62 protein-coding genes and 1 riboswitch (2 of these 63 running past the window's edge) are annotated in these 57,671 nt (G+C 38.5%); of the genes, 20 read left to right on the forward strand and 42 right to left on the reverse strand.

Features of this window, described 5'->3' with window-relative positions; genetic code table 11:
- A protein-coding gene (locus tag NY607_RS09780) for an alpha/beta fold hydrolase (RefSeq protein ID WP_237898123.1) crosses the window boundary here: on the reverse strand, nt 1-778 show its 5' portion. Its footprint begins 65 nt before the window's first position; 778 of the gene's 843 nt are visible here — the first part of the coding sequence; its start codon is at nt 776-778; the stop codon falls past the left edge of the window.
- A gap of 185 nt (nt 779-963) precedes the next feature.
- Here NY607_RS09780 and NY607_RS09785 point away from each other — a divergent pair, with 185 nt between their 5' ends.
- Together NY607_RS09785 and NY607_RS09790 are read left to right on the forward strand one after the other, a co-directional pair.
- Nucleotides 964-1,407, forward strand: coding sequence for an SMI1/KNR4 family protein (locus NY607_RS09785; RefSeq protein WP_237898124.1), 444 nt, complete (start codon nt 964-966; stop codon nt 1,405-1,407).
- Nucleotides 1,408-1,438: 31 nt separating this feature from the next.
- Nucleotides 1,439-1,924, forward strand: coding sequence for a tetratricopeptide repeat protein (locus tag NY607_RS09790; RefSeq protein WP_131520050.1), 486 nt, complete (start codon nt 1,439-1,441; stop codon nt 1,922-1,924).
- Nucleotides 1,925-1,960: 36 nt separating this feature from the next.
- Here the strand turns inward: NY607_RS09790 and NY607_RS09795 are convergent, their stop codons facing one another.
- The 5 genes from NY607_RS09795 to NY607_RS09815 all read right to left on the reverse strand — a co-directional run bounded on the left by NY607_RS09795 (nt 1,961) and on the right by NY607_RS09815 (nt 6,570).
- Nucleotides 1,961-2,176 (reverse strand): DUF3955 domain-containing protein, encoded by a 216-nt coding sequence (locus NY607_RS09795; RefSeq protein WP_048392534.1) that lies wholly within the window; start codon nt 2,174-2,176, stop codon nt 1,961-1,963.
- Between the two features lie 290 nt (nt 2,177-2,466).
- A complete protein-coding gene (locus tag NY607_RS09800; protein WP_237898125.1) occupies nt 2,467-3,510 on the reverse strand; it encodes a phosphotransferase family protein in 1,044 nt (347 codons plus the stop codon).
- Nucleotides 3,511-3,523: 13 nt separating this feature from the next.
- The gene (locus NY607_RS09805; RefSeq protein ID WP_131520049.1) at nt 3,524-4,300 is read right to left on the reverse strand and encodes an SDR family oxidoreductase; all 777 of its coding nucleotides are present in this window, start codon (nt 4,298-4,300) and stop codon (nt 3,524-3,526) included.
- Nucleotides 4,297-5,532: an acyl-CoA dehydrogenase family protein gene (locus NY607_RS09810; protein ID WP_259419592.1), complete on the reverse strand. Its 1,236-nt coding sequence runs from the start codon at nt 5,530-5,532 to the stop codon at nt 4,297-4,299. Before NY607_RS09810 ends, NY607_RS09805 begins: the two co-directional genes overlap by 4 nt.
- Before the next feature lie 150 nt (nt 5,533-5,682).
- Complete coding sequence (locus NY607_RS09815; RefSeq protein ID WP_048392528.1) at nt 5,683-6,570, reverse strand: LysR family transcriptional regulator; 888 nt, start codon at nt 6,568-6,570, stop codon at nt 5,683-5,685.
- A gap of 140 nt (nt 6,571-6,710) precedes the next feature.
- Between NY607_RS09815 and hutG the strand changes: the two genes are divergently transcribed.
- Both hutG and gltS read left to right on the forward strand, forming a co-directional pair.
- A complete protein-coding gene (hutG, locus tag NY607_RS09820; RefSeq protein ID WP_131520047.1) occupies nt 6,711-7,676 on the forward strand; it encodes a formimidoylglutamase in 966 nt (321 codons plus the stop codon).
- On the forward strand, nt 7,673-8,857 hold the full coding sequence (gene gltS / locus NY607_RS09825) for a sodium/glutamate symporter (protein ID WP_016993292.1): 1,185 nt from the start codon (nt 7,673-7,675) through the stop codon (nt 8,855-8,857). The genes hutG and gltS overlap by 4 nt, the downstream gene beginning before the upstream one ends.
- A gap of 48 nt (nt 8,858-8,905) precedes the next feature.
- On the opposite strand, the gene NY607_RS09830 is transcribed toward gltS, so the two are convergent.
- The 6 genes from NY607_RS09830 to NY607_RS09855 form a co-directional block, all read right to left on the reverse strand.
- The gene (locus NY607_RS09830) at nt 8,906-10,168 is read right to left on the reverse strand and encodes a polysaccharide deacetylase family protein (protein WP_259419593.1); all 1,263 of its coding nucleotides are present in this window, start codon (nt 10,166-10,168) and stop codon (nt 8,906-8,908) included.
- 528 nt (nt 10,169-10,696) lie between these two features.
- Nucleotides 10,697-11,533 (reverse strand): D-alanyl-D-alanine carboxypeptidase family protein, encoded by an 837-nt coding sequence (locus NY607_RS09835; protein WP_259419594.1) that lies wholly within the window; start codon nt 11,531-11,533, stop codon nt 10,697-10,699.
- Between the two features lie 78 nt (nt 11,534-11,611).
- Nucleotides 11,612-12,229 (reverse strand): histidine phosphatase family protein, encoded by a 618-nt coding sequence (locus tag NY607_RS09840; protein ID WP_016993289.1) that lies wholly within the window; start codon nt 12,227-12,229, stop codon nt 11,612-11,614.
- A gap of 44 nt (nt 12,230-12,273) precedes the next feature.
- Nucleotides 12,274-12,693 (reverse strand): DUF3995 domain-containing protein, encoded by a 420-nt coding sequence (locus tag NY607_RS09845; protein ID WP_054550386.1) that lies wholly within the window; start codon nt 12,691-12,693, stop codon nt 12,274-12,276.
- 90 nt (nt 12,694-12,783) lie between these two features.
- Nucleotides 12,784-13,293 carry a TetR/AcrR family transcriptional regulator gene (locus tag NY607_RS09850; RefSeq protein WP_259419595.1) on the reverse strand — a complete coding sequence of 170 codons (510 nt, stop codon included), beginning with the start codon at nt 13,291-13,293 and terminating at the stop codon, nt 12,784-12,786.
- A gap of 198 nt (nt 13,294-13,491) precedes the next feature.
- Nucleotides 13,492-15,180, reverse strand: a complete 1,689-nt coding sequence (locus NY607_RS09855; RefSeq protein ID WP_259419596.1) for an AAA family ATPase — start codon at nt 15,178-15,180, stop codon at nt 13,492-13,494.
- A 93-nt stretch (nt 15,181-15,273) separates the two neighbouring features.
- Between NY607_RS09855 and NY607_RS09860 the strand changes: the two genes are divergently transcribed.
- A complete protein-coding gene (locus NY607_RS09860) occupies nt 15,274-15,705 on the forward strand; it encodes a hypothetical protein (protein WP_131520041.1) in 432 nt (143 codons plus the stop codon).
- 32 nt (nt 15,706-15,737) lie between these two features.
- Here the strand turns inward: NY607_RS09860 and NY607_RS09865 are convergent, their stop codons facing one another.
- The 4 genes from NY607_RS09865 to NY607_RS09880 all read right to left on the reverse strand — a co-directional run bounded on the left by NY607_RS09865 (nt 15,738) and on the right by NY607_RS09880 (nt 18,305).
- Complete coding sequence (locus tag NY607_RS09865; protein ID WP_259419597.1) at nt 15,738-16,658, reverse strand: helix-turn-helix transcriptional regulator; 921 nt, start codon at nt 16,656-16,658, stop codon at nt 15,738-15,740.
- A gap of 394 nt (nt 16,659-17,052) precedes the next feature.
- Nucleotides 17,053-17,367 (reverse strand): YbjQ family protein, encoded by a 315-nt coding sequence (locus NY607_RS09870; protein WP_004225046.1) that lies wholly within the window; start codon nt 17,365-17,367, stop codon nt 17,053-17,055.
- On the reverse strand, nt 17,367-17,858 hold the full coding sequence (locus NY607_RS09875) for a nucleoside 2-deoxyribosyltransferase (protein WP_112118468.1): 492 nt from the start codon (nt 17,856-17,858) through the stop codon (nt 17,367-17,369). The genes NY607_RS09870 and NY607_RS09875 overlap by 1 nt, the downstream gene beginning before the upstream one ends.
- A gap of 12 nt (nt 17,859-17,870) precedes the next feature.
- Entirely contained in the window at nt 17,871-18,305 is a 435-nt protein-coding gene (locus NY607_RS09880; RefSeq protein WP_112118467.1) for a GNAT family N-acetyltransferase, read from the reverse strand.
- Between the two features lie 183 nt (nt 18,306-18,488).
- On the opposite strand from NY607_RS09880, the gene NY607_RS09885 reads away from it, so the two are divergent.
- Both NY607_RS09885 and NY607_RS09890 read left to right on the forward strand, forming a co-directional pair.
- A complete protein-coding gene (locus NY607_RS09885; protein ID WP_259419599.1) occupies nt 18,489-19,655 on the forward strand; it encodes an immunity 26/phosphotriesterase HocA family protein in 1,167 nt (388 codons plus the stop codon).
- 116 nt (nt 19,656-19,771) lie between these two features.
- A complete protein-coding gene (locus NY607_RS09890) occupies nt 19,772-20,806 on the forward strand; it encodes a YdcF family protein (RefSeq protein ID WP_048392508.1) in 1,035 nt (344 codons plus the stop codon).
- Nucleotides 20,807-20,867: 61 nt separating this feature from the next.
- Here NY607_RS09890 and NY607_RS09895 read toward each other — a convergent pair whose 3' ends face one another.
- From NY607_RS09895 to NY607_RS09930, 8 genes are all read right to left on the reverse strand, one after another.
- Nucleotides 20,868-21,335: a hypothetical protein gene (locus NY607_RS09895; protein ID WP_259419600.1), complete on the reverse strand. Its 468-nt coding sequence runs from the start codon at nt 21,333-21,335 to the stop codon at nt 20,868-20,870.
- 21 nt (nt 21,336-21,356) lie between these two features.
- On the reverse strand, nt 21,357-21,824 hold the full coding sequence (locus NY607_RS09900; RefSeq protein WP_259419601.1) for a DUF4259 domain-containing protein: 468 nt from the start codon (nt 21,822-21,824) through the stop codon (nt 21,357-21,359).
- A gap of 129 nt (nt 21,825-21,953) precedes the next feature.
- Nucleotides 21,954-22,754, reverse strand: a complete 801-nt coding sequence (locus NY607_RS09905) for a hypothetical protein (protein WP_259419602.1) — start codon at nt 22,752-22,754, stop codon at nt 21,954-21,956.
- A gap of 17 nt (nt 22,755-22,771) precedes the next feature.
- Complete coding sequence (locus NY607_RS09910) at nt 22,772-23,467, reverse strand: DUF4274 domain-containing protein (protein ID WP_259419603.1); 696 nt, start codon at nt 23,465-23,467, stop codon at nt 22,772-22,774.
- A gap of 13 nt (nt 23,468-23,480) precedes the next feature.
- Nucleotides 23,481-25,142: a DUF6138 family protein gene (locus NY607_RS09915; protein ID WP_066037250.1), complete on the reverse strand. Its 1,662-nt coding sequence runs from the start codon at nt 25,140-25,142 to the stop codon at nt 23,481-23,483.
- A gap of 65 nt (nt 25,143-25,207) precedes the next feature.
- Nucleotides 25,208-26,269, reverse strand: a complete 1,062-nt coding sequence (locus NY607_RS09920; RefSeq protein ID WP_259419604.1) for a suppressor of fused domain protein — start codon at nt 26,267-26,269, stop codon at nt 25,208-25,210.
- A 371-nt stretch (nt 26,270-26,640) separates the two neighbouring features.
- Complete coding sequence (locus tag NY607_RS09925) at nt 26,641-27,189, reverse strand: hypothetical protein (protein ID WP_036076496.1); 549 nt, start codon at nt 27,187-27,189, stop codon at nt 26,641-26,643.
- Nucleotides 27,190-27,524: 335 nt separating this feature from the next.
- A complete protein-coding gene (locus NY607_RS09930; RefSeq protein ID WP_259419605.1) occupies nt 27,525-28,247 on the reverse strand; it encodes an SDR family NAD(P)-dependent oxidoreductase in 723 nt (240 codons plus the stop codon).
- Nucleotides 28,248-28,604: 357 nt separating this feature from the next.
- Between NY607_RS09930 and NY607_RS09935 the strand changes: the two genes are divergently transcribed.
- Nucleotides 28,605-30,161, forward strand: coding sequence for an S-layer homology domain-containing protein (locus tag NY607_RS09935; protein WP_259419606.1), 1,557 nt, complete (start codon nt 28,605-28,607; stop codon nt 30,159-30,161).
- Nucleotides 30,162-30,229: 68 nt separating this feature from the next.
- Here NY607_RS09935 and NY607_RS09940 read toward each other — a convergent pair whose 3' ends face one another.
- Nucleotides 30,230-30,400 (reverse strand): hypothetical protein, encoded by a 171-nt coding sequence (locus NY607_RS09940; RefSeq protein ID WP_167444824.1) that lies wholly within the window; start codon nt 30,398-30,400, stop codon nt 30,230-30,232.
- A 92-nt stretch (nt 30,401-30,492) separates the two neighbouring features.
- Between NY607_RS09940 and NY607_RS09945 the strand changes: the two genes are divergently transcribed.
- On the forward strand, nt 30,493-31,479 hold the full coding sequence (locus NY607_RS09945) for an SDR family oxidoreductase (RefSeq protein ID WP_036076497.1): 987 nt from the start codon (nt 30,493-30,495) through the stop codon (nt 31,477-31,479).
- Nucleotides 31,480-31,895: 416 nt separating this feature from the next.
- On the opposite strand, the gene NY607_RS09950 is transcribed toward NY607_RS09945, so the two are convergent.
- Complete coding sequence (locus NY607_RS09950) at nt 31,896-32,132, reverse strand: GNAT family N-acetyltransferase (RefSeq protein ID WP_259419692.1); 237 nt, start codon at nt 32,130-32,132, stop codon at nt 31,896-31,898.
- Between the two features lie 206 nt (nt 32,133-32,338).
- Between NY607_RS09950 and NY607_RS09955 the strand changes: the two genes are divergently transcribed.
- From NY607_RS09955 to NY607_RS09975, 5 genes are all read left to right on the forward strand, one after another.
- On the forward strand, nt 32,339-32,563 hold the full coding sequence (locus tag NY607_RS09955; RefSeq protein WP_004224247.1) for a hypothetical protein: 225 nt from the start codon (nt 32,339-32,341) through the stop codon (nt 32,561-32,563).
- Nucleotides 32,564-32,809: 246 nt separating this feature from the next.
- Nucleotides 32,810-32,935: a YjcZ family sporulation protein gene (locus NY607_RS09960; RefSeq protein ID WP_081011033.1), complete on the forward strand. Its 126-nt coding sequence runs from the start codon at nt 32,810-32,812 to the stop codon at nt 32,933-32,935.
- Nucleotides 32,936-33,292: 357 nt separating this feature from the next.
- Nucleotides 33,293-33,577 (forward strand): hypothetical protein, encoded by a 285-nt coding sequence (locus NY607_RS09965; RefSeq protein WP_131520028.1) that lies wholly within the window; start codon nt 33,293-33,295, stop codon nt 33,575-33,577.
- 87 nt (nt 33,578-33,664) lie between these two features.
- Nucleotides 33,665-34,141: a GNAT family N-acetyltransferase gene (locus NY607_RS09970; RefSeq protein ID WP_048392488.1), complete on the forward strand. Its 477-nt coding sequence runs from the start codon at nt 33,665-33,667 to the stop codon at nt 34,139-34,141.
- A 206-nt stretch (nt 34,142-34,347) separates the two neighbouring features.
- The gene (locus NY607_RS09975; protein WP_066037246.1) at nt 34,348-35,088 is read left to right on the forward strand and encodes a hypothetical protein; all 741 of its coding nucleotides are present in this window, start codon (nt 34,348-34,350) and stop codon (nt 35,086-35,088) included.
- 61 nt (nt 35,089-35,149) lie between these two features.
- Here NY607_RS09975 and NY607_RS09980 read toward each other — a convergent pair whose 3' ends face one another.
- The 4 genes from NY607_RS09980 to NY607_RS09995 are packed head-to-tail and all read right to left on the reverse strand — an operon-like array spanning nt 35,150 to nt 37,312.
- A complete protein-coding gene (locus tag NY607_RS09980) occupies nt 35,150-35,503 on the reverse strand; it encodes a YhjD family protein (RefSeq protein WP_009370358.1) in 354 nt (117 codons plus the stop codon).
- On the reverse strand, nt 35,487-35,822 hold the full coding sequence (locus tag NY607_RS09985; protein ID WP_009370357.1) for a YolD-like family protein: 336 nt from the start codon (nt 35,820-35,822) through the stop codon (nt 35,487-35,489). The genes NY607_RS09980 and NY607_RS09985 overlap by 17 nt, the downstream gene beginning before the upstream one ends.
- A 12-nt stretch (nt 35,823-35,834) precedes the next feature.
- On the reverse strand, nt 35,835-37,094 hold the full coding sequence (locus NY607_RS09990) for a Y-family DNA polymerase (RefSeq protein WP_115673299.1): 1,260 nt from the start codon (nt 37,092-37,094) through the stop codon (nt 35,835-35,837).
- Nucleotides 37,091-37,312 carry a transcriptional regulator gene (locus NY607_RS09995; RefSeq protein WP_048392481.1) on the reverse strand — a complete coding sequence of 74 codons (222 nt, stop codon included), beginning with the start codon at nt 37,310-37,312 and terminating at the stop codon, nt 37,091-37,093. Before NY607_RS09995 ends, NY607_RS09990 begins: the two co-directional genes overlap by 4 nt.
- A gap of 240 nt (nt 37,313-37,552) precedes the next feature.
- Here NY607_RS09995 and NY607_RS10000 point away from each other — a divergent pair, with 240 nt between their 5' ends.
- Both NY607_RS10000 and NY607_RS10005 read left to right on the forward strand, forming a co-directional pair.
- Entirely contained in the window at nt 37,553-38,209 is a 657-nt protein-coding gene (locus NY607_RS10000; protein ID WP_348638180.1) for a cupin domain-containing protein, read from the forward strand.
- Nucleotides 38,210-38,306: 97 nt separating this feature from the next.
- Nucleotides 38,307-38,789 carry a DUF3231 family protein gene (locus NY607_RS10005; protein ID WP_259419607.1) on the forward strand — a complete coding sequence of 161 codons (483 nt, stop codon included), beginning with the start codon at nt 38,307-38,309 and terminating at the stop codon, nt 38,787-38,789.
- A 48-nt stretch (nt 38,790-38,837) separates the two neighbouring features.
- On the opposite strand, the gene NY607_RS10010 is transcribed toward NY607_RS10005, so the two are convergent.
- The 5 genes from NY607_RS10010 to NY607_RS10030 all read right to left on the reverse strand — a co-directional run bounded on the left by NY607_RS10010 (nt 38,838) and on the right by NY607_RS10030 (nt 45,569).
- Nucleotides 38,838-41,444 (reverse strand): cation-translocating P-type ATPase, encoded by a 2,607-nt coding sequence (locus tag NY607_RS10010; RefSeq protein WP_259419608.1) that lies wholly within the window; start codon nt 41,442-41,444, stop codon nt 38,838-38,840.
- A gap of 252 nt (nt 41,445-41,696) precedes the next feature.
- Nucleotides 41,697-42,887, reverse strand: a complete 1,191-nt coding sequence (locus NY607_RS10015) for an MFS transporter (protein ID WP_036077226.1) — start codon at nt 42,885-42,887, stop codon at nt 41,697-41,699.
- A gap of 73 nt (nt 42,888-42,960) precedes the next feature.
- Nucleotides 42,961-43,060: riboswitch (purine riboswitch) on the reverse strand.
- 400 nt (nt 43,061-43,460) lie between these two features.
- Nucleotides 43,461-44,021: a signal peptidase I gene (gene lepB, locus NY607_RS10020; protein WP_016995536.1), complete on the reverse strand. Its 561-nt coding sequence runs from the start codon at nt 44,019-44,021 to the stop codon at nt 43,461-43,463.
- Between the two features lie 150 nt (nt 44,022-44,171).
- Nucleotides 44,172-44,282, reverse strand: a complete 111-nt coding sequence (locus tag NY607_RS10025) for a transcriptional regulator (protein ID WP_259419609.1) — start codon at nt 44,280-44,282, stop codon at nt 44,172-44,174.
- Between the two features lie 351 nt (nt 44,283-44,633).
- Nucleotides 44,634-45,569, reverse strand: coding sequence for an LCP family glycopolymer transferase (locus NY607_RS10030; RefSeq protein WP_259419610.1), 936 nt, complete (start codon nt 45,567-45,569; stop codon nt 44,634-44,636).
- A 293-nt stretch (nt 45,570-45,862) separates the two neighbouring features.
- Between NY607_RS10030 and NY607_RS10035 the strand changes: the two genes are divergently transcribed.
- Both NY607_RS10035 and NY607_RS10040 read left to right on the forward strand, forming a co-directional pair.
- Entirely contained in the window at nt 45,863-46,951 is a 1,089-nt protein-coding gene (locus NY607_RS10035; RefSeq protein ID WP_259419611.1) for a M24 family metallopeptidase, read from the forward strand.
- A gap of 14 nt (nt 46,952-46,965) precedes the next feature.
- On the forward strand, nt 46,966-48,165 hold the full coding sequence (locus NY607_RS10040; RefSeq protein WP_259419612.1) for an aminotransferase class V-fold PLP-dependent enzyme: 1,200 nt from the start codon (nt 46,966-46,968) through the stop codon (nt 48,163-48,165).
- A gap of 27 nt (nt 48,166-48,192) precedes the next feature.
- Here NY607_RS10040 and NY607_RS10045 read toward each other — a convergent pair whose 3' ends face one another.
- The 5 genes from NY607_RS10045 to NY607_RS10065 form a co-directional block, all read right to left on the reverse strand.
- A complete protein-coding gene (locus NY607_RS10045; protein ID WP_131521432.1) occupies nt 48,193-48,966 on the reverse strand; it encodes an IclR family transcriptional regulator in 774 nt (257 codons plus the stop codon).
- 614 nt (nt 48,967-49,580) lie between these two features.
- Nucleotides 49,581-50,009, reverse strand: a complete 429-nt coding sequence (locus tag NY607_RS10050; RefSeq protein WP_259419613.1) for a MarR family winged helix-turn-helix transcriptional regulator — start codon at nt 50,007-50,009, stop codon at nt 49,581-49,583.
- A gap of 25 nt (nt 50,010-50,034) precedes the next feature.
- Nucleotides 50,035-50,790: an SDR family NAD(P)-dependent oxidoreductase gene (locus tag NY607_RS10055; RefSeq protein WP_036077242.1), complete on the reverse strand. Its 756-nt coding sequence runs from the start codon at nt 50,788-50,790 to the stop codon at nt 50,035-50,037.
- Nucleotides 50,791-50,963: 173 nt separating this feature from the next.
- On the reverse strand, nt 50,964-51,965 hold the full coding sequence (locus tag NY607_RS10060) for an anti sigma factor C-terminal domain-containing protein (RefSeq protein ID WP_259419614.1): 1,002 nt from the start codon (nt 51,963-51,965) through the stop codon (nt 50,964-50,966).
- On the reverse strand, nt 51,958-52,461 hold the full coding sequence (locus NY607_RS10065) for an RNA polymerase sigma factor (RefSeq protein ID WP_259419615.1): 504 nt from the start codon (nt 52,459-52,461) through the stop codon (nt 51,958-51,960). The genes NY607_RS10060 and NY607_RS10065 overlap by 8 nt, the downstream gene beginning before the upstream one ends.
- 195 nt (nt 52,462-52,656) lie before the next feature.
- On the opposite strand from NY607_RS10065, the gene NY607_RS10070 reads away from it, so the two are divergent.
- Entirely contained in the window at nt 52,657-53,025 is a 369-nt protein-coding gene (locus NY607_RS10070) for a hypothetical protein (protein ID WP_259419616.1), read from the forward strand.
- 42 nt (nt 53,026-53,067) lie between these two features.
- On the opposite strand, the gene NY607_RS10075 is transcribed toward NY607_RS10070, so the two are convergent.
- Both NY607_RS10075 and NY607_RS10080 read right to left on the reverse strand, forming a co-directional pair.
- Nucleotides 53,068-54,801 carry an ABC transporter ATP-binding protein gene (locus NY607_RS10075; RefSeq protein ID WP_259419617.1) on the reverse strand — a complete coding sequence of 578 codons (1,734 nt, stop codon included), beginning with the start codon at nt 54,799-54,801 and terminating at the stop codon, nt 53,068-53,070.
- Nucleotides 54,798-56,540: an ABC transporter ATP-binding protein gene (locus NY607_RS10080; protein ID WP_115673309.1), complete on the reverse strand. Its 1,743-nt coding sequence runs from the start codon at nt 56,538-56,540 to the stop codon at nt 54,798-54,800. The genes NY607_RS10075 and NY607_RS10080 overlap by 4 nt, the downstream gene beginning before the upstream one ends.
- A gap of 884 nt (nt 56,541-57,424) precedes the next feature.
- On the opposite strand from NY607_RS10080, the gene crcB reads away from it, so the two are divergent.
- Nucleotides 57,425-57,671 carry the 5' portion of a fluoride efflux transporter CrcB gene (gene crcB, locus NY607_RS10085; protein WP_131521435.1) on the forward strand. It continues 119 nt past the right edge of the window, so 247 of the gene's 366 nt are visible here — the first part of the coding sequence; its start codon is at nt 57,425-57,427; its stop codon lies beyond the right edge, outside the window.

The following is a 57,671-nucleotide window of genomic DNA, read 5'->3' on the forward strand; positions in this document are numbered from 1 at the left end:
TATGACCACTTTTTTCAAAAATGACTTTCTTTACATAGGGAATATGATCTACTGCATCCCATAATGAAATAGGGGCTACTAAATAATCATACCTGCCTAGACCTAAAAAAATTGGCTTGTTAACTTGTAGCATTTGTTGTAAAAGGTTCTGCTCCGCAAAAGCTACTCCCCATAGATAATCAATAATTTCCATATTCGGATGAACGTTAACCCACATAGAGGTAGCATTGAACATAAAATCATAAAAACTATGCGCCCCCATACGAATACACATATGAACAAAGCGTCGTTCAGGCTCCTTCTTTAGATCCTGCTCCAATAAGGCTATTTCGTGCGCAAATTGATGATTACGCTCCATACTTGCATGTGCCTCAAAATAAGATAAGCTTTGTTGCTGTCTTTTTTGACTATTCGATGTTGCTGTATTTAAGAGTACGAGTTTTTGAACATGCTGGGGATAAGCTTTGGCATACGCCATTGCCATAAATGCATGTCCTGAATGTCCTAACACTATTAAATTATCTAGCTGTAGGATTTGTCTCGCATACTCCATATCCTTCACTATTTTGTCCAATGTATAATCTTCTTGCGTAAATGCTTGAGCTGGCTTACCAAAACCTCGATGATCTAAAAAAATCACCTGGAAATGTTGATAAAAGTCTTCTGAGAACAGACGTGGATAATAAACACTACTCCCCACCACTAAAATTGGTTGGCCTTGCCCCTTTATACAATAGTTTAATTCAAATCCATCACACATAAGTTTTTGATATGTCATTATCTTCATCCTCTTTTCTATTTTTGTATCATCACTCCCTTCCCTCTTGATTTTCCCGTGTTTTTTCCATTGAACGCTCTAGCATTCTATCACCCCAGTAGATGTTATTATTTACATTAACAATAGCATTCCCATAGATTCCTAGCAATGAAGGATCGTGTATACTGAATAAAAGGAGAATGTCTATGAGGGAAGATCTAATAAAGCGTTTGCGGTTATTTTTATTTAATGAGAAGCATCAAACGTTAGTGGGTAAACCTGCAAGTCAAAGGGAAATCATAGAGGCACAGCAACAACTTCATGTACAATTTCACAGCGACTATGTAGCGTTCATTGAAACGTTTGGTGGGGCATATGCAGGTATAGCAATCCATGCTTTTTCTAACGGCTCAAGTCTAGGAAACGAAACCGTTGTCAATTTAACACTGGATTTCCGTCAACAATATAAAGAGTTCCTATCTCCAAATGTTTTAGAAACGAGCTATGTTATTTCAATGGATGGTGGGGGTAATCCCATTTTCATCGATCCATCAGGCCATGTTTTTATTTGCGATCATGATTGTGGAGAAATTAAGCGAATAGCTGATTCATTTGAGTTGCTGATAGAAGATTGTTTTTATGAATGGTAAGTTACTTATAGTAAAGAAGAGGTTAAATATAATGGACAAACAATTAGAACACATACTTACATTAAGAAAAAACGGACAGCTTGAGGAAGCAAATCAATGTATGGTGGCACTGGTCAAGGAACAGCCTCAAAATGCTTATTATCAATTTCAATGTGCTTGGACATTTGATTCTTTAGGGCAGGAAAAAGAGGCTGTTCCGCACTACGAAGAAGCGATAAAGTTGGGGCTAGAAGCAGAAGTTTTAGTGGATGCCTATCTTGGTTTAGGAAGCACCTATCGGACTATAGGACAATACGAGCAAGCAAAACGGATCTTTGAACAAGCCATTCAAGAGTTCCCCAAGGCTGAGCAAATCAAGGTCTTCTATGCCATGACACTCTATAATCTTGGCGAACATGCAAAATCAATGGAAACATTATTGAACACGATATTACGCACAGCCAATCATCAAGGCATTCAAGATTATAAAAAAGCTATTCACTACTACAGTGATAAGCTAGATCAAACATGGTTATAAAAAACAGGCCCTATTTAGAGCCTGTTTTTAGCATTATTATATGGAAGTTTGCTTTTTGAATGTAGAAGATAACGCCATAATCAAGAATGTAAGTATACCGCTAAAGAAAAATAAATAGCTCAATGGAATTAAAAAGAAGTTTTTCTCCACTATCGTACCATCTGCTAGTATCTCATCTCCTATAAGGCCTTTTATAAATAAACATACGATCCCCATGATCATCGGAATTGTGGCAAGTAAATATTTCCCCATTATTTCTTCCTCCATTTGTTAAATCCTTGTTGTAATTGATGATAGCGTTATTTTTATTGCAAGTCAATTATTTTTTATCGAAAAACAATAAATAGTTATTGATTAACACTCCCACCTAAAAGAACAAACGTTCCCTCCTCTTTTAATTTCTTGTACGTGATTTATTATGTTTTTTGAGTAAATTTTGTGCGAGTTAGTATAAATAATTATATAAATTAATGTCGGATAATCTGTTATATTGGGCTATAAAAAACAGCTACTTTATTAAAAGTAACCGTTTTTCCATAAAATCATATTGATTGAGAAGCTTGTTGTATGAGGGCAGCGACCATTTTATCCATCTGAGCAAAGCGATCATCCTGCGTTTGTCCTTGAACATAGCGATAATAGATTTGCTGACAAATAACGGCTAATTTAAAATAAGCAAATGTACAGTAATAATGAATAGCTGACACATCTCGCCCACTTTTCTCTGCATAACGATCAATAAATTGCTGTCGGGTATAAAAGCCTGGTAATACAGTTACTGGTGGTTCACCAAGTGCATATAATAGCATTTTCGGGTCATCCGCTTGCATCCAATAACTCATTGCTACACCAACATCAGCAAGTGGGTCCCCTACTGTTGCCATCTCCCAATCAAAAAGGCCAATCATTTCGGTATAGTCCTCGGAGAACATTGCATTATTCAATTTATAATCGTAATGAATAATGGTTGCCTCATGATTGGACGGAAGATTGTTTTTTAACCACTCTGTTAACATCGCTACTTCTGCATGTTCTGCTGTTTTCGCATTTTCATAACGCTCAATCCAGCCATATACTTGTCTTTCAAGAAATCCGTCAGGCTTCACGATATCCTTTAGCGGAGTGTCCTGATAAGGAATAGCATGTAATGCAACTAAAGAATCAACCATCAGTTCGGACAATTGACGTGCTAGCTCCTCTGTTGGTTCTGTGCCTTTTGGAAAATGTGTATCAAGGACGATTCCTTTTTTGCGCTCCATTAAAAAGAAATCACTCCCGATAATGTCTCGATCCTCTACATAGACATATGGTTTTGGAACCGATGGTAAAAATGGATGCAGTGCCGATAAAATCGTAAATTCCCGCTTCATATCATGCGCTTTTTTGGCAACTGGTCCAAGCGGAGGACGACGTAGAACAGCTTCAAAATCAGCTATTTTTAAACAATACGTCAAATTGGAATGCCCTGCACTAAATTGTGCTATTTCAAGCTTCCCCTGTGGAAGCTCAGTGAAATAACTCTCTAAAAAGGCATGTAGTTTATCAACATCCAAACGTTCACTTGACCTTACTTGCATCGTATCCATTCTATCTCCCTCCTTAAATAATGGAGCTCATGCCCCCATCTACTACAATGACATCCCCAGTTACATAGTCCGAAGCTGGTGCTGCTAAAAATAAAGCTACGCCCTTCAAATCATTTTCGGAGCCTAAGCGTTTCAACGGTGTAACACCCATCAAATAGTCTTGTCCACGTTCGATTAAGACATTGGACATTTTCGTAGGAAAAAAACCTGGTGCAATAGCGTTGACATTGACTCCATGTGGCCCCCATTTGACGGCTAAATCCTTCGTTAAAGTAATGACAGCCCCTTTACTCGCGTTATAGGCAATCGTATCCATAAAGGCTGGTAGCGTCCCACCTAGTCCAGCAATAGAAGCAATATTAATGATTTTGCCGCTTTTCTGCTCTAGCATAATTTTGCCAACGGCTTGGCTGAATAAAAATGTCCCGTTGACATTGACATCAAATACTTTTTGCCAGGCTTCGTAGGGCATATCAATGGCAGGTGTTCCCCATGATGCGCCACTGTTATTGACTAAAATATCAATTCTACCAAATGTTGTAATCGTTTGGGCTACCACATTGGCAATATCCTCAGGCTTTGTGACATCACAGGCTAGAGCTAATGCTTGAACACCAAGCTTTTCGAGCTCAGCGGCAACCTCCTCACATGCCTCCACCTTTCGTGAGCATAAGACCACATTGGCTCCAGCCTCTGCAAATCCTTGAGCAATTTGCGCACCGAGTCCACGTCCTCCACCTGTCACAATCGCTGTTTTACCTTTTAAGCTAAATAACTCTAGGACCGTCATTTCACCAGCTCCTCTTGTTTGTTGGCATGCTTTTTCAATTCTAGTTTAGCAATGGTATTACGATGCACCTCATCTGGTCCATCCGCTAAACGTAATGTACGAGAATTAGCCCATTGTGCAGCAAGCGTAGTATCGGGACCTACCCCAGCAGCACCAAATGCTTGGATAGCTCGATCAATGACTCTGAGTGCCATATTTGGAGCAACTACCTTAATCATAGCAATTTCAGCTTTTGCCTCTTTGTTGCCTACTGTGTCCATCATATAAGCAGCCTTCAGTGTTAAAAGTCTTGCTTGCTCAATATCCATCCGAGATTCTGCAATGCGCTCCCGCATTACCCCTTGATCTGCTAGTGGTCGATGAAATGCCTGCCGCGCTTGTACACGCACACACATTTCCTCTAATGCACGCTCTGCGGCACCAATAAGACGCATACAATGATGAATTCTACCTGGTCCTAGTCTGCCTTGCGCAATGGCAAAGCCTTTACCTTCACCCCATAAAATATTTTCCACCGGTACACGCACATTGGAAAATGTAACCTCACCATGTCCTTCTGGCGCATGGTCGTAGCCAAAAGCCGTTAGCATACGCTCCACTTTTACTCCTGGTGTATCCATCGGTACAAGAATCATAGACTGCTGCTCATGGATAGGAGCCGTTGTATCTTTATGCTTGCCCATAAAAATAGCCACCCTACAGCGAGGATCCCCAGCACCAGTTGTCCACCATTTATGGCCATTTAAAATGTATTCATCTCCATCGCGTTCAATGCTTGCCTCAATATTTGTAGCATCACTGGATGCAACGGCTGGCTCCGTCATCGCAAAGCAGGACCGTATTTCACCTCGTAATAATGGTTCTAGCCACTGTTTTTTTTGCTGTGCCGTTCCATAGCGTACAAGTACTTCCATATTGCCTGTGTCAGGTGCATTACAGTTAAACACCTCGGGGGCCAGAAGTGAACGGCCCATGATTTCACATAAAGGTGCATATTCTAAGTTGGTTAAACCTGCCCCATATTCACTATCTGGTAAAAATAAATTCCACAAACCTGCCTGTTGCGCCTTCTGCTTCAGCTCCTCCATAATCGGTGGAATCGCTCCCCAACGATCCTCCATTGCCTCAACCTGTGCAGCATAAACGGCCTCATTTGGATAAATGTATTGCGCCATAAAATTCGTCAGCTTGTCCTGTAACTTCTCAACTTTTTCACTATAGGAAAAATTCATTAGAAGATACCCCCTTTGCTTGAACTTCGCAAAATGAATGAATGTTCATTTTCATTCTTACAATAAATGTTACCGCTATTTTTGTAGTAAAGCAATGTTCTATTTTTGAATTTTCTAATAAAAGAGAAAATTCATTACTATGGACTTACATCATTTATTTTCAAAAAACTGTACTATATCCTTCAGTAATTGTCGGATGGCTAATGGTAAATGACGGTTTTTTAAGTACACTAGATAGACATTGCGACTTAAATTCAGACCCTCTATTTCTTTTTTTACAATCGTTTTAGCAGTCGGTCCTTGCAAGTAATTTTCAGGTAATATGGTCACTCCTAAATGTTCTCGTACAAGCGATACAGCGGTTTCAAAACGCTCAATTTCAAATTGAATATTGATGTTTTTACCAGCCTGTTCAAATGACGTTAAGATATCTCGTCTTGTTTGAAAGCCCTCGGTACTAATAATAAATGGTTCTTCACAAATATCTGAGATGGTTAAAGTATCCTTTTGGGCTAACGGATGATGTAAAGGTAATACTGCGACCAACCGTTCTTCATATAAAGTTTGAACTTCCAACTCTGGATCATCCATTAGCTGATTGGTGATGATTAAATGAGTTTTATAGCTTTTCAAGGATTTTTTCACCCGCTTACTACCTAAAATATCGACTAAATGAATTTTCATGTGAGGATAGTCTTTTTTATAGTTGGCGATTACCTTTGGCAGCCAATGCTTAATAGATTCCATGACACCAATGGTGATGTCTCTCGTGCCATGAACAATCACTTCATCCATTTCGATTTTTAGCACTTCCATATTTTTTACAATAACTTTTGCTCGTTCAAAAAGTAACTCTCCAGCTTCTGTTAATTGCAGATTTCTAGTATTTCTCTCTAATAAAGGGGAGCCAATCTCTTGTTCTAATTTTTTGATCGCATTACTTAAGGAAGGCTGCGAAATATGCAGTCTTTCTGCGGCTTTTGAGAAATTCATCTGTTCTGAAACAGCGATAAAATAGTGTAATTGTTTAATGTCCACCTATAGATACCTCCCAGATTTATAGTTAAAAGCTATAGATTAATATTAATTATATATTAGTAATTATAATTATGTGAATATATAATGAATTACAACAATACTTTTTCTACAATAATATTCACAATGGGGTTGATAAGTTTATGTACACAATGACAGATCAAAAACAATGGAAAGGCCGAATAGATTCAACGACAAATACAAGCAGCTTTCGTTTACATCAACAAGTAAAAAGAGTTGCGATTAATGATGTAAGCGCTTCAGATAAGAAAAATGCTGCTCTCGTTGGCTTTATCTGCGATGAAGGGGTACGTCGAAACCAAGGCCGTGTAGGGGCAGCAAATGGTCCAAACGCCCTACGAGAAGGCTTAGCCAGTTTACCGTGGACATTTGAAGACGATCAGCAAATTATGGATGTTGGCAATATCGTTTGTCTAAATCATGCTTTAGAGGAAGCCCAACGTGAGCTTGGTGAAGTCGTAGCAACAGTACTACAAAAAAACTTATCATGTGTGGTGCTAGGTGGCGGGCATGAAACGCTGTATGGCCATTATTTAGGCGTTCGTTCTGCTCTACCAAAGGAAGCTAAAATCGGCATCATCAATATCGATGCTCACTTTGATTTACGACCATATGATGAACAACCTTCGTCAGGTACGATGTTCCGTCAAATTTTAGAGCAGGATCCACACGCTGACTATTTTGTTGTTGGTATTCAACGCTACGGCAATACAAGAGAACTTTTCGAAAAAGCTGATGAATTAAACGTGGAGTATGTTTATGAGGATCAAATGACGGTAGCCTACCAACAACAATTAACGGATGCATTACAACATTTTATGGATAAGCATGATTATATTCTTTTAACATTATGTATGGATGTATTGAATGCAGCATTTGCTCCAGGTGTAAGTGCTCCATCACCGTTTGGGCTTGACCCATCGACTGTGCGCTCCATTTTGCAACAAGTCACTTCACACCCTCACACCCATTCATTTGATATTTGTGAGGTCAATCCGTTATTAGATGAAAACGGACGTACAGTGAAATTAGGTGCCTATTTTGTATATGAGGCACTGAACAACTTACTTAGGGGGCAAGGTTCATGATCGAAATTAATCAAATTACAACGGTATTCCTAGCTGTTGCACTCTTTGCATTAGGTAGCTTTCTTATCAATAAAATAGGCTTTTTAAAGCGTTTCTGTATCCCAGCACCAGTGGTTGGTGGTTTATTGTTCGCTGCTCTTGCTACCATCTTAAAAACAACGGGTATTTTAGAAATATCACTTGATACTTCTTTACAAAGCTTATTTATGATTACTTTCTTTACGACAATTGGCTTAGGTGCAAGCTTTAAACTTGTAAAGCTCGGTGGTAAATTACTGATTATCTACTGGCTAGCATGTGGCTTCCTAGCGTTAATGCAAAATGTCATTGGGGTATCTCTGGCCTCACTTATGGGGATCCATCCTTTAATCGGTATGATGGCGGGTGCCGTTTCTATGGAGGGTGGTCATGGCGCTGCAGCTGCATTTGGCCAAACCTTAGAAGATTTAGGGATTTCTTCAGCTATGACAATTGGTGCTGCTGCCGCAACATGTGGTCTAGTTGCTGGTGGCTTAATTGGTGGTCCAATTGTCAAATATTTAGTAGGTAAATATAATTTAACACCAGATGAACAAGAATCGGAAGAAGTCCAATATGAAAATAAACATGAGCAAATTACATCGGATTCGTTCTTTACACAAGTCTTATTAATTACTTTCTGTATGGCGGTTGGTACGTACGTCGGCACACTATTCTCAGAAGCAACAGGTTTCGTTCTACCTGGCTATGTAGGAGCAATGTTTGTGGCTGTATTAGTGCGCAATATTATGGATAAATTCAAACCTGAAGCCATTAATATGAAAAGCATCTCATTAATTGGAGATGTCACATTAGGTGTATTCCTTTCCATGGCTCTCATGAGTATTAAATTATGGGAAATTGCTGATTTGGCACTACCATTATTCATCATTGTTTTTGCGCAAGTATTCTTTATTGTTGTATTTAGTATTTTTGTGTTATTTAAATTACTTGGCAAAAACTACGATGCTGCTGTTATGGTAGCAGGTTTTGCAGGACATGGTCTAGGCGCAACACCAAATGCCATGGCCAATATGTCAGCCGTTGTGCAACGCTTCGGTCCTTCTAAAAAAGCCTTTCTTGTCGTACCGATTGTCGGCGCATTTTTAATTGACGTATTTGGGATTCCTATTATTATTACGACTATCAATTTATTTAAATAAAAAAGAGCTTTGCATTCGTTCTGAGTAGACGATTGCAAAGCTTTTCTATTATTGTAATATCTCACTTACTGTAACAAATTCATAGCCTTGTTTTTGTAAATAAAGAATAACATTTTCTAAACCATTGGCTGTCGTTTGATGGATATCGTGCATTAGAATAATACTCCCATCTTTTACAGAGGCTTTGACATACGCTAAAATTTTATCTGGATTGTGATGTTTCCAATCCAGTGTATCAATCGACCACAAAATCGAGGGGATTGTCATGACAGAACGTACTTGGTCATTGGTCGCCCCATAGGGTGGGCGGAAAACAGTTGGATACTGCCCGATGGCTGCATAAATAGCATTACTTGTGCCATTGACTTCTTGTTTAACGCCTGCTATTGATAAGGTCGTTAATTTTTTATGGCTCAAGGTATGGTTTCCGATTTCATGCCCTGCTTCATAGACTTGTTTAACGATTGCAGCATTTCTTGACACATTTTTACCTACCATAAAGAATGTAGCCTTGGCATCGTATTTCTTTAACGTTGCCAAAATTTGTGGTGTCACCTTAGCATCTGGCCCATCATCAAATGTTAAGGCTACCCGTTTTTTTGCGCCTTTCGCTACTGGCACACCTTTATTATAAACTTTATTATCTATTAACTGAATATCGGCTAGCTCAGAAGCTTTGACATACCCTTTTTGGTCGCCTGCTTCTACATAAGCCCAACCAGCAAGTGTTATGTAATACTGGACATTTGTTTTATTGGGAAGTGTACCAAGAACTTCTCCGTCTGGACTAGCTGTTAAACGTAATTCAGCACCAGCAACAGCATTAATTTTTTTCTTCGTTGGAGCTGGTTTTTTTAATGCGTTTGTCGCTACATATCCTATCTCCTCGCCATATTGAACGAAAGACCAACCACCAGGTGCTGTGCCATATACATAAATTATTCGTCCTTCATAGAGCTGTCCTACATGCTGGGCATGTTGACTTGGGGCTGTAAATAATGTTGTACCGCCCTTTTGAATCACTAGGTATCCCTCAGACTTCAACTTAACTAAAGCATCAGATGTGACATAGCCCTCCTGCTCTGGCGTTTGAATATGTGTCCAACCTTTACTTACTTTTGTTACTGAAACAAAGCTACCTTTCGAAAGTTCCCCGATCTCCGCACTATTCGTAGAAGCTTCTTCAAAAATAACCGTATCTTTGACTACCTTGTGAATCACCACTGACCCTTCAGCATTTACTGAAAGTTGCCCTGCCAAGATGCACATCATAAACGTCAAAACGATGGCAAAGGGTAAAAATTTTTTCATTGTTCTACACCGCCCTTAGATGTCTTCCATGTCTGTTTGCTAAAAAATTGCTAAGATTTAACTTTTATTATAGAGTAAACAACCCTGCCATAAAATAGTAATAATCAACTAGATTCCCTTTTACGATGCTGCTAAAATTCATATTTTAGTAAATACTTATACATTCCTCCTTCCCTTTTTACTGAGAAACTATGCATAGGTTATGATAATTAAATGATGGTGGCTTATTTTGTAGATTTTTTGTTAGCTCCTTTTTCTCATGCTGCTAAATGGCCTACGGACTTAGGTGAGTGACCTTCTCCTTACTGGGAGAGGGCTCTCACCTCTTTGAGCAGGTTCGCCACCTTTTGGAGATGGCTCCCCTCTCTTTTTGAACTGCTCCCTCACTTTTAGCAGCAGCTCTCCCCGTATTTGATGGTTCCTATAAAAAGCTGGTTATCCACCACCGAACCTCAGCTATATAATTCCCCTTTCTATTAAGACGTTAGGAACCATGAAAAAGTTGAGGTTTTTTCATTATTTTTCCTGCTATAAAGCTTCGAAGGCCGTTAGGGCATCTTCAATATGTGGGGGTGGGTTCCATATATAGCTAGGAGCATTGGTTGTAATGAATAAAAAAGATTTCCCTTCTTTCTCGATTATGGTCGCCAGACACAGTCCTGCTTCTGGGGTATAGCCTGTTTTTCCACCTATTATCGGACTGTCTAGACCCGGTAATTTTGTAAATAATGAGTTTGTGATGATTAATTGATTGGGAACATAGGTTGTGTAGTTTTTTGAGGTAAATATTTGATAAAAGGTAGTATTTTCCAATGCATATCGCAGAAGCTTGCTGATATCCCGCACGGTGGATACATGTGCCTCATCATGTAGGCCACTGGTATTAACAAAATGTGTGTCATGCATGCCTAATTCTTGCGCCTTGTTATTCATCAACGTGACAAATTTGTCCTCACTGCCAGCGACAGCATCTGCAAGTGTTCCTGTTGCATCGGCACCTGAGGCAAGGAGTGTACCATACAATAAATCCTCCATCGTGACAAAATCTCCTGCTTGAAAGCCTGCCATCGAAGCATTTTGTGCCGTATAGTTCGCAATCGTTTGGGGCTCTACAATGGTTTGTGTTTGTAAATTATCTGTCATCTCTATGGCAACGATGGCTGTCATGATCTTTGTTAAAGATGCAGGATAAATAATAGCATCCGCATTTTTTTCGTATAATACATCGCCCTGTTCATTGAGTAACAAAGCATTTTGACTATGTAATGATGGCAGTTCTAGATGCGTGAATTCATATGTTTTGCTTGTATAATAAAATAAGAAAACCATGATACAAATACAGCCTACTAACATCCACTTTTTCATAAAAAACGCCTCCTACACATTATAAGAGGCGGCATTTCTGAATATTCCTTGAGAAAAATGGGATGCGCTTAAATATTTTCACAGGTAAAAATCATCATCGAAATTTGAACTAATTCTTGTAATCTCTTTATTTTTTAATTTGAACATTACATCTTGAGAAACCTCTAACTTGAGCGTCTCTTCTTTGCTTAGACTTGCATAGACGCCGCGTAAAATACGACCAGTTAAGCCATGCGAGACAATAATCACTTTTGAAAGTGGTTGAATCGTTTCAAGCAAAGCAGTTAATCTGCTTACAACAGCTTCATAGGTTTCCCCATCTGGTGCACGAAAATACCAATTGAAGGCATCTGTGTTCGTTAACAAGGCAGGCCATTGTTGCTGTATTTCCGCCATGGTTAATCCAGCCCATTGTCCCACAGCAACCTCTGTTAAACGTGGATCCTGCCTCACCTTGTTGCTGTCATAGCCCAGTGTTTCACAAAGTATGGCTGTGCTTTGCATGGCTCTTCCCATTGGACTTGATAGGATGGTCCATTCATCTGCATCGCCAATGAGTGATTTCAGCATGCGTGCATTTTGCTGAACCTGCTCCCGACCACGCTCAGTGAGTGGTGAATCAAGCTGTCCTTGATATCTCCCTTGTGTATTATAATTTGTCTCACCATGGCGAAGTAAGTAGATCATTTGCTCCATTTTATATCCCCCATTCTGCTCCCCTTATTAAAGTAAAATTGCTGTTAAACTAACACCAGCACATAAACAAAGCTAAGAAACAAGCATAAAGGACTATACCATTTTGAATCATTTTGAGCAAATGTGGAATGCTTAATCGTTTTAAAAATACCAACATACTTAAAATCACCAATTGCTCGTAGCAAAAATACTAGCGCACAAACGATACTTCCTACTTTTGAAAAAATAGAGGCTTGAAAAAATGGCATGAAGCCTCCTTGAACAAGGATGATACCACTTGCTAGCATCAACAGCATTGCAACAAAGAGCGTTCCCCATTTTCTAGGCGTAAAAACGGCTTGTTGGCTGCCTTCTTTCATAGGAATAACAGCTTCTGTACCCCATCGACCACCAAAGGCCCAATAAATATGTAGGATACTAATGAGCCCTAATAGTCCCACTGCGACAATTGATAAAATAAACATGTTCTACCTCCTCTTCATTTACATACGCTACCGTATGTTCTGGCGTTAAATATAGTCCCTCAAAGCCCATGTTAGCTCTGAGAGACCTTCTTACTGTATTAACAGCTTAATCATTTTTTCGAGATCGAAATGAGGATTGGCTTCAAATCGTGTCATCCAGCCTATATAGGTTAAATAAGCTAATCTTGCACGATCAGTGGATTCGTCTATGCTGATACCACTTTTTTGATAGAGTGTCGCCACACAGGCTATTCGCTGCTCCTCTATTTGAACGATACGCTTTGCGACATCTGAATCATATTTGGCCCAAGCATAAATGCCTATCTCCATCTTTTTATTTTTGTGAAAACTTATCCGTAAAAGCTGCTCTAGAGTAGCATCAACTTGCTCCATATTTTGAATAATGGCCTTTGTTGCGTAGTTTTCCCAATAGTCTAGCATGGCATCTAATAGTTGTTGACGATCAGGAAAATAATGATAAAAGCTACCTTTACTAATGTTTAATGATCGAGCAAGTGCTTCAATACGTACTTTATGAATCCCCGCTTCTGCTAATTGCTCTAGACCCGCTCTAATCCAATCCTCTTTCGTTACTTGCATAATTGCCCTCCAAAAAATACGTTAGCGTATGTTTTGTCTTATATTACCACTTTATACATCACTCATCAACTTTTATCGTTTTTATGGCGTACATTAATATGATTATTCACTGTAACATGAACTGTTACTAGTCGTGGTAAAATACATGCACACACTAAAATAAACACTAATAGCTTTTTCATGAATTTACTCCTTGTCTTAAAAAGTATTGTCAAACAACTTTTCTGCAATGCCCTGTAAAATATCCTGCTCCTCAAATGTCATGAGTTCTTCTCTCGAGATTGTTGCCTGTTGAATCAATCGGTTTGATTGGATCGTCACTAGTTTCTCAAACAAGTTTCGAATATAACGACCATTCGAGAAATTAGGGATGGTTTCAATTGGCATATGACGTAGCTGTGTTTTCATATGTTGGGCAAATGCTTCGCCAAATTGATAATCGTTCGTTTGACAAAGCATCGTAAAAATATCATAGAGTTCATCCGTGCTAAAATTATCAAATTGTACAAAATGATTAAAGCGAGATTTAAAGCCTGGATTAGATTGTAAAAAATCTTCTATTAGCTCTGTATAGCCCGCAACAATAATTACCAAGTCATCACGTAGATCCTCCATTGCCTTTAATAAACTATCAATAGCTTCCTTCCCAAATGCATCCTGTTTATCATTTATTAATGAATAGGCTTCATCAATAAAAAGTACCCCGCCCTTTGCTTTGTTAACGACTTCCTGAACCTTTAACGCTGTTTGTCCAACATAGCCAGCGACTAAACCTGCACGATCTGTTTCCACAAAATGCCCACTTGAAAGGACGCCAAGATGCTTGTAGATTTGGCCAATAATGCGTGCCACTGTTGTTTTACCTGTGCCTGGATTGCCCGAGAAGACAAGGTGATACGTAATAGGAAAGCTTGTTAAACCATGATCCACACGCAGACTTTGAATTTTAATAAAGTTTATTAAATTATGTAATTCCTTCTTTGCATTCGGAAGACCTACAAGACTATCTAATTGTTTTTGTAGCTTGGCAATCTCTTGCTCGACTTCAGGTGTAATGCGTAACCGCTCATCGTTAATAAATTCACCACTATAGATAATTTTGCCTTCTTCATTATAATAATCGCCTCGTCCATGTTTTTTGCCTTGAACAAGGTCACCAATATAGGAAGCTTGCCCATTGGCATAATAGAGCGTTCCTTGCCCTGTCATCATATCCTCTTTAAATTGCCCTTCCGCTTCTAAAATTCCATCCCTAGAATATACTTTGCCTTTACCATGCTTTAGGTCCTCAAAGAAATGACCTTCATAGTGGAGATTAGTTACACCACGTGCAAGCTCCTCAGCTGTTGGTGATTCCGTAGGGTAATATAGCTTCCCAGCCCCTTGCATATGATGCCAAATAAAATCACCCTCATATTGTAAAAATCCATTTGGAAAGTATTGCTTGCCTTTTCCCTTTTTCATGCCATGGACAAAGTAACCCTCATACTGCGGTTGATTTAAATGTGGATACTGTGCTCGTAGTGTTTGATAAGGGCGAATTACTTCTTCTTCATAATATAAAACACCATAGCCATCCATTAAGTCATTGCGAAAATGACCTTCATAATGGATATGACCATCCTTATATAAAATGCCATGACCCTGTTTTTTATTTTGTATGAATTCACCCTGATAAATGAGTTGTCCTTTCAAATACATAATGCCATTGCCTTGCTTCATATGATTGACGAATTCACCCTCGAATAATAATTCCCCCTCTTGATCAAATAGCGAGCCTTTGCCGTCATAAATATCGTGACCGAAATCATTCTTCTTGACGCCACCTCGATACATGATGATTCCACTTGGGTAAAATAGTTCTTTTTCTTCATGATTATGTGTCATTTAATTGCCTTCCTTCATCATTTCAGTATATGCTCAATTATAGCGTGGAAAAGAATACATATGTGTGAATTTTTAGAATTTAAGGAGACAAGCATGAAAAAAAGATACAAACTACTTCTAGGCATTTTACTACCACTACTTATTCTGTATATCTCGACAATGCTGTTAACACGAGACACTGATTTTACAACAGAGGTAACAGAACGTCTCGAAATGGAGGAAATTCATGAGATTGAAATTATTCGTTCCTCAGATGAAAAAACAGTAACGATTACTGACGCAGCAGAAATCAATCAAATGATGCAGCCATTCAAGGACCTACCTTTAAAAAAGGTGTGGTTTTCGAATTCTGATTCTCATGAAGCATACTGGCTAACACTCTCAATTAATGACAACAGAGAAATTGGCTTGCGTTTAGATGATGACCAGCATTTATTCGTGTATTTATATGAGGAAAATTACATGAAAGATTATAAGCTCACTAAGGATATCGATACGACATTTATCAAACAATTGTTTCAGTAAACGTAAAAACCCGTGCATGTACGCACGGGTTTTTATATGTAACGATAATTTTGCTGCATAGCTTGTAAGGTCTCAATGATCTCTTCTCTCAGTTCAATTGGCTCTAATACCTCCATATCGGCTCCTTGACTTAACAACCACTCTTTCACGCCATATTCTAACACTTCTGCCTCAAAAACATATTCATGATTGTTTTGTGAAACTAGGTGGGCTGTTGGGAACCGACTGTAGACTATTTGAGGAGAACGGCCTTTATAGAGAAGACGGATATGAGTAAGGTCATTAGCGTCCTCTACTTGTAATGGATGGACAGATGGAAATTCAAAAAGGTTAGTCATTTCACGAAAATGCTGAATACGATCCATTCTGTAAACAGTTGGGGTTTCTTGATTATCTCCTATTAAATAAAAATAATGTGTTGAAAAGATAACAGCGAGCGGCTTTAAAATTTTTGCAGTTGGAATCGCTTCACCCTCCTGTAAATAATCAATTGTAATGACCTTTCTCTTTTGAATAGCTGTTGAAATTCCCCATATCAAGGACAATAATGACTTGTTTTGATGGATATCTTCATATACAATTTTTTCATTTAATAACAGTTGATCGTCTGCTACACGTGAGAGAAGTTGATTAACGATCTCACCGATATCCGATTTTACGAGAGCTTTTGAGGCAATCAGTATTTTAACGATGACTAGTACCTGTTCTTTAGATAAACGATTGTTTTTTGTATGCATTAATTTATACACTTTTTCTGTACGTACATATTGTAAATGGTAATCTAGCTTAGCCTTTTCCAGATACGTACGAATTTCATCGATATCCCGTTGTATGGTTTTTTCACCAACCTGATGTGTCAATGCTTCTTGCTTCTTGTTGATTCCTTGGCCATCCATCAATCGATCAAACATCGATAGTACGCGATAGCCTTTGCCTTGTTGTGAATCTACCATATATCCCACTCTTTCTTCTATCATGCCCAGCTTGCAGTATATTGGCCATAAATAGCCCTTCTACTGATTGCGTCCAGATTTTTTGCGAGTTGCTCAAAAAGCTCCTCTTCAAAATCTGTGACCTCCGCTTGGGCTTTTATCTTGATTCAGTTGGTGTTTTGACACCTACTCCATTTGTGCATTCATCTCATTATCTATAAACTGAATCAAGATAAAACTTCTACTTTATTGGTATAATTTGTACTATACGCATCCTATAATAAATCACCATTCAAGCAGCACAACAGACTGTATTTTTGACATAATTAACTAAAAATTTACAGCATTTTAGATGAATGTGTCACTTTTTAACCATTGAAAAGGACTTCCATTGAATGAAAGTCCTTGTACTCTTTTATTTGAATTTTACAGCTGTTCCATATACCAATACTTCGGATGTACCATCCATGACAGATGAAGTAGCATAACGAACGCCTACAACTGCATCTGCACCTAATTGTTTGGCTTCCTCTACCATTGCCTCTGTGGCAATTTCACGAGAGCGCACAAGCATCTCCGCATACTCCTTCATTTCTCCACCTACAATATTGCGAAGACCTGCTATCATGTCACGACCAATATTTCTAGATTGAACAGAATTCCCTTTCACTAGCCCTAATGTTTCCATGATATCTTTTCCTGCCACCATGTCTGATGTAGCTAATAGCATCATGATGCCTCCCCGTTCTGTAGTTTTTGTATGGCTTTCACAGCCTCTTCAATAGAAGATGTAATCACGCCATTGCGTTTAATTAACCCCACAACAAATAAATTACGATAAACAAACTGATTCTCTAGCCCATCTCGGATCAGTGCCTCTATTTTTTGCATATTGTCCCGCCCTTGCTGACGAACATCTGTTAGCACCCCAATAATGGGACGATTCAGCATCGAAAACGCACCTATCTCTGCGGCAACGCCTGAATCAATTTCCACCCCATCTAATACAGCTATCAGAACATCGCTATCCTGTAGCATCTCTAAATCTGCTTGGGCAATTGCTAAGCTATCTGCATAGGCAGATTTATCATTGATGGCCTCATTCTCCTGAGGTACGTATAATGCGATGCCTGGTACCGCCTCGCGAATAGCTGCTGCTAATTGTTCATTTACAAAACGATCGCCTAACGAAAATAACCCATTTGCTAAATATGCTTTCATGTATAAAACTCCTTAATCAATTGTTTTTTCAAATATAATTTTATGTCTGCCTTTTTCATCAATAAATGTTGATAATATATCGAAACCATGCTTGAGGTTGGTAATGAGCATGGCTTTGAATGTATTTCTTCCGTATGTACGAACTTTGTGAAAGCCTAAAGTCTTGATATATTCATGCTGTTGTTTCATTAATTGACTTGCAATTCCCTGACCTCGATGTGCTGCATGAACGCCACCCAACCAACTATAAAATATATCATCTGGATGTGGGTAGCCTAGTTTAAAGCCGATCAATGTGTCAGCTTCCACTGCCAATATGCAAAGAAGGCCTTCTTTCTTTTCTAGCTTTTCGAGTGGCAAATTAGCTCCATCAAAAACGTGAGCGTGGATTTCCTGTAATTGTTCAAGCCAAGCATAGGGTATGCCTTCAATCGTCACAATATGCATATTCATCACCTCTGTCTGTCATTATAGCAGTTCTATAGCCTGAAGAAAAAGGTAGGCATCTGCTCCAAAAGCAATTATTATCACTGCATAAAAGTAACTATTTTCCATCTAAGCTATTTTCGACACCCACCAAATTCAGTATACTTGACCAAAATACAAAACAATAGCTAGGAGGAAATCCGATTGACACCATTTACTAGTTGGTTAACGAATTCATTGCGCCCCTATTTCGGCCTACATACTTTAGAAGCACATTGGGAAACGATTCCGATTCGAGAGGATTATTTTATTTGCCTTGAAGGTGATCTCATTAAAAAAAGAATTTTCGTGAACGAGCATAGCTACCAAGAAGCGGATGTCGACATTTTAACACGTAATCGTGAAGTCATTGTCCCTCAAACCGCGCGTGGAAAAGAGAAGAAATTGAATTATACCAATATCTCCGCTGTGAAAGCTGCAGGCGTTGTTTTTTCTGCTGGTCTAGGTAATGAAAACCATCCATCTAGCTATATCACAGCTCGTAACACTAAAACATATTACCAGCTACCATTAACAGGCTTTGAGCATTTAACGACTAAGTCGGCTCTCTTGAATTGGTTAGAGCAATTTCCCTCCCAGCTTCCTGCTGATTACTCAGACAAGCTAGAAAAGCTAACCAAGATGAAAAGTCTACGCTATAAGACTGTGCCAGGTGATATTTTTCGTGTAGAAATCGATTTATTTGTAGATGGCTATGTGCTTGTCATTGGCGATTTACGTCAAATGCAAAAGGATCATCTTTTTGGAGAAGATAGTATTTGGCATAATGTAATGACAATGCCATTGTTTGTACGGCCCTATTTGTTGACAACGACAGAGCGCCTGCCTTCTCTTGAGGAAATCATATCTGCTCCATTGGCCCCTCAAACCCATATTGTGATGGATGACCATTTTATGCGAGGATGCTATGAAAAGATAGGCCATAAAATGTTAACAGAATCCGATATTGTATTTCCAATGGGCTATGGCGTGACACTAAACTATGGGAAAGAGCCTCGATATCGTCTATCCTGGGGGACAGGAACAATTAGTAAACCTGCACCTTCCACCTCCTATCAAACAGCTAGCCGTTTTACCAATCATGGTGTCTATGCAGGCGTTGCCAGTGATTGGTTGAAGCAAGAGGAAGGAATTGTAACAGAGTCGCTAGATCATCCACACTTCCGCGAAGATCGTCAGCGGGCACTCGCTGAATTTAGTTTTCCAGATGATATCTCCTACGATGACTTTAATCGCCAAACGGGTGGATTGACCCGCACCCAATATATTCATTACCTCAATAAAACCTATCATCGTACACAAAAAAAATAGAGGGAGCTTCTAGATGCTCCCCCTCCACTTTTTCATCGATGGTTGATTTCATCCAATAATTACTTATAATATAGAGATATCATTAACCAACTTCCATCACTAGAGGTGCATTTTGTATGTATTTTGGCATTATTCCACTGATTCTTTTCATCGTTTTTCTTATTTCTTACTTCAAAGACCCAAGAAAAATGATCAACGGACTATTATTTAATCTATTTGTCTGTTCATTTCTGCTATTCTGCGTCATTCTATCTTTAGCATCTGACCATTACTTTTTAAGGCTTATTGTCATTATTCCACTGATTGCTCTTTTCATTTTAATTCCTTTTGGTATTGTGGCTTTAATGTTTGGTTTATTTTTAAATGCGAGAGTATTAATGAAGCGAGAAGGTAGACGTTTAGCCAATTCCTTAACATTACTTGTGGCGATTGGCATTTTACTTTTTATCCTATTACCGATTATCAATCCAGCGAGTTTGTTTTCAGTCCACCTCCAGCCCATTTTTGGTGGAATTTCACTCATTACGTTTTATTTTTTTATCCATTTATCCAATTTTTTATCTGCTTATTTTCTCTACCAATTCAATCGCCCTCGATTGAATCAAGATTTTATTATTGTACTAGGCAGTGGATTAATTAATGATAAGGTGCCTCCACTTTTAGCTAGTAGAATTCAAAAGGCAATTGACTTCTATCATAAGCAAGCAGCAGTGACTACTCCACCTACCATTATTTTCTCTGGTGGACAAGGTCCTGATGAAAATCTACCCGAAGCTGAAGCGATGCAACGATATGCAATAGAAAAAGGCATTCCCATTGAGCATACACTTCAGGAGAACCGCTCTGTGAATACCTATCAAAATATGTTATTTTCTAAGCAGCTCATGGATGATCGGAAACAGGGTGAGGCCTATAACAGTATTTTCACCACGAATAATTTCCATCTTTTTCGTGCGGGTATTTATGCAAGACTTGCGGGCTTAGATAGTCAGGGCATTGGCTCTAAGACAGCCTTTTATTATTGGCCAAATGCGATGATTCGTGAATATGTAGCGATTGTTGTAATGGCACGAAAACGACATATGAAAATGATTGGACCTATTGTAATCATTTCGATTGCGCTATCTCTATTCAGCTTTTTCTTTGTATAGGTTCTAGGAAATGGATTCGTACACTTTTTATAGAAAGTGTTACGAATCCTTTTTGATGCTATCATACCCAAAATTTCTTCAGCTGTTGTTCATATAATGTCTCATAGTAAAGTTTTCGAGGATAGCGTTGTTCTTGTAATACCTGATAGAGAATGGATTGACCTTCCTCATAGCGAATCCCCTCATCACAATTATCAAATAGTTTTCGTGTCAGCTGTCTTACTAGGTGAACATCTTTTGTGTTCACTCTCCAGCCAAATTGAATTAAATCCAGCTGATCGAGCGGATCTCGATAAGTATCAAGTACCACACAGACATGTGGTTGCTGCTTATTCGCAAATACTAAAACATGTCCTGTATGAATGGATTGACCAAAATAACGTTCGTAAATCTCTGCTATCGGTACGTGGATTTCAAGCACATCCATGATCGTCTGTAAAGTTGGATGTGCTATATAGTCATCACTTGTCTCATCTGGATATTCAACCAACTCCATGATGGAAGCCATCATCCAAAAATCATAGGTCATTTCCAATCACTCCATTTATTTTTATTGTGGCAAACGGTTAATCGCTTGTTCCACCGTCTGAATAAGATAGGCTAAGTTGGACTGCCATTCTGGCCAACTCTTGGACTCTTGCCATAATTCTACAATCTCTCTACTACCATGTTGATCAGGTACTTCATCTCTAATGTCCTGTAAATACCGCAATATAAATGTCAAAGAGCTTTCATCTACTACCCATTGTATTTGTTCATCCTTACTTTCTTGACCATAAATGGTTCCTGTATCCAGATATTGACTATAAAGCTCTGCCAAAGCCAGGGCACTTATATCGTAGAAAAAATCTATATCCTCCAATGTTTTACCAAAAAAGCCTTGCTGTTTCATAGCCTGTACAATATCCGATAATGTTAGCTGATTGGATTCCTTATGCTGTTCCATAAACTCCCGCAAAAACGCCACTACATCTAAACCTTCATCACTTTCCAATGCTTTGTATCCCCAAGCCCCCATCTTACTGCACCTCTCTTTCTTATTCTAGTAAAGCTCTGGTAAAAGTAAAATCTGCACGCATGACCATGACAGCTGTTCATTATAGTAGCCGCTCTTAAAATTCCTTTGCTATATCAATAATCCTCAGCTTTATAGGTAGGAGCCAAAGTAAAACTTCATCTTTTCCTGTGAATAGCCATCCTGTCCTCTCCAAGTCGCCATTGACATAAAATCAGTTCCACGTCCACGCTCCTTGCGATAATCATCCTTTGATACGAGTAGTCCCGCATAACCCCAGATTTCCATGACCACATCTCGTTCATGTTGATTGGACTTGAAAACATCTTTCCAGCGCTTTTCAAGCTGTCTAGCTGCATCTGTGTCGTTACAGGATTCTATTGCTGCTACCATCTGTTGTAAGATGGCTACGTCATCCTCACTTACATTCAATGCTTCTTGTTCTTTCACTAGGCATTCTAAGTCTAGTAAACAATAGATGAGCCAATTGAGGCGAACCCCTCCCCACTTGATGCGTTCAAAATTAAGCACATTTAAATCTTCATTGACATACGTATCATTGGACATGATTTTCTGCTCATTACAGTAGCCACAGCCACTATAGGAGACCAATGCCACAGGTTGTTCATCATACGTATGCATTGGTAAATCATGCGTAAGAGCCCAGCTCGATAAGGCACTGCGTAAATGTACTTTGCGCGTCGATAAGCTATGCAAAAATGCCTTTACCACAAGCTCCTTTGTTAAGAATTTCTCATGAAGCTGTCGCAATCTTTGTACACATTCATCATGGGAAATCGTTAATCGATCAAACATCAAGCCCTTACTTTTAGCATATTGAAAATCTTCTTCTGTATAGGTATAACCACCTGAACGCCATCCACCAGATTGCCAATAGGTTTGCATTAATATTTTCCTTGCTTTTTGGTCCATTATTCTCTCCTCGCTAGCTAGCACTTTAATTTTTCTTGTAAGGTTAGTGCCATCTCTTTCCATGGTCGCTTCCAATCGGAACTCGCTATCTCTTCCTCTGTTAGTGCTAGCCAATATTCTCCTTCCATTAGCTCAAACATGTCTATCATGGTAATAGGGGCACAAACTGGATTAGCTAATGCTGCGAGCATAGGCTCGGGGCCATCATCCCAGTTATAGCTATTGACAATGGCATGTAAAATAACAGCTGATGATACCTTGCTTATGCGCTGGCACATTGTATTGAGAGAATCCTCATATAAAATGGCACCAGCTTGCTGTTGTTCTTCTGCATTCAAAGTTAGACGGATTGCACCTGGTGTATCTACCAATAAATCAGCGATTCTTGCATGCTCCCTTGCCGCAAACCAAGCTGTAGCGGTAATCCCCTCTGGCTCAGATAAATTTACACCTTTTGCAAGTAGTAAAGAAATCACTTCTTTCTGCTTAAACTTTACCGCTTTTTTCAGTGCTGTATCACCAAGCTTATCTCGTGCCTCCAAGTCTATATGCTGTGCCAAAAGAAGCTTGACTCCTTCATGTGGCATTCGATTTGTTATAAAAAGCATTAATGGTGTTCTCCCACGTGCATCTCGCTCATTTACATCTAATTTACTAATGGCCTCCCGAACGACCTCTAAATCCTTGGATTTACTCACTTCCGTCCATTCCATTCGTCTACCCCCTTCAGGAATCCATCCATTGCAGTAATTTCTCAAGTTCATCCCTTATTGGTGCTGATTCTTGCTTTAGTCGCTGAGCAAGCTTCTTGGAACTACCGAATATTCGATATAAAACAAATGGACGCTGATAATCTGCTTTCTTTTCAAGTTCTTGTCCGAGTGCCACGAGCAAATCTAAATCCATGATGTCAATGTTCTTTATTGGCTTAGCTGATTCACTTGCACCAAGTAAAATAGCTACAAACACAGGCATCATCTCTACTGATAAGCCATGAGCTTCAAGAAAGGCTTCCGCATAAGCATCTTGCACGGATTGATGCTCTGTATCAACGAGTAACATATATCGTTGAACAAGTGGAAAATAATCCTTGCTATAAAGCCCTAATCCAAAAACCGCATAGGTGCTGGGCATAGCTGATTTTTCACTCGGCTCAACATCCTGATACCAAGCAAATTCCTCCATAGCAAGCTGGGCATAGTCCGCTAATAAAGGGAAAAGATTTGGATATTGTAGGCAATTGGCGAAAAATTGATGAAGCTTTGATTTAGCTAACTTTTTAATAGGAAGATAATTTTTCGCTTTACTCTTTAAAGTCAGCTTATAGCCCTTTGGAAAACCTTCTTGTAGCAGTTGAATGATATAGTAAAGGGCTTCACGATAAGCGTTTTCCTCTTCTACCATCACTCGTATATCAATCGTTTGTAAAATATCATTTGCCTGTCCTTCGAATACATCCCGCTTTCTTATACTTTCAAAACGACCGCTTCCTTTTTCCAAATAATTAGCTGCCTGCAGCGAGCCAAGCTGCTTCGCAAGTTCCAAGTATTCTAATCGAGTGGCTGGCTCTTTTTGACCAATCTTCAACGCGACATAAAGAAAGAAATCTAGTTTTTCCTGCTCTAGTTGTTGTACCGAGTCCTCTGTTTTCAATACCCACTCTTTCCTATAATCGCCTGCTTGTTCAAAATAGTGCGTTAAAAAATGCTCCTCTGCCCACTGCTTAAAGGCCATTGTATAATAATAAATCCATTTGTCTAAACGTTCTTTATTCGCCCGATGCTTTTCTTGAAGCCGATGAATAAGTGGTTCGACTTCCTCAGCTGTTTGATGGAAAAAATGTGGATTGACCAAATGCTTCGCAAGGAAAAATTCATCATTGTCACTTGGTCTTACTGGTAGCTCTGCCATCACCTTTGTTTCTATAAAGCTTGCCAGCACTTGTTTCGTTGACGCTAGTTTACGATTATTCAACAGCTCCTTTTGATAATGAAGCACCGTTTTATCATGTTCAAATTCCAGCACAACCTCAAAGCGGTAATCAAAAAATCGGGGACCGTATTGCTCAGATTGAAATACTTCCTCTGTTTTAGTACATAAAGCACTAAAAAGCTCTTCAATATGCTGGACATCTGTAAATTCTTGTATGTATGAACCCGCTTCCACCTTATAGGAGCTATCACTCCAACTAAATGGCTCATAAACATCTATAAAGATTGTGCCATTAGGACTTTTTCCTTTTTTCCAGGCAACTTTCAAATATTGAAGGATGCCTGCTTGTAACCTACTTTGCTCTTTCAGCCCTGTTATTCGTTTACTCTCTTCTTGATAAACAGCCGTGATTTGCTCCCACACAGCCGCTAGAAAATGCTCTACACACTGCTTCACTGTACATCCTCCCTTTCTATTGTTAGAGAAAAATCTCCCGCTAAAGCCTTAGCGAGAGATCCATCTTATCCGATTGTTTTCACAACCGCTCCTTCTTGATTTTTAATATGTGTCTTCAAAATTTGAAAACTTACACCAGCTAAAGAAGAAATAGTGAATTGACTTTCTTGCGGTATCAGCCTCTGACTTAATTCTCCTACCGCTGCCTTGTTCAATGTGATCGTAATCTCTTGACCATTCTCTGAATAACCTACCTGAGGGCCTGCTTTAAATATTATCGTTATTTGTTGACCGACTAAGGTAAGATCTTTATCTTTCAGAATACGTCCACGTAATAATTTACTAATGACAGCTGCTTGCTTTGCTCCAAGTTGAACAACATTAGACGGTTTGTTAAACCAGCTCTTTTTTTCTACTTCCCAAGCAAGTTGATCTACGAAAAGAAACCCCGTATTAGAGCCATCTTCCTCCATTCCTCGCACAACTGCCTCGGTAACTTCAGGATTTTGTAGGAGAGAAGTTCTTGTTAAATCCGTAGTATAGCTTGGTATTTGCTTCATGCCAGCCTGTAGTACACCAAGTGTATTCCATGTCTGCATCGCTTCTAACTCATCCTCTGAAATACCGACCATTTGGATAAACTCCATCTTGCCATTTGGTGTATCGATTTCAGCAAGCTCTGGATCATGTGTAAAGGCTAGTGCCGTTAATTGTGTGTCGGCATCGAGGCAAATCGGACCATTTGCATCCAAATAATCTCCCGCTCTAAAAACATTACCACTATTAAACACATATCTGCCCATATTCTGTAGTAAATTCAATGCCCAAGCAGGTGGCTCGTCCTCATCATGTTGACGTACTAGTCGAAATGTTAATTCAAATCCATATCCACTATAGTCCTTGTTTTCAAATTCCTTTTCATATAGTTCCGAGAAGCCATATGTAACAAAATGCCAATGCGGAATGGATGTTTCGCTTTTATAAACACTAATTCCATCTAAAGGATCTTGTCCTCCCAGTGAATAGGGAATCAAAGTTCCATAATGCTTTGGCTCCTGCTCACCATATACCTGTGCTAATGCCTGATCAATCGCATCCCAGCCAACTGCTGCTATTTCATCACTCATTTCCATATCCTCCTTGCTGATATCACTCGTAGAACGTACGTATCTATTATTTATGATAGCAATTTTATGGTGACTCTTTTAACAGGAATAGGACTCATTTTCCAGTTTCCAGCAACTAGGTTTATTGACATTCTATATGGGGTAAATATGACTAATATTGATGACGCCTTAGCGAAATTGCGTTCATTTTTTTCGAGCTTGCTCGAAAAGTATCGGGACACCATTGAAGCAAAAAGTACAATTTGTACATTTATCGCACCACCGATAAAGAAGGGTGTTTTTCGCTGAAAGATAAAAAGACAATCCTCTTACAAAATAGAAGATTGTCGCATGAGTGTCTATTTTACTATTTAAACGTCAGGTAGTGCATCTTAACCATATAGCATAGCTGGCTCACGAACCGTTTGTAAATAATCTGCCAATTTCCCTGCAAATACTTTCTCTAAATACGGTAATTGCGCTAGGCAATGAGGCGTCATTAATGCTGGGTTTTGATATATTTTTAGCCCTCCCACCTTTAGTAGCGTCGCTACAAACTGGGAACAAAAATAAGCACGCTCACGTCTCACTTCCTTTTGCATCACCACACCAAAAAGTCCGATAAAATTATATTTATAGCGATCTCGATTCCAGTACATATAACGGACAATTTTCATCATGTCTAAATATTGATAATGTGATATACGACAGCGATAAATAACACAATCCGCACACTCAAATAGCCCTCTTTCTGCATCCTCTCGTAAAAAGCCCCCACTTAACGGATTGTTCAATTGCCTTCGACCAAAGCTATACATTTCAAATAGCCCCTCATCAAAGGCTATGGATGCATGATTCATCTCCTTGCCCGTATACATGCCGATCGCTTTTGATAATAACGTCCCTGTTTTGGTTAATACTATGTAAATCGTATGTGCCATATCTTCACCTACTTAATATTCTCTCTCCTACTACCAATACGTTTTAAATCTTCAAATGGTTTCGTGAATTTCCTTTTTTTATAATTATACACAGCGAATCTTAAATATTTCCTAGTAGAACCTGAAGATTTTCTTAAGATTTAATAGGCTGGAAGTATTTTTAGAATTGGTTATGACGATGAAAGGATGTTGATTTTTTTACTACCTTTATTTATATGAGCTTAATTGTAGTGTTATGTGTGAAGGGGTCGTGAAAATTTTTTCTAAGGCACGGAATCTATTTGTCCTTTTTATTAAAAGACGCTACTCAATATTGAGTAGCGTTCACTGAGTAATCATGCATTTAAATCCGTTATGGCTGGGACATTAATTTCTTTTACACAGGAGACTGCTGATAGATTAATTACACATTGCACAAGAGAGACAATATCTTGTACGGGGATTCGTGTACCTTCATATAAATGAATGGCTTTTTCCGCTCCTTCTTCATAGGGTACTTCTGCTGCCAGTTCACCAGGATTAATGCATGTGACAGAAATTTTATCTTTCCTTAAATGTTCACGCAGTGCATTTGTAATGCCCCTTACGCCGAATTTAGATGTGACAAATGAAACTTGCGCATTGTTTGTGTGATCTAAGCCTGCTGTAGATCCAATTAAAATAACCTTTCCCTGCTCCGCTTGTCTTAAGTTGGGTAAAAGTGCCTGAATATATGTAATAGTAGAAGTTAGATTGATATTGATTAATTTCGAAATATCCTCTACTTCATCCTTATCAAATGTATAATCATCTTCAAAACCACGCTTTTCCCATACACCCACATTATAAATTAATACATCGAGCGGAATGCCTTGTAACACTTCTTTTAAAGTGGAAATTTGTTGTTGACTAGACAGATCAATGGATAACCAGTGACGATTTACTCCATCATTTAGCTCTAAACTATTGGGTCTCGTTCGTGCTACCATCCATACTGTATCTCCTTTGACAGGTAACCCCTTAACAAATGCATCTCCCAATCCTTGGCTAGCTCCAAAGATAATAAAATTCCTACTCATATTACCATCCTTTCTCATGACAAAATGTAATGAAAACCTGTAGCTTGTTGCCGATTAATATATTCTTAAGTGAAAGGAATTTCTGCCTTTCAACATTATCGCTACTAACTGAAAAGAATGAATAACTTTCACCTTATTTGATCTTAACGTATTTAATGCTATTAATCTCTTTTTATCACTTGAACTTGCCACTGCAAATTATTGTGAAGAGAACCTAAAGTAGTTGCAATTACACAGCCTTCTGCAAAATAAATCTAGTTAGCTCTGGGTTACTTTATATTTGTTATTCATTACCAATAGAATTTATCTGTTTAAACATGCTATCATTTTGTGGATATTGGTTAAAGCAGGTGAAAGATGAAAAGAAAGCTTATTTATACAATAATGTTCGTTTTATTCTGTTTCGTTTTTTTAATGAATCACATTTCTGTCTCTGCAAGTGGCTTTGATGATATAAAAAAACTGCCGAATCAAATGCAACAAGAAGTACAGGATCTAACAAAAAGAAATATTATTAAGGGGACAACACCGACAACTTTTTCCCCAAACACGACGATTACTCGTGGTCAAGTTGTCGTAATGATGGGACGATATATCGAACAGAACGGCATAGCGAAGGTTGATAAAAATTGGGAGGAAATGGATCGTTTTATGGATATGCCCCTTCGTGTGAAGGATCGTGAATTGCTAAAGTATTCAACTTTACTTTACGATAATGGCATCTTTAAAGGAGAAAATGGACGCCTAAATCCATATAATCACATGACACGAGAACAAATGGCACTAACGTTAAACCGACTTATGGTATTAGCCCGAAACTATTCATTGATTGACTATGCCTATGATTTGCAAAGTGATGTAGTGGATATACAGAAAGCAAATAAAGAAGCTAGACCCTATATAGAGGCACTTAATGCTTTAGGCATTTCCAATGTAGATACTTTCTATCCCAAAAACAGTGTGACACGTGTGCATTTTGCTTCTTTTTTATCAAGAACAATCAAATTAATTGAGCGCAATCACCATGTTATTCATTTTGAAAAAACAGCTGAAGAGCTAGGATTTCAAAAAATTTCAAATGTAACAACGATCAATAAATCCCATTTACAAGTGTCCTTTTCTAATTCTCTTCTTCATATTTATGCACGCTATGATGGTAACTTTGCCATCGACGAAGAAGTGGTAATTGAAGGGACTAGCCTTTTTGGTCGCCCTCACGAATCACGATTACAGTTAAGAAATCAATTTATGCAATCAAATGCTTTCTCCATTGTAAAAAAATACATTCCAGGTCAACATGGATATATCAATATGAACCTTTTCTTAATGCATAGTTTTACAGATGCGCATTACAAATTATTAGATACAGGAAAAGAATATGGTTCACAAGCAGGATATTTAGATAAACAAGGTATATCTATGTATTTCATAAACAGTGATTCTGGCATAATAGAGCATACAATCAATGGAAATGTATTATCTATGAAAAATGAAGAAATGATAAGAACACCCAAGACGGTGCATTACCGATATTATTTCGACTATCAAGGTGTGATGGTATCTGATACAGATGCCATGAATCATATCGGTGATAAGCGTTACACAGTAACAAATAATGGAGATGTTCTATTGGAAGGAAAAGTACTAAAAGATCGCACATTTTATTATTTACCTATCATTCGGCCGGTACCTTTCCATACCTATAATGATGATTTCGGTGGATTTACGTATACCGATGATGTGACATTGCAACAAATTTTAGCATTCCACAAAACGGACGGACAAAAATCAAGTATTCCCAGACAATACATGCATCCAAAGGTGCTAGTGATTGATGGGAAGAAAAATATATATGGTACAATTAATCTACGGGATGCAACGTTCGGGACTTTCGAAGAGATTAAAAATTATTAATATTCTTATAAATAAAGAAGCCATCTGGTGTTGTTTTTTCAGCATCAGATGGCTTCTTCGTTTACAGTTTATTCATTGTCCCAAATCGGATAATATGACTCGTAGATTGGGTAGCTATAATAAGGTGGTCTTACGCCAATGGTTGGTGTTAACCAGGTGTCATTCAAATAATGGATCTCAAGTGTAGACGCTTCATTTTCTAATAATCGCGTAACTTCTGGGAAAAATTCAACCTCCATTTTCAGTCCTCCTGTTTCCTTCACGGCTTGTTTGGATGTTTAACACAAAAAGCTAAGCTTTCATAGTATATGTGGAAAAGGAGGGATTGGTTATTACTAATCCGAATGACAAGGACTATCGTGAATTATTAGCACAAATCCACTTTTATCAAAAGTGGTTTGAGGACAATAAAAAGGAAGATCCATACCCGCAATATCCTGTCTATGGGAAGATTACGCAATATAAAGAAGTGCCACTTACTCAACCTGAACAAAGACAATTACGCCAACCGGGATTGGAAAGCTTAATGGTTCCTAAACCCATCATAGAAAATCCTCATTATAAAGGGAGTGGTAAATTAAAGGGAAAAGTTGCGCTTATTACTGGGGGTGATAGCGGGATGGGTGCAGCTGCTGCCATTGCCTTTGCGAAAGAAGAGGCCGATGTGGCCATTGCTTATCTAGATGAGCATGAAGATGCGCTAAGAACGAAAAAAAGAGTTGAAGAATTAGGACAAAAATGTCTGCTGCTTCCTGGAGATCTTCGCTTTAAAAAACAATGTGTAGACATTGTTTCCGAAACGATGAACACTTTTGGTCAATTGGATATTTTATGTAACCATGTTGGGATTCAATTTCAGCAAAATGAGCTGACAGACATCACGGATGAACAGTTTGATGAAACCTTTAAATTAAATGTATATGCTCACTTCTATACGACAAAAGCCGCTCTCCCTTATTTACGAGCAGGAAGCTCCATTATTGGCACTGCCTCCGTTGTGGCTTATGCTGGAGAACCTTTACTCATCGATTATTCTGCTACAAAGGCGGCTATCGTAGGCTGGACTCGTTCCCTAGCTAAAAGCGTTGCCAAAAAACAGATTCGTGTCAACGCGATAGCCCCTGGCCGTATTTGGACACCACTTATTCCTTCTAGCTTTTCCTCTGATGAAAACGCCTTACATGGAACTAATTTATTTAACCGAATGGCTCAGCCCTTTGAAGTCGCCCCTACTTTTGTCTATTTAGCATCAGATGATTCTAGGCATGTTACAGGGCAAGTCTTGCATGTAGATGGTGGCGAATCAACCAATTCATAATCGACATTATATTTAAAATATGTACTAAAAATTTTCTATTAAATGAAAATATAAATTCATCCATAGCAGACAAGGAAAAACCACCTTTTTTATCCATGATGCCTAGGATTATACCTATAATAAAAGCTTTACACCCTTATTTCAATTACTTTTCAATTTACTTACAGTGGTAATGTTTATAAGTTCTTTCACATACATTAATGTCGGGATAGCACCTTTAACATCGCCCCCAAGATGTTTTTGTACAATGCTATCCCTTTTTACATACTCTGTTTAGTTGGAGATTTCCCCAAGTTTTAATTCATTAAAAGCCGTTGCATTGTTCTTGGGAAGGTTCTCCTCATTCCAATCATCCTAATAGGACTGTGCCTTTTCCTACCCCTTTTTCTCAAACTCTGTCTGTAACAATGAGTAGATCAACATATCGCTACGCTACTTTGTCCTGTAACACTATGATATTCATATTGTCTTAAATAGCCTTCTTCTTTAAATGTGAATTTTGTTAGTAACTTCTTGGAGGCAATGTTTTCTACAGCAACAATTGCCTGTATCCTGACTAGACCTAATTGATTAAAGCCAATTGATAATACTTCCTTCATTGTCTCTGACATACTATCTAGATGCCAGTAATCCTCTGATAATTCGTAGCCTATTTCATCTCATTTGCCTACAAATTCACTAAAAAAATCGTTCCTATTACTTCAACTGTCAACTTGTCAGCAATGGCAAAACGAATAATCCAGCCCTTTTTAATTGTTAGTGTCCAGTTAGTTTTTTCCAATAACAGAGAATGCTATTTTGTGAAGGTAAGAACCTCTAGCCACGCCTTTCATATATTATAGTGAAAGGAGTGGCTATTGTGCCTTGGCAACATAAAATTCCGTATTTAATCGGTCAGCCTGTTGGTGTTTCTTTTACAAATGGTCAAGGAACTTCTGGTGTCCTCTGTGGCGTATCAGGAGGAAAACTGCTTGTTCTTGAATATTTGTATCAAAGTCAATTTGCCTTAAAGCAGTACGACCTTCATATGATTCATGATGTGAACGGCTTCCCCCCTTGTCATACGCAGCAGCCGTTATACTAAAAAAACATCCTAGAACGGATGTTTTTTTACATCGTGTTGAATACCAATACAATTAGTAGAATTTGTTTCATTATTCTTGATGCTATACAGGCTAACAACTAACTCAAGCTACTATTCCATCATAATAATAAAGTAAAGCTTTCACCTCTTTATTCCCGAATGAAGGGACAACTCATTTTTTCTCTACTCGCTAACCCCCCCTTTTGTCCAATACATACTTTAAAAGAAAGAAAGGAGGTGTGTTTCATGAGTTACTGTAATTTCAATAGTTACTGTGGCGGGGACAATGGAAGCGGCAATAGCTCTACATTCGTGCTTATTGTTGTACTATTCATCCTTCTTATTATCGTTGGTGCTAGCTTCATGTGTTAATTGATCGTCTCAGGCTTTAGCCTCTGTTCCATTACAGAAGCTAAAGCCTTTTTACCATGAATCGCTACCACAGCTATTCAAATCTCCTCCCTTTTCGTTTTTTTCTAGCTCATTTATTTTTACTCACAATTAAAAGTTAGTAATTTAGATAGATAACTATCTTAAACCGCTAGCTTCACATAATAATAGTAGTGTAAAGTTCTTGTAACTTTACTTTACACTCCTTTTGGTGCTTGGGGTCACTTTCGTCCGAGTGACCCTGTTCTAGCAACACACATTTATTCTCCTTTTCCCTATCAAGCGGAATCATCGGAACATTCCTACAACAAATTCGTTTTTATAGGAAGGAGGAAAACAATGGGAATTAATTTAAATCTCTGGTCATTTATCTTATCTTTGGGCTGTATTCTATTATTTTTTCTATCAGGTTCAATGAGAGACTTCTTTTACACATATCTTCATTTCCATCCATTACTGTTGACACTACTCTTGTCAGTTGCCTGTTTCTACCTAAGCCTGGTCGGTATGAAAAATGTTAAAAATTTAACGACCTTGCTTCGAGGAATTTTAACAATGGTCATTACACTTATTGTGATGATTAGTATTTCTTTTATTTTACTTTTTGGTACCCTTTTAAGTTAAAATGACCTACCCCCACATTATTTTAATACAAGCCTCCTTGACGAACATTTGTTCTATGGTTAAACTATTAGAAAAGGAGGCTTTTTTATGCAAGAAACAACGAATATTGAGTTAGTACATTTCTCTGAAAGCTATGTAGAGCAGTTAAATCGTTTTGAATTACCTGAAGAACAACACCAATTTACGGCACTTCCTCAAGAGATTTCAATCGAGAAGGTCGGACAGTATCCAATTGTGATTTTAAGTGGTGGCGTACCTGTCGGCTTTTTTGTGCTTCATGCAACGGACAGAGTCCAACAATATTCTAGTAATCCTCAGGCGATGTTACTAACTGCCCTGTCCATCGACCATCAGCAGCAAGGTAGGGGCTATGCTAAAAAGGCTATGTCTGCACTTGCTGATTTTGTGAAGCAGGAGTTTAAAGAATGTAATGAAGTAGTATTAGTCGTCAATCATAAAAATATAGCTGCACAGAATTTATATGTCAAAGTAGGCTTTATGGATCATGGAGAAAGAAGAATGGGACCTATTGGTGAACAAATCGTTATGAATTTGCCATTGTAAAGAGATCGTCACTCATTTGCTTTTCAAAATGAGAGACGTACCTTACAAACAATGGAATTCTATTTTCCCCTACCATCTCTAAGAATTTCATTGTTACACCTCCACTCCCTGGCATATAAGCTTTTCCTTCACGAATTCAACTGCTATGGGGCATGTTTGTACAGTATAATAAAGTCAATTAGCTATAGAAAAGGTGGAACTAGACATTGAAAAAAGAGATGTGGCTATGGTTATTAGGAATTTCTCTACTAGCTGGATGTAGTGTTACTGTTCCAAACGAGACAGTAAACACCCCTGCTGAACAGGTCTCATCACAGTTGGAGATACAGCATGAGGCTCCATTGATCGCCGTTTCCGATGATGAGAAGGTGAGATTATTTGCACGAAATGAAGCACAAAATGAAATTACAGAGGTAACTTTAGATATTGATGGTAAGCGGAAAAATTTTGACTGGACAATCCCTGATACAGGAACTAAACCTCAGTTATTCTATACAGATCTGACAAATGATCATAAGGAAGAGGCTGCTATTATTATCCAAACTGGACGAGGGACAGGCCTCAATCACTATGAGATTCATGTGGTAAATGGAGAGGATTTATCGGAGATGAATGTCCAACATTATGAAGACATCGTTGCACATACTATTGAATCAACGATTACGAAAAAAGATGATGGCACATTAGCGATTACGATGAAAGCACAGGGAAAAGAATCTACATTTGATTATGACTTTGATCCAGCACCAGATATCAAGCAAGCGCAACTTGCTTTCGGTGGTGTGGTTATTTATACAGTAGAAAATCAAAAAATAATGTTAAACATCCCTGGATCGATTGGCATCTCACCTATTTATGTAGCCGATGTTCGTATTACCTATCAATTTAATCGTACTAACAATGAGTTTCTTGTTGAGCAAATTGATGTGAAACCTATCGAGAAATAAAGCCGCCAAAAGCTGACCACTCCTGTCATCAGCTTTTGGCTTTTTCGTCGTAGACGTAAGCCTAGGCATTGTGTAAATGTTTATTCATTAGCTCTTCGACTTGTGTTTTTAACGCTTGATTGGCATAGCGTAGTACCTCATCATTGCCTGCGGTAGCCACCTGCACATCACTAAAATAATCATCAATTCGATGCCAGCCAACTAATCGTATTTTTTGTTGGGCGAGCTGACGTTTTAATTGAAAATAATCTTTGTGTAGCTGCTTTAATAAAGCATCCATAGCAGGTAAAAATACACGCTTCATCTTAAAATGCTCCGCCACTGTTAGATCGTGCTGTAAGGATTTCACAGCTAAATCAAGCAGCAAATATTGATGTAATAATCGTCGTTGCTCTCCATTAATCACATCCATCATCTTCTATACGAGCAGCATAAATGTATCTTAACGGGATGTGCTTCGTTGTGGTAATGGTTTCTAGTAGCAGCTGGTCCTCGTTCATCGCTTGAATGGTACCTCCCCATTGCACATAGTTACCATGTTCCCATATAGTTAACATAATATAGTTATGCTGTGTGAATGCTTGTGTGATTATTTGCTGTAATTCTTCAAGCTCCCATTCAGCATGTTCCCGAGGCAACTCTGTCAACACCTCTTGTTTCCATGCCTTCAAAAGCATTAAATGCTCTGGTAGCATCATCGCTGTCCATTTCATCGTTCCTCTATCTCTTATCATTTTTTCCACTCCTTATGCTAAATGCCCGCCCACTAAGCGATTCCGTGAAATAGCTGTACCAGCGCTGGTATAGGAGGCTGCGCGTAATAAGGCCACCACTCCATATTTTCTACGAATCGCATCCATGACATGACCAATGACCTGTCGCTGGTCCTTACGCTCATCAAATAAATCAAGCTGAATACTACGCTCTGCCTCTAAATTTGTCAGTCTAACAGATAATTGACGCGCTGGCTCACCCGCAAAATGCTCATCTAGTAAGTCCAGACAAGTCTGATACATAACAAGGGTCTCATTGGTTGGAATTTCGATGGTTCTTGAGCGATGGAACCCCTTCGTCATCGCATTGCGACTGTAAGAGAGCCCCAAGCTAACAGTCCGCCCGACATAGCCTGCTTCCCGTGTACGTCGCATCACATCCTCACACATTTCTAGGAGTACAACTGCAATATCCTTTCGTGTGTGATAATCCTTCATGAGCATTTGGCCCTTCCCAAAGCTTAATGCCGCATTGTTCACCAATGGCTCACCTAATGTGGAGAGATCAATGCCCCATGCATGGTAATAGTATTGATTACCCATAATACCAAAGCGCTTTTCTAATTCGGCTAAATCGGCATGGGCTAATCCACCGACCGTTTGAATACCCATCGCATTTAAATTGGCTGCCATCTGTTTCCCAATCCCCCACATATCAGATAAAGGACGCACTGGCCAAAGCTTTGTTGGGACATCGGCATAGGTCCATTTGGCAAAGCCTGTTTTTTTTGCCTCTAAATCTAATGCTAATTTAGCCATCAACATGTTTGGTCCCATACCAATGGCGGACGGAATGCGAAACTTTTCATAAATGTCTTCCTGAATCAATTTGGCTACCTGCTCAGGCGAACCCCAAAGTTGCTCTGTGCCTGTTAGATCTATAAAGCTTTCATCCACACTATAAACATGGATCGCCTCTGGAGGGACATATTGTGCAATCAGACGCGTAATGGCCATGGACATCTCTAGAAAAAAGGACATTTTTGGTTCAAACAACTTAATATCTGGATGTTTGGGAATTTCATAACGCCGATTCCCTGTTTTAATGTTAAATTTTTCTTTCATCACTGGTGATGCAGCCAGCACAATACTGCCAGGTTGTTCAAAATTACCGATGATAGCAATTGGATCTGTCAGCACATCTAGCCCTTCTAGCATGGCAATACAGCTTGCATAAAAGCACTTCATATCAATACAAAAAATATCTTTCTGTGGGAAGTCGTTGTAATTCATATCACCTCAGACTCCCGTTGGAGAATGGGCAGAAGTGCTAGAACATTGTTAATATGAAACGTACGCTTCGCTAGCCTTGTAAAACAAAAGGCGGTAAAGGAATCACCTTTAATATGGATGATTTTCACGCGCCTTTTCGTAATGGCACCTGATTTCGCTATATACATCATGTGAACGATTTGGTGACGATGCATGGCTTTTATCAACTGTTCTTTCATGTTGAATGCTCCTTTACTGACCCTGTTTGCGTTCATGTTGAACAGCGTTTTTGATAACTAAGAACAAACGTTTGTGTTTTTATTATACGCACGTATGTTCTGAAATAGAAGTGGTAATTTTAGCTAATTTTTTATCCAGACAGAGGCTGACTGTAGCTAGGCATTTGTGTAAGTCTAGAAGTACCTAAAACATAATCTATGATGATGAATAGCTCAATTTATATGAGAAAGGATGTAAGTATCAGCTCAAATATCGATTATAGCTCCCCTTCTGCAGCGTTCACTTTTGATGTCAATAAAAGTACGCTTTTTAAAAAAGACTCCCGAAATTACATTAATATTCTCGGTGTGGAACAATTAAATACATTAGAAAATACATCTTTGCTTGATATTTTTTTAAGTAAAGACAATGTCATCGAGCCACATTACCATCAAAATGCTGCAGAGCTTGTCTATTGTATTGCAGGAGCAGCAACGGTTTCTCTATTGAATCCCTTTACCAAGAAAATTCAAAACTATCCTATCAAGCCTGGGCAGGTTGCGAATGTACCACAGGGCTGGTGGCATTATGAAGTAGCCACAGAAGATGACACGCATCTACTTGCTATTTTTGATGCGCCAACGCCAGAGGTCATTTTAGGCTCTGATATCTTAAAATTCACACCAGCCAATATTATGGCCCATACGTATTGTTTAGATGAAGAACAATGGAAGAAAACGATTGCACCGATTGTTCCTACGACTTATATCGGACCAGCAAAAGGCTGCAATCGTGTCCAATCAGCAACCGATCAAGCCCCTTATAAACCAACCATGCCACAGCAATATATGAAACCATGTCCATACCCTTATCCCTATCGTTACCCTCCTATGTACCCTTATGGCACCTACTATTAGCGACCTCTTATACATTTTTTATTGTAAAAGATGAATAGAATGTCATTTACTGCTACATCCTAATCTTAAATCAACCTAAGAGTTAGGAAGTGTCAGGATGACAATGATAAATGAAAATCTAGCATCGCTACGATTTAAGGAGGTTTTCAAGCTTTGGTCACAGCTTGGGATCAATCAAGGCTATATTGCTTCCAGTCATGCTTTTTTTAAGCATACGCGTGATAAAAACTTAAAAATCCTTACATTGGAATTTATTCAATGTTTAAAAGAGGAAAATAAACAGCTAACACTGCTATTAAAGGAAAACGGTGTGCTGGCACCAACAGCATCAATAGAATACAGTAAAATGAAAATAACGGATATTCGTGGGAAATCTTTCATTAATGATGGCGAAGTAAGTGCTATTTTATCGATGAATATTGCCTCTTCTTTGATTGCCGTAAGCCAAGCTTTAGAGCTGGCAGTAAAGAAAACACATCTAACCAAATATAGTGAACTCCATATGCGTTATGCGCTACTTGGAGCGAGATTGATTGACCTAAGTAAGAGTAAAGGCTGGTTATTAGCCTCTACACACTAAAAAGAAGCCTCCGTTTTAATAACTAACGGAAGCTCCTTTTTTTAATCTTTATCGATTTCTCACGAACAGTAGCTTATACCATTGATTGACTAGGAATGGTAACACCGATAGGCTATAAATAAAGCCTAGCTGTGCTGGTGTTAATGGAGCTACCTCAAAGACCGTTGTAAGCATCGGCATAAATAAGACCATGTGTAAACTTAGCACACCAATGATAAAGGCGAACCACGTATATTTATTCGAAAATACACCAATCGCAAAGATGGATTGTTTGGATCGAGAATTAAAGCCATGCACTAACCTTGACAAGCATAGTGTTGTAAAGGCCATCGTGCTTGCTGTTAACGTATCGCCTGTCGATAAACCGATTTGAAACGCAATAATGGTGGAGATGGCAATTAATATCCCTTCAAGCACAACTTGTGTGGTAAAGGCTTTATTTAATAAAGGGGTATGAATGTTTCTAGGCTTGTCCTTCATTGTTTTCTTATTATTTGGCTCTAAACCGATGGCAATAGCAGGCAGACTATCTGTTAATAAGTTGATGAATAGTAGATGGACAGGTGCGAAAGGAACAGGTAAGCCCAGAACCGTTGCATATAACACGACAAAAATAGCGCCTGCATTTCCAGATAATAAGAACAGAATAGCATTTTTAATATTTGTATAGATGCTACGACCATTGGCAATTGCCTTGACAATCGTTGAAAAATTATCATCCGTTAAAATCATGGATGAGGCATCTTTTGCAACCTCTGTGCCTGTCACGCCCATAGCCACCCCAATATCTGCTTGCTTCAGAGCAGGTCCATCATTGACACCATCTCCTGTCATGGCCACAACATGTCCTTTATCCTGCCATGCTTTAACAATTCGAATTTTTTGGGCTGGTGTAACACGGGCATACACAGAATAATCCTGTACTTTCTCTTGCAGCTCTTGATCAGTTAAGCCTTCGAGCGCATGTCCCTCTATAGCTTCAGCTGGATTTTTCAAAATACCAATTTGTTCGGCGATCGCGGTTGCTGTAATTTTATGGTCACCTGTAATCATGACGGGCTTAATGCCTGCCTTTATGCAGCTTTCCACAGCCTCTTTCGACTCTTTTCTTGGCGGGTCCATCATCGCTACTAAGCCGACGAAGATTAAATCTCGTTCCGCTCGTGGATCGACTTTTTGTAGAGGCAATACCTCCTTATAAGCAATGGCTAACACCCTTAAGCCATTCATAGAAAAATCACGGTTCACCGCCTCGATTTTCTGGCGATGCTGCGGGGTTATCTCAAAAATACCTGTTGATGTTTTGATTCGCGTTACTTTTGGCAAGAGTACATCCAGAGCCCCTTTGGTAATCATGATGGATTGCTTGTCCATCTGATTGACAGTGCTCATGAGCTTCCTCGCCGAATCAAATGGAATTTCAGCCAGTCTTGGATATTGCTCACGTATATTCAATTCATCTAAACCATATTGTTTCCCCAATTTCACAAGCGCAATTTCTGTAGGATCACCAATTTCTTTCTGCTCGCGCTCGACAGCGTCACTACATAAAAGCGCTTTTACCATTAGCTCTTTTTCCACTGGGTTCGTTGGATTAAGCCAATCATGGGGAATCTTCTTCTGATCTACAAAAACTTCCTGTACCACCATTTTATTTTCTGTTAAAGTACCTGTTTTATCAGAGCAAATGACCGATACACTCCCCAAGCTTTCCACAGCATAAAGCTTGCGAATAATCGCATTTTCCTTCGCCATCTTTTGGGTGCCAAAAGCTAATACGATCGTCACGATGGAACTCAAAGCCTCGGGGATAGCCGCAACGGCAAGAGATACGGCAAACATAAAGGACTCTACTAAGGCTCGTCCTCGGATAAGGTCAATCGTAAAGATTGCTAAACAAATCAGCGTAATCCCTAAGGCTAACTTTTCACCGAATTGATCGAGACTAATTTGTAATGGTGTTTTCTTTTCCTTGGCTGTATCGAGTAAATTCGCAATTTTTCCGATTTCCGTCTGCATCCCAATTGCCGTAACCATCACGATGCCACGTCCATTGGTCACAAAGCTTCCTGAGTACACCATATTTTTTTTATCCGCAATGGTGATATTGTTTTTTCGAATAGGGTCTGTGCTTTTTGCCACAGCTATCGATTCACCTGTAAGAGAGCTTTCGTTGATGTGTAAATTATGGCTTTCTAGTAGTCTTCCATCCGCATTAATATAATCTCCCGCCTCCAACATCAGAAGATCCCCTACCACAATTTCTTCAGAAGGAATTTCTACTAGTCGATTATTGCGCATGACCTTGGCAATGGGAGAGGTCAATGCTTTCAGATTATCTAATGATTGCTCTGCCTTGACATGCTGCACTGTACCTAAAATGGCATTTAAAATAACCACAATCATGATTACAATGGTGCTTTCTACTTCTCCTAGTAGAAAGGAAACGAAGGCAGCAACAAGTAAAATGATGACCAATAAATCTTTGAATTGGCCCATAAAAACAGCCAACGTACTTGTTTTTTTCCCTTCCTCTAATACATTATAGCCATAGACCTGTTGCCTCTTTTGGACGTCATCATCAGTCAAACCTTGCGTGGTGACGTTCAATATCTTCATGACTTCAGCAGATGATTGTTGATGATATTCAGTCATTGGATTCTCCTTCCATTTACAAGATTTGAAAGTCTCCTACTATTCTTAAAAAATAATATTCGCTCTTAAAATCTCAAACTACTCAAATCTGTAAATTCATTAACTACAACAATCTATTCCATAGATAATTAGAGTATGCTAAGAAACCATAGAGAAATTAATTTTGGAAAGTGTACGAAAATAGATTCATGCAAACCAATTTAAAAAGGTATTGGGACGGCTTTCCCAATACCTTTCATGGCGATTGTTCGATTATGAATGATGGTGTGCTGATTGATAATCTACGTGCTGCTCCTGTCTAAGAGGTGCTCTTTTAATAGAAAAGATCGCGCAGCCTAAGGCACACAGAACTAGAATCGTACCGAAGCTAGCGAGGTGCATTACAGACCCTGTCCATGCAAACATTGCGCCACCAACTGCTGATCCGATAGAAATACCAATTTGTAGAGCAGCTGTATTTAGGCTTTGCTGAATATCCGATGATTGAGGATCCGCCTGAATTAAGTAATTTTGTAATGGCGGTGTCAGTGCCCAGCTCAATGCACCCCATAAAACCGTAAACACTAAAAACAGTGGAAGGGCAATAATTGTATAAGGAATACTGAATAAGACAATGGCAAAGGCTGAGACAATTAAAATAATGGCTTTACTTGTACCAATTTTATCACTCACCCAGCCACCTACAGCATTCCCACTAACAGAGGCAATACCAAAGATTAAGTAACAAATACTAACCCATGAAGCACTCATATCAAATGCCTCTACTAAAAATGGTGTTAAATAGGCGTACAGCATGTAATGACCAGCTAGCATAAACAGGGTAGTTAACTGTGCTGTCAGGATTTTCAAATTCGCCAGGGATTTGATTTGCGCCTTGAGTGGCACTACTTCTCCAATTGGCATTTTTTCAAGTAATAGGGCAATTAATATCATGGAAATCGTTGACAGTACACTAATACCTAAAAATACAGCCCGCCAACCAAACGCTTCTGTAATAAAAATACCCATTGGCACACCGATCACAAGTGCAGAACTTACGCCCATAAAAACAAGCCCTAATGCTTTAGCACGATGGCGAGGCTCTACAATTTTAGTTGTAATCGTTAATGATAAAACAATTACTAACGCTGTACTCATAGCTGTGAAAATACGCGCAATTAGTACAATGATGAACGTTGTACTAAAGAAGGTCATTAGATTCCCTAACGTAAAAATAAATAAAGAAATAAGGAATAAGCGCTTCCGCTCCACCTTGGCTGTCAAGGAAAGTAGAACAGGCGCAGAAATCGCATAAACAAGTGCAAAAATAGTAATTAATTGTCCCGCTGTCGCTAAAGATACATTTAAATCCTCTGCAATATTAGGCAGTATTCCGCCAACAATTAATTCAACTAACCCTACTGCAAAGGTAGTCACAGCAAGAATATAAACTCTCCAATTCATCGTAATCTCCCCTTCGTTACACGCTCATTTTTGTAGGAGATTGTTTTAAAACAAAATAAAAAATCCTAACTACAAAAATGAAGCAAAGTTTTGTAGTCAGGATTTTATGGTTCCTGGTAGAGACCCTCAATCCATATTATTGAGGTTATACAGATCAAATATTTACTCTAGCTATAGTAGCACATCAAAATTTCATTGACAATAGCTTTTTTTCATAGAATTCATTGCATCTAAAAATCTTTTTGGTAAGAGAAAATTTCGATTTTCTGCTTATATTTCGACGAATTTGACCATATATATAAACATACAATAACTATTTTACGAGGTGATTGTTTGCGTATAGTAGGATTTGTCTGCTATTTTTTAATACTATTTTATGGCGTAGAATTAGTAGAAGAAGCGTTCACAAATGAAGAACCAGCAATGCAATCTCCCATGAAAAGTAAGTCATCGCCCATCAAGGAAACCGTTGAAAATCCAAGGATTTGTGTCTATTATCCCACTTATAAAAGCTGTACCGATTTACCCCAACAATAAAAAAGAGGCTACTCAATGGAGTGACCTCTTTTTTCATCATTTTGAGCCAATATGAAAATGACTAAATGGATATAGGATTAATTTTGATTCACCAAACACTGCATCCTCTGAAATTAAACCATAATGGCGACTGTCACTACTTTTTAGGCGATTGTCACCAAGCACAAAATACATGCCCTCTGGCACTTCTTTTTCATTCACTAATTGCTCCAATGTAAAGTTTTCCGTAATGCGCAATTGATTAGGATCATCCGTTTGACGGTTCACATAATCTTCTTTGTATGCTTTGCCATTGACGTACAATACATCGTCTTTCATTTCCACTTTATCCCCTGGAAGACCAATGACACGTTTAATATATAACTCATCTTCGACAGGAGATTGGAAAACAATTTGATCGAAACGCTCGATTTTACTTGTTTTGCTTACAATAATAATATCCTTATCGTGATAAGTCGGATACATGGATGCTCCCTGCACTTTAATCGGCGCAAATAAAAATTGCTTACAGCCAAAAACAACAACAGCTGTAATGACAATAATTTTGATGTAGGATAATATTTCTTTTTTTAGATTGGATGTTTTTTCCGCTTGCATGCTCATTCCCCGATACTGTTTTTTTTAATAGTATAACATTTTCTCACTATTATTGACGAATGAATCACACAAATTGTTTCCTATTCATAGAAAAATAGACAAGGCTACAAAGTAACATTGTCTAGAAATTGATATTTTGCTGTTTCATCGTTATGAATGGTTAGTTTGTGTAGCAGAGTGATGCTGCTCGTTTAATAAATTTACTGCTAATACGATACCCACTGGTAATGCAAATGCTAATAAAATTGTGCCTATAATCATCACAATCACTCCTTTAACCATTTCTAATGTCAGTATACACTTAATTTTCTGATATTTCAAGAAATATCGAAAAAAGATGAATAACAGCAAAAAAATCATTCAACTAGGCATGCACCCTACCTGAATGATTTTTTATCCCTTATATAAATAATTTTAAACATAATACTTGTAGGCCTCTAATTGCTGATTGGACTGGATTTTTTCGCACTTTACGTTTAGGTACATAGCTTTGCATGCAATGATTCAGCGCTGTATACCTCAGCACCTGGGTCCTCCCATTCATTCATCTCCCTCCCCTCGTGGCCAAAAAGTTAACAACTAATATGCGACATTTGTAAGCAACTTGCTTACTTACTTTTTTAAATGGTTTTGTAAATCTGTTTGTATTTTTTGAAGCTCTGCCTCATTCGGAATATAGTACCAAATGCGGTTAATCCTTTCACCTTCGCCCTCTTCAAACGATAACTGCTCAATATCCTTATCCATTTTTTTATAAATACCTTGTAGCTGAATAAGGTCCTTCACTGAAAAATTCATGCGAACATTGTCGCCTAGTACATTCAACATATCGGTTGCTTTTAATAATGTTGATGGTGTGGAGGCTTTTTTCATCACCGCTTCAATGATTTGACGTTGTCGAATTTGGCGTCCAAAATCACCGCGAGGATCTTCATAACGAATACGAGAAAAAATAAGGGCCTCATTACCATCTAATGTGATTTCTCCCTTTGGATAATGATAGTCGTCAAAGGTTAAATCCATATCATTATCGATTGTTACGCCACCCAGCGTATCAATAATTTGTAAAAAACCCTCCATATTAATAAACACATAATAATCAATGGGTATATTTAAAAAATTTTCGACCGTATCCACAGCCATCGGGACGCCTCCAAAGGCATAGGCATGATTAATCTTATCTACCGTATCATGACCAACGATTTCTGTTCGAGTATCACGGGGTATACTAAGCATTTTCATCGTCTGCTTTTCAGGATTTACAGTGATTACAATCATGGTATCGGAACGACCACTATCATCTTTTCGTTCATCGACCCCAAGCATTAGAACTGAAAAAGGATCTTTTTTAATCACTGTTTTTTCTTCTGGTTGTGCTGCATCTGTTGTTTGAATAAGTGGTGTATTTATTTTATTCATAGTTTTTTGGATGGTAAAGTAGGCAGTACCTAAAAAAATCAAAAAAATTGCTAATAGGCTACCAACAATCCACAGCCATAATTTTTTCTTGCTCTTTTTCTCTTTTGAGCGTTTCATGTTTTTTTCCATACATAAGTCCTTTCTTGCTTAACAATTTTGCCCCTCTTTTTGACGTATTAAGTTGGAAAAAAGTTTATCTAGTCTACTTATATGCATAATGAACGAAAAAAAGACGTACACTAGTATTTACTAAATTTACAGCATACTATTCCCTCATTTGTCAATTATCTACCTTTTACATTCATTTCCCTCTATCAAAATGATGCTATCCTAATTTATTGAAAATTCATTATTGTTGATATATACTATTTTTTTAGATACAACGTCTCTATAATAGAAACGTTTTTAGGAGGAATCACTCAATGTTTCAAAAAAGAAGAGAGCAGCTTGTTTCCCGTATGCAACAACAGTCAATTGATGTAGCAGTACTAGTGCCAGGGTCAAACATGTATTATTTTACAGGTCTCCAGTTAAAGCAAAGTGAACGCCTAACAGTAGCCGCTATTACTGCTCATCATCAATTATACTTTCTCGTTCCACAAGTAGAATTAACAAAAATAGACGTAAGTTATGGTGGGACAATCTTATCCTATTCGGATGAGGAAGGACCTACACAGGCCATCCAGCAACTAAAAAAAGAACTAGCAACAGCGCAGACACTTGGCGTTGAGTTTGACACCATGCGCGTGAAGGAGCAGAAAGCTATCGAAAGCCTTACATATGACAATTTATGTGATATCGGTGAAACCATTCGTGATATACGTATGGAAAAAGATGAACACGAAATAGCCCTCATGCGTCAGGCTGTACAGATTGTCGAAGAAAGTCTTGCAGCCACATTACCGATTATTCAAGCGGGTATTTCAGAAATGGAAGTCGCAGCCCAATTAGAATATGAAATGAGACGACGTGGATCAGAGGGAACACCTTTTGGAACCATTGTTGCTTCTGGTTATCGAGGTGCGCTTCCTCATGGTAGAGCGAGCACGAAGAAAATAGAGACAGGTGAATTAATCGTCATAGATTTTGGCGCGATTTATAAGGGGTATGTGGCGGATATGACTAGAACGGTTGCTTTAGGAGAAGTTTCTCCAACGCTCAAAACAATTTATAGCGTTGTGAAGCAAGCAAATGAAACAGCCATAGCAGCCATAAAACCGGGCATGACAGCTCATGCCATTGATGATCTGGCAAGAGGCATTATTCGCGATGCTGGCTATGGCGATTATTTCACACACCGACTTGGCCACGGCATTGGTTTAAGCGCACATGAAGAGCCTTATATGATGCAGCGGAATCAACTGGTGTTAAAGCCAGGCATGGCCTTTACCGTGGAGCCAGGTATCTATGTGCAGGATGTTGGTGGTGTTCGTATTGAGGATAATTTAATTGTTACAGAAGATGGTTACGAAAATTTAATGACCTATTCGAAAGAATTAATCATTTTATAAGGTTGGTGTGTACAATGATCGATATGAGGAAAATACAACAGGATATGCCGCTACTTGAACACTATATATATCTAAACACAGCTGCTGCATCTGCCATGCCACAGCCAGTCGTGGATGCAATGACTAGCTATCTCCAAAAACAAGCAAGTATTGGTCCCTACCTGCCCTCTTTTCGTCAAGAAACGTATGCGCAAGTAGAGCGTATTCGAGAAAAAGCCGCATTGTTCATCGGCGCAATAAAAGAGGAAATTGCCTTTATGCCAAACGGTTCAGTGGCGATTAATTATGTCGCTGGAGGCTTGCAATGGAAACAGGGGGATGAGGTTATAGTGCTCGACACAGAAATGTTGAGTAACTATGTGCCTTGGCTTGCCCTTCAGCAGCAAGGGGTTCAGCTGAAAGTGTTAAAAACCAATGATGAATATATGGTAGATTTATATGCACTTGAGCAACTCATCACACCACAAACAAAATTGATTGCCTTTGCCCATATGTCCAATGCTGCTGGGGCACTCCAGCCTGCCAAAGAAATATGTCAGCTAGCCCAGCAACACAATGTACTAACATTGATGAATGCCAATCAAACACTTGGTTTAACACCAATGAATGTTGCCGAGCTTGGCTGTGACTTTCTAGTTGCATGTGGACGAAAATGGCTACGCGGCCCTGAAGGATCAGGTATTTTATATGTACGAGAAGCACTCATTCCAACATTGACGCCTATTATGATTGGCTGGGGCAGCACCCAGTGGGATTATCAGAACAATGCCTATTCATTTTTAGAAACAGCTAAACGTTTTGAGCCAGGTTGTCCGATCATTCCAAGTATTTTCGGATTAGGGGCAGCTATTGATTATGCGAACAATATTGGTATCCACCACATATATGATCGTGTAAAGCAGCTAACAAACTATTTAATTGAACAGCTTGCCACCATTCCAGGCATTGTCTTATATGGTCCTCAAAATAGTGCTCATCGATTATCGATTACGCCGTTTAACATTGAAGGGCTGTCACCAGATGAGCTAACCAATGCTTTAGCAGACCAAGGGGTCATCATTGAAGCTGGCACATTTATGGCGAATACCATTATGGAACGCAATCAGATTACTAAAATGGCACGTTTTTCACCACACTATTTTAATACGTTTGAAGAAATCGACACAGCTGTATCCATCATGAGAGAAATCCAAGCAAAGGCTCAAGATAGTTAATGTCTATCTTGAGCCTCTTTTTCATGCTTATTCATGATATAATTTAAAGCTGTATTGATCGAAATACCGTTGAATATTCATCGCTCCATATTGAAGAACATTCACCATATCAGGTAACTTCTCCTCTGTTGGCTTACGATAAATAGGGCCAGCAATTGTTAAAGAGGCAATGACTTCTTTTTTACTATTAAAAAGAGGTACACCTAGCCCAAATACTGAATGAGAGTACTCTCCTGTTGAAAAGCACCAGCCTTGTTGTTGTATTTTTTCTAAATCGGCTAACATTTCAGCAGGGTCAGTAATGGTTTCAGGAGTTAATCTTTTCATCCCATGCTCCATAATCTCCTTTTTTCTCTCTTCAGGTAGATAAGCCATGATGACTTTACAAGATGCCCCGATATGTAGTGGTGTCCGCGTGCCAATCGACACTGAAAACTTAATGGTTTGAGAGCTCTCAGCTATTTCTACTGTGACACCATCTGTTCCATCCAGCCATGTTAAAAATACGGATTCTTTGATGGTATCTGCAAGGTTGATCATAATTGGTAAAACAAAGTCAGAAAGATTTAATTTATCTTTAACCATCTGGCCATATTCTAGAAAGCGAAGCCCTAATTCATATTTTTTTGTCTCAGGATTTTGAATAAGAAAGCCTTGTTTTTCGAAGGTTGCTAAAATCCGATAAATAATGGAGTGACTAATATCCATCTCTTTTGCTAGCTCACGAACACCCCATGTAGGATTTTCCTTATTAAAATATTTCAGTACCTCCAATGAGTTATCTAATGTTTTTAATGTCATTTCACACCTCAAATGTCTCTATAATAGAACCGTATTTTGATTATAGAATGAAGACGGACAATTTTCAATAAATTCAACTATTTTACAATTAGATTTTAAATGAACTATTTCATTTCAAGCAGTTCCTATGGACATTCGTATTGTGCTGAGCATGGCTATCACCTAAAAAAGGAAAGCTATCCGCTGGAATCCTCTTTTTATCCGTCACATTTTGAGTTTTATCCGCCAGTTTGGACACTCTATCCACTTAGAGCCATTCTATCACGCAAAAAAGGAAGGCTATCCGCCAGAATCCTCTTTTTATCCGTCACATTTTGAGTTTTATCCACCAGTTTGGGCATTCTATCCACTTAGAGACATTCTATCACGCAAAAAAAGGAAGGCTATCCGCTAGATTCCTCTTTTTATCCGTCACATTTTGAGTTTTATCCGCCAGTTTGGGTATTCTATCCACTTAGAGACATTCTATCACGCAAAAAAAGGAAGGCTATCCGCCAGATTCCTCTTTTTATCCGTCACATTTTGAGTTTTATCCGCCAGTTAACGTACCCAATCCGCCTCAACAATGAAAAATCAACCCACCTCTTAAAAGGTAGGTTGATTTTTTTACATGGTTATTTCTGCTGGATACCCTGTACTAATTTTTCTTGAATCCGCAAGTATTGGGCAATTTCCTCATCATCTAATACTTCAAAAAGCTGTACAAAGACCTCTTTTCCGATAGATTGAGCCTTTGCTAAAGCGCTTTGACCCTCGTTTGTAATTTGTAAGCGAATGGTGCGACGGTCGGATGGATCATATAGTCTTTCTGCTAATCCAAGCTTGACCAGCTTTTCGGCAATGCTCGTCATAGCACCTTTTGTATAGCCGATTGTCTCAGCTAATTCGGCTTGTTTTTGAGGGCCTTTGACATGTAGCTCATTTAAAACTAAAATTGGTGAAATTCCTAAAGGATATGGGAACGCTTTTGTAAAACGTATAATATTCGCATTGTTCACCTGTTCAATCATATGAATCAGTTTAAAAATATTTGTCTGTTTCAAAAAAATCCTCCTCAAACGCTGAGAATTAATGAAGCATTAGTGAGCCTCCATCCACCATAATCGTTTGACCTGTAATGTATTGAGAATCGTCAGAAGCTAAGAAAACAGCTACTCGACCAATATCTTGCTCAATATCACCAAAACGGCCTAACGGGATTTTACTTCTCACCGCTTCATAATACTCTGGCTGTGCTTTTGCCCATGCTTGTACACCTGGTGAATCAGCAAGCGGACTAATGATATTGACATTAATACCAAAACGTCCCCATTCATTTGCGGCAACACGGGAAATACCACGAATGGCTTCCTTGGCAGCGGCATAAGCAGCCTGTGTTTCATGACCTTGAATGCCTGCTCCAGATGCAAAGTTAATAATATTACCCTTAGTTTCTTTTAAATGCGGTAGGGCTGCTTGCATTAAATAGAAGGTTGGATAAAAACCTGTTCCAAATGACAAATCAAGATCTGCTTGTGTAGTTTCTTCTATTGTAACTTGTTTAGCAGCATGAGCGTTATTAACTAGCACATCTAGTTTACCGTATTTTTCTACGACTGTATCAATAATTTTTGGTAATTGGTCGCGTTCCATTAGATTAGCCTGTAAAAACATAGACTTCGGAGACATTTCTTGTAATTCTTTTGCCATTGCCTCGCCTGCTTCTGCATTTAAGTCAACAATTGTAACAATCGCTCCTTCCTTTACCATAGCTTTTGCCATTCCACTACCAATACCACCTGCACCACCAGTAATGATGACCACTTTGTTTTGTAGTTTACCCATTGCAACAACATCTCCTTCTTGTTTATCTGTTAATAGTTTAACATTAAACTATTTAATTTTAAACTAAATTGTTTCCGATAAAAGAGCCTATTCTGGAGAAGGGTTCATCCAAAATAAGCTTTTCTAAAATTGATCTTTCTACATGTTTGTGCCGATTACTCTTTTCCTTCGCTCTATTTCTGATTTGATATTACACCAAATATAGACCCTTTAATGTAGGTTTGTCCTTGTAAAGACTGCAATTGCTCTGGAGTACCAGTTACGACAGCCCCAGTTATTTTCACATCACTTTTCTCCAGGGTTCCATTTTCCCCTACTAAAGCTTGATAAACCTGGTTTGTTTTCCAATCAAAGTTCTTGCTTTTACGCAGAAGCTCAATGTTTCGAATAAAGGTCTCAACCTCATCATTTGAAGTGCGTCGGGGTTTTGGTTTGGATTGCTCTGATTGGAAGCCATAAATGTATGGATCATTGGCTGAAATCGTATTCTGTCCTTGTTTAAAAAAATCTAGTGTATCATCTGTATAGGCATCCACCCACCACCAATCTACTTGTACTTCAGAAGGTAGCTTGCTTTTAATTTCCCTAAAACTATAGGCATCATTAAAGGAAATAGCTAATTCTACTAAAGTATTTTTCTCCAATTGATGCAGTTCACTAATATTATCTTGATAATGGTCGTAGGAAATCCTTGGATGATAAAAAAACATTTCTCGGTCACCTGTGTAGTCATTAAACCGTTCGAATTGATATGTTTCAGCCAGTGATTCTGAACCTTCTATTTGGATGGGGCTAGAAATGGCCGTTCGTGTAAGCGTTCCAAATAAATTATAATCGCTTTTGATAGGCTTCCAAATATATGGCCGATGCTGCTCTCCAAGCACCTTATAGGTTGTTGTTGTTATTTTCCCTCCCAGCAAATAATCGTCATAAACCTGATTACTAATTTGGACATTGGGCGCACTTATTTCGTTAAATAAATGAATATCATCCATTACTTTTTGCGCACTATTTAACGATAAAGCCCTCAGCCCATACCATAATGCTATTAGCACAATTGGTATAACGACCAATGTAATCCCAATCATTTTGACTGTTGACCAAAACCTTGCCTTTCTCATTATTTTTTTCGTTTGTTTATCATCAAACAAAAATTCATTTTCTTCCTTATTCATCATGAACATCCTCCTTAAATCGTTCAGTAAATTCTTCCCTAGCACGTCTGACATGTGTTTTTAGTGTGTTTTCATTCTTATTCATCAGGGCTGAAATTTCCTTATACGATAATCCCAGCTCATATTTCAGGATTAATAATTCCTGATGTAAAATGGATAGTGTTTCGAGTGTATTGTGGATATCCTTTAATTTTTCTTTCTTTAGCATCTGGATCTCAGGAATATGAATGAATGAAGTCAATTGAACTTCCTCTAATTCTATTGTGGGATGACGTGTTTCTTTTCTCTTGAGATCATAAAATTGATTGGTTGCTACACGATATAACCAGCTCATTACTTTGTCTGACTGAATTCCATTTTTATGTAATAAAAATTTATAACATGTATCTTGGACGATATCTTCTGCATCCTCATGGGCTAATCCCCGTTTTCTCAAATAACGATATAGCAGCGTTCCCGCCTGCTGTAGAAATGCATTCATTGATTGCTTTAACATGTCCACCTCCCTTCTGCCTATACAACGCAGAACTCCATGAAAAGTTTACATATTACAAAAAGTTCCCATTAAATATTTTAGTTTAATGAAAACCAACTACATTTATTTTCAAATACATACAAGCATCTTTTTAATTTGACAAGAATATACTGTAGCAGCTAGCTAAAATCACTTTCAAGAAAGGAGTTGTGGATAATGGGTGCTAAATGGATAAAGGTTTCAGTCTTTTATTTATTGATTGTTTTTGCTTTTGGCCTGTTTATGCATTATACGGTTCAACTTCAATGGAAAGCGACACATGCTCATATTGGTGTGGTAGGTTGGCTGACTACTGGATTCATTGGTTTAATTTATTCGATTTATAAAAATGCTGCGGAGACAGGTCTCGCCAAAGCACAGTTCTGGCTTTACAATCTCGGTTTACCCTTCCTTTTTGTTGGCATGATGATGGTGTATTGGGATGTACCACGCTGGTTATTTGAGCTTTTCGTGTCTGGTGGTGGTATTGCTGTAGCGCTGTCTGCCCTGTTATTCTTTGTCAATGTCTTCAAATATGTAAGATAAATAGAAAAGCCCCGCTTCAGTTGAAGTGGGGCTTTTAAGCTATTATTGTAAGGAGTTCGCCTGCATTTGATACATCTTGTCATAAATTCCGCCAAGCGCTAGCAGTTCATCATGCGTGCCGTTTTCTACAATTTTTCCTCGATCAAGGACAAGAATACGATCTGCATTTTTAATCGTAGAAAGTCGATGGGCAATAATAAACGTTGTTCGTCCTTTTTTCAGGACATCCATCGCATGCTGAATAATTTCTTCCGTTTCCGTATCAATATTCGATGTCGCTTCATCCAATATTAAAATGGCTGGATCAAACGCCAGGGCGCGTGCAAATGAAATCAACTGACGTTGTCCTGAAGATAATGTGCTGCCCTTCTCAATAACTGGCTCCTCATAGCCATTTGGTAAATTAGCTAAAACACGTTCCCCCCCGACAGCATTTAAGGAAGCTTCTATTTTCTCGTGAGAGATGCGCGGATTGTTTAAGCTAACATTGGATGCAATCGTACCCGTAAATAAGTAAGGGTCCTGTAGCACAATACCCATATGTTCACGCATCGTTTGACGTGGAACAGAAGTAATATCAATGCCATCAATAGTTATCTTGCCTTTTGATGGGTCGTAGAAGCGGAATAACAAGTTCATAATGGAACTTTTCCCTGAACCTGTATGACCAACTAAGGCAATTGTTTCACCTTGATGTGCTTCAAATGACAGGTTTTTCAGCACATAGTCATTATCTTTATAGGCAAAGGAAACATCTTCGAAAACCACATTTCCTTTATATCGTGGGATGCTCTTTTCAGAAACAGGCTCACCATTCGTATCTAGCACCTCAAAGACACGTTTACCTGCAATGAGTGAACGCTCAAGCTGTGAAAACTGGTTCACAATATTCGTGATCGGATTAAATAGCTTTGTTAAGTAATCAACAAATGCATACAATGTCCCTGCTGTAATCACTTCAGTTGCTGTGAATGAGCGTGTACCAAAGTAGAAAATAAAGACCGTAAACATGATAAGTCTTAGCGTATTCACAAGGTTAAAGGATGTAGCTGAATCTAGCACCAGCAGCTTACGTTCATACGCATAATGCTCATTATTCATGTCATCAAATTCCTTCGTCATTTGCTGCTCACGACGGAACGCCTGAATAATTGTCATGCCCTGAATAGATTCGTTAATCATGGCATTAATATCTGCAATTTTTGTACGAATGACATCGTTATATTTAGAGGCAAATTTTCGATATAAAATCATCCACACATAAACAATTGGAATCATGGTTAAAGCAAGCATTGCCATTTTCCAATTTAAAATAAAGAGCGCTATATACACCCCAAAAATAGAAATGAAGCTCGTCACAAAATTGGATAGTACCTGTACATATAAATTCCGAACTGCCTCTGTATCATTTGTTACACGCGCAACAATTTTACCTGCTGGTAAATTGTCAAAGTATTGGATTGGTAAAGTTTGAATATGTTCAAAGACATCTTTACGTAATTTTTGGATGACGCGGTTCGCGCCAATTTGTAAATAAATATACATAAAATAACGTAATATGGCTGTTGCAATGGCTAATAGTAAATAAACAATGAGCAACCATGTAATCGGTTTGATTTCTATATGACCGATTGTCATGTAATTATCAATAATATGTTTCGCAATAAACGGTCCAACAAGCTCCGTGAATACGGCAATTGTTAGGAAGAATAAGCCTAATAATATCGGCTTTTTAAAATAACTCGCATAGCGCATTAAACGTTGACTCGTACTCATGAGGCACCTCCTTCTAGCTGCTGACGGTCAAATTGCTCTTTATACCATCCTTGTTGCGCAAGAAGTTCCTCATGTGTTCCCTGCTCTACAATTTGTCCATCATCCAGTACGATGATGACATCGGCATGCTGAATACCAGACAAGCGATGTGTCGTAATAATCGTCGTTTTACCTTGACGTTCACGCTGAATATTTTCAATAATTCTTGCCTCTGTCTTCGCGTCGACAGCGGAGAGTGAATCATCCAGCATTAAAATTTCAGGATCTTTAATTAAAGCACGAGCAATAGATACACGTTGTTTTTGACCACCTGAAAGAGAGACGCCCTTTTCTCCAACAAGTGTTTCAAGGCCCATTGGTAGATTGTCTAAATCCTTTTCAAAATACGCGGCACGTATCGCCTGCTGCAACTCTGCTTGTGTTGCATCTTCTTTCCCAAATAATATATTTTCACGAATAGTTCGTGAGAATAACACATGATCTTGTGGCACATAACCAATCCAATCAAGGATCTGCTCCTTCGTTTGAGCGGTAATATCGATACCGTCAATGGAAAGCTGTCCCTGACCGATTGGGTATTCTCGCAATAATTGGCGTAGGAAGGTTGTTTTACCTGCTCCCGTTTTACCAACAATGCCAAGCGTTTGGCCTTTTTTCAAGGAAAGTGAAATCTGCTGTAGGTTTTTCACCTGACTCATCGGATATTGGAATGTTAAGGCATCAAAGCCAATCGCATTTGGTGTCGCAATCATTTGTGGATTCGGAATATTTTGAACATCCGCCTCGTAGTTCAATGTTTCCTGCACGCGATCTAGTGAGGCATTCCCCTGCTGCATAACATTGATGAGCTCACCAATTGCAAATATTGGCCAAACAGCCAATCCTAAATAAACATTAAACGTGACCAGTTGCCCAACCGTCATCGCCTCAGTTGCCACTAAATGAGCCCCGTAACCAAGTGCTACAACATAGCTAATGCCTGTTCCGACTTTTGTAATCGGGCCAAATAAAGCATTGATTTTCGCTGTATGAATATTTTTCGCATACACAACTTCACTCATATCTGCAAAATTAGCCTCATCCTTTTTTTCCTGCACATAGGCACGCACCACTCGCACTCCTGCTACAGATTCTAGCACACTATCATTTAGTTCCCCAAAAGCATCTTGTGCCTTCATATATCGCTCATGAACAATTTTCCCTAAATATTGAATGAGGATCGCCATAATAGGAACTGGTAACATAGCAAAAAATGTAAGCTTCCACGAAATCATATAGCCCATCGCAAAAATGATAAAGCCCATATAAATCGTTGAATCAATCAACGTCATAATGCCAAAACCTGCTGTCGTGGATACGGCATTCAAGTCATTTGTTGCACGCGCCATCAGGTCACCGGTACGGTTTTTTTCATAAAATGTTGGGGTCATACGTAAAAAATGCTGCATTAAATTACGACGTAAAATTTTCTCAAGGTTGATAGCTCCTTCAAATAGTCGGAATTGCCACACAAAATTTAATAAATAGCCCCCAATAATAATCCCAATAAAAATCAAGACATATTTTGTTAAAATAGCTGGTGTCATTTCTCCTGCAGTCAATAGATCTATAATAGAACCGAGTAAATAGGGAGGGACAACCTCTAATCCACTGGCAACCATTAGTAGAACAATGGCCACCGTATATTGCTTCCAGTATTTTTTAAAGAACCAGCCTAATTTACTTAACACATCAAACATACATCATAACCTTCTTTCCTCCGTGCTGTTGTGGATGACTACCCACTTTCTAGAAATTCCTTTTTGAAAATCATTCTTCTAACTGTTTTTGTCATATACATACACTCCTTTTTTGTTTGCACTACAACCTTTTTTGCACAAAAAAAGACACATACCCTAAAAGAGTAAGTGTCTCTTATAAAAGGCAGGATAATTCCATACCTAGTTCTGCAATAGTAAATAAAGCGTTAGGCACGGACAATGTATGTAACTGTGATTGAATTTGATACTGATAAAATTAACATTGTCATGCCCTCCTTTAGTTTATTTGTTATAGTGTTCTTGAAGATTATCACACTATAGAAATATTTGTCAACTATCACCCTGTTATTTTTTATCATTTTCAGGAAATAGTTAGCGCTTTAAAGCATTGAAATGCTCTAAGGAATCAAGGGGAGAACATGCTTAAAATTACAGAGTTGTCTATAACCTTACAATAATTCTACGGCACAAACATTAACCTAAAGACTGAAATCCAAGGCTAGAGATTTTGATACCCAGTAGTAGACAAGAGAATATTCTTTTTGCGTCTGTTGCACTCCTTCCATATGCTTATCTCATCATCTTTATTTAGTTAATTATTATTTAGTTATTTATTATTTAGTAGTGTCGGGTTTTCCGTCAACGGCTTCACATAAGAGGAACAAAGAATTGTCCTTATAATAAAAGATATTTCATTTTCCACATATAATATTTCGAAATATTATTTCATGCGCATCTATAACTTTCTATACACTATATACATTTTAACAATCGATTTTGGGACATAACTTGAATTGAAATATTTCTAAAATTTTTGTCTCATGATACACTTTCATTATAGTCATTTTCAGTAAGGGGTTTTTATGTTGAGGTCATTTCTAGCCGTGGGAATTGGTGGAATTCTTGGTGCCATCTGTCGATATAGTCTGAGTCTCGCCGTTCCCAATACAGAAATATTTCCATTCACAACACTGTTTATTAATTTACTGGGCTGCTTTTGCTTAGCATGGCTTTTTACTTCATTTATAAAACGCACACCTATTGTACTAGGAGTAGGTACAGGGTTTTGTGGAGCTTTTACTACCTTTTCGACATTTTCCTTAGAGACAC

The sequence above is a fragment of the Lysinibacillus sp. A4 genome, from assembly GCF_024919535.1.
GTDB classification, from domain to species: Bacteria; Bacillota; Bacilli; order Bacillales_A; family Planococcaceae; genus Lysinibacillus; species Lysinibacillus capsici.

Coding starts and splice junctions, on each gene's coding strand:
- NY607_RS09785 (WP_237898124.1), top strand. CDS start 964: ATGAGGGAAGATCTAATAAAGCGTTTGCGGTTATTTTTATTTAATGAG.
- NY607_RS09790 (WP_131520050.1), top strand. CDS start 1,439: ATGGACAAACAATTAGAACACATACTTACATTAAGAAAAAACGGACAG.
- NY607_RS09795 (WP_048392534.1), bottom strand. CDS start 2,176: ATGGGGAAATATTTACTTGCCACAATTCCGATGATCATGGGGATCGTA.
- NY607_RS09800 (WP_237898125.1), bottom strand. CDS start 3,510: ATGGATACGATGCAAGTAAGGTCAAGTGAACGTTTGGATGTTGATAAA.
- NY607_RS09805 (WP_131520049.1), bottom strand. CDS start 4,300: ATGACGGTCCTAGAGTTATTTAGCTTAAAAGGTAAAACAGCGATTGTG.
- NY607_RS09810 (WP_259419592.1), bottom strand. CDS start 5,532: ATGAATTTTTCCTATAGTGAAAAAGTTGAGAAGTTACAGGACAAGCTG.
- hutG (WP_131520047.1), top strand. CDS start 6,711: ATGTACACAATGACAGATCAAAAACAATGGAAAGGCCGAATAGATTCA.
- gltS (WP_016993292.1), top strand. CDS start 7,673: ATGATCGAAATTAATCAAATTACAACGGTATTCCTAGCTGTTGCACTC.
- NY607_RS09830 (WP_259419593.1), bottom strand. CDS start 10,168: ATGAAAAAATTTTTACCCTTTGCCATCGTTTTGACGTTTATGATGTGC.
- NY607_RS09835 (WP_259419594.1), bottom strand. CDS start 11,533: ATGAAAAAGTGGATGTTAGTAGGCTGTATTTGTATCATGGTTTTCTTA.
- NY607_RS09840 (WP_016993289.1), bottom strand. CDS start 12,229: ATGGAGCAAATGATCTACTTACTTCGCCATGGTGAGACAAATTATAAT.
- NY607_RS09845 (WP_054550386.1), bottom strand. CDS start 12,693: ATGTTTATTTTATCAATTGTCGCAGTGGGACTATTAGGGCTCATTAGT.
- NY607_RS09850 (WP_259419595.1), bottom strand. CDS start 13,293: ATGCAAGTAACGAAAGAGGATTGGATTAGAGCGGGTCTAGAGCAATTA.
- NY607_RS09855 (WP_259419596.1), bottom strand. CDS start 15,180: ATGACACATAATCATGAAGAAAAAGAACTATTTTACCCAAGTGGAATC.
- NY607_RS09860 (WP_131520041.1), top strand. CDS start 15,274: ATGAAAAAAAGATACAAACTACTTCTAGGCATTTTACTACCACTACTT.
- NY607_RS09865 (WP_259419597.1), bottom strand. CDS start 16,658: ATGGTAGATTCACAACAAGGCAAAGGCTATCGCGTACTATCGATGTTT.
- NY607_RS09870 (WP_004225046.1), bottom strand. CDS start 17,367: ATGCTATTAGCTACATCAGACATGGTGGCAGGAAAAGATATCATGGAA.
- NY607_RS09875 (WP_112118468.1), bottom strand. CDS start 17,858: ATGAAAGCATATTTAGCAAATGGGTTATTTTCGTTAGGCGATCGTTTT.
- NY607_RS09880 (WP_112118467.1), bottom strand. CDS start 18,305: ATGCATATTGTGACGATTGAAGGCATACCCTATGCTTGGCTTGAACAA.
- NY607_RS09890 (WP_048392508.1), top strand. CDS start 19,772: ATGTATTTTGGCATTATTCCACTGATTCTTTTCATCGTTTTTCTTATT.
- NY607_RS09895 (WP_259419600.1), bottom strand. CDS start 21,335: ATGACCTATGATTTTTGGATGATGGCTTCCATCATGGAGTTGGTTGAA.
- NY607_RS09900 (WP_259419601.1), bottom strand. CDS start 21,824: ATGGGGGCTTGGGGATACAAAGCATTGGAAAGTGATGAAGGTTTAGAT.
- NY607_RS09905 (WP_259419602.1), bottom strand. CDS start 22,754: ATGGACCAAAAAGCAAGGAAAATATTAATGCAAACCTATTGGCAATCT.
- NY607_RS09910 (WP_259419603.1), bottom strand. CDS start 23,467: ATGGAATGGACGGAAGTGAGTAAATCCAAGGATTTAGAGGTCGTTCGG.
- NY607_RS09920 (WP_259419604.1), bottom strand. CDS start 26,269: ATGAGTGATGAAATAGCAGCAGTTGGCTGGGATGCGATTGATCAGGCA.
- NY607_RS09925 (WP_036076496.1), bottom strand. CDS start 27,189: ATGGCACATACGATTTACATAGTATTAACCAAAACAGGGACGTTATTA.
- NY607_RS09930 (WP_259419605.1), bottom strand. CDS start 28,247: ATGAGTAGGAATTTTATTATCTTTGGAGCTAGCCAAGGATTGGGAGAT.
- NY607_RS09935 (WP_259419606.1), top strand. CDS start 28,605: ATGAAAAGAAAGCTTATTTATACAATAATGTTCGTTTTATTCTGTTTC.
- NY607_RS09940 (WP_167444824.1), bottom strand. CDS start 30,400: ATGGAGGTTGAATTTTTCCCAGAAGTTACGCGATTATTAGAAAATGAA.
- NY607_RS09960 (WP_081011033.1), top strand. CDS start 32,810: ATGAGTTACTGTAATTTCAATAGTTACTGTGGCGGGGACAATGGAAGC.
- NY607_RS09965 (WP_131520028.1), top strand. CDS start 33,293: ATGGGAATTAATTTAAATCTCTGGTCATTTATCTTATCTTTGGGCTGT.
- NY607_RS09970 (WP_048392488.1), top strand. CDS start 33,665: ATGCAAGAAACAACGAATATTGAGTTAGTACATTTCTCTGAAAGCTAT.
- NY607_RS09980 (WP_009370358.1), bottom strand. CDS start 35,503: ATGATGGATGTGATTAATGGAGAGCAACGACGATTATTACATCAATAT.
- NY607_RS09985 (WP_009370357.1), bottom strand. CDS start 35,822: ATGATAAGAGATAGAGGAACGATGAAATGGACAGCGATGATGCTACCA.
- NY607_RS09990 (WP_115673299.1), bottom strand. CDS start 37,094: ATGAATTACAACGACTTCCCACAGAAAGATATTTTTTGTATTGATATG.
- NY607_RS09995 (WP_048392481.1), bottom strand. CDS start 37,312: ATGAAAGAACAGTTGATAAAAGCCATGCATCGTCACCAAATCGTTCAC.
- NY607_RS10005 (WP_259419607.1), top strand. CDS start 38,307: ATGACAATGATAAATGAAAATCTAGCATCGCTACGATTTAAGGAGGTT.
- NY607_RS10010 (WP_259419608.1), bottom strand. CDS start 41,444: ATGACTGAATATCATCAACAATCATCTGCTGAAGTCATGAAGATATTG.
- NY607_RS10015 (WP_036077226.1), bottom strand. CDS start 42,887: ATGAATTGGAGAGTTTATATTCTTGCTGTGACTACCTTTGCAGTAGGG.
- lepB (WP_016995536.1), bottom strand. CDS start 44,021: ATGCAAGCGGAAAAAACATCCAATCTAAAAAAAGAAATATTATCCTAC.
- NY607_RS10025 (WP_259419609.1), bottom strand. CDS start 44,282: ATGATTATAGGCACAATTTTATTAGCATTTGCATTACCAGTGGGTATC.
- NY607_RS10030 (WP_259419610.1), bottom strand. CDS start 45,569: ATGGAAAAAAACATGAAACGCTCAAAAGAGAAAAAGAGCAAGAAAAAA.
- NY607_RS10035 (WP_259419611.1), top strand. CDS start 45,863: ATGTTTCAAAAAAGAAGAGAGCAGCTTGTTTCCCGTATGCAACAACAG.
- NY607_RS10040 (WP_259419612.1), top strand. CDS start 46,966: ATGATCGATATGAGGAAAATACAACAGGATATGCCGCTACTTGAACAC.
- NY607_RS10045 (WP_131521432.1), bottom strand. CDS start 48,966: ATGACATTAAAAACATTAGATAACTCATTGGAGGTACTGAAATATTTT.
- NY607_RS10055 (WP_036077242.1), bottom strand. CDS start 50,790: ATGGGTAAACTACAAAACAAAGTGGTCATCATTACTGGTGGTGCAGGT.
- NY607_RS10060 (WP_259419614.1), bottom strand. CDS start 51,965: ATGAATAAGGAAGAAAATGAATTTTTGTTTGATGATAAACAAACGAAA.
- NY607_RS10065 (WP_259419615.1), bottom strand. CDS start 52,461: ATGTTAAAGCAATCAATGAATGCATTTCTACAGCAGGCGGGAACGCTG.
- NY607_RS10070 (WP_259419616.1), top strand. CDS start 52,657: ATGGGTGCTAAATGGATAAAGGTTTCAGTCTTTTATTTATTGATTGTT.
- NY607_RS10075 (WP_259419617.1), bottom strand. CDS start 54,801: ATGAGTACGAGTCAACGTTTAATGCGCTATGCGAGTTATTTTAAAAAG.
- NY607_RS10080 (WP_115673309.1), bottom strand. CDS start 56,540: ATGTTTGATGTGTTAAGTAAATTAGGCTGGTTCTTTAAAAAATACTGG.